Source organism: Neobacillus sp. NRS-1170, from assembly GCF_050468025.1.
Window position 1 is genome coordinate 1 of record NZ_JBITPF010000051.1, and the last position, 57,671, is coordinate 57,671.

Genomic DNA, 57,671 nt, shown 5'->3' on the forward strand with positions numbered 1-57,671 from the left:
TAATGCAGAAGAAGTTTGTAAAAACGAGTTCACCTTCATATGTTCATATGACTTGGTTAAGTCCTCGAACGATTAGTATCAGTCAGCCCCACACGAATATCAATTATATGGTTATCTTACAAGTAAGACATTTTTCTAATTCCACATCATGAGAAACAAACTATTGGTTATGAATCGGATGTTTTTGTCATTCGTTGATGTGACAATATATCTTGTTTTTATTTTATTTTCAACTTGAAATTATTCCTATTAGCAAAATAAAAAGCCAATTTTGGCCTTTTATTTAAACTTATTCATAACCCTCCACAAGTTGTATTAATACTTTTTTGTGGAGGGTTATTTTTACCCTCTTTAGGTTCTTCGGTTACTGATTCTAATCCATATCCCGTCGAGCTAATTTCTAAAGTTTCTTTACTTCCGTTATTAATTATAGAAAAAGTATCTTCTTCCTTATTTATAGTTGACATAGGATCACCTCATTGAAAATTTCATTGGTATCATGTTTTTATACTCGGCTTCATACTTGTCACTTTTCCCTAATATACCGCTTAAAGATCCAAGTGTATAATAGTTTACCTTTTTAAAGAAAGATTATGTTAAGGGTAAATGTTGATTTTTGATACTTGACCAAATTCTTGATAAAGTTGAATTGTGATATGCTAAATCGTATCTTAAATAATGGGTGTTTAGGTTTGTTAATTAATCCTGATTGGGGAGATAATATTGGGAAATACTGATAAGTTTGAAATGATAGCTAATAAATATGACACTCCTGAAAGAATCCAAATTGCAAAGATATCATCAGATGCCATCCGTAATTATTTAGTTGACGCTAAAAGTAAGAATGCAATTGATTTTGGGTGTGGAACTGGACTTGTCGGAATGAACTTGTTAATCGAGTTTAATACTATGCTTTTTCTGGATACGTCACAAAACATGATTAATCAAATAAAGCAAAAAATAACTGATTTTAATATTCAGAATGTAGATTCATTATGCTTTGATATTGAAAAGGAATGTCTATCGGATTTACATGCCGACTATATTTTTATGGCTCAGGTTCTACTCCATATTCATGATGTTGAATTAGTTTTATCAAGATTATATGATGTTCTTAATGAAGGAGGACATCTACTGGTCGTAGATTTTAATAAAAATGAAAAAATAGTTTCAGATCTTGTTCATAACGGATTTAATCCAGAAGAGCTAACTGAAATTATGACTAAAATAGGGTATAGAGATATTCAATTCAAAACTTTTTATACAGGTAATAAAATATTCATGGGACAAGATGCATCTATGTTTATTCTTGATTCAAAAAAGGGGCATAGGTAAAGGCGTGACATGGAAATTTCTTATACAAAAGAAAAGCGCTAACTCAAATAAAGATAGAGTTTAGCGCTTTTCTCTTTCTGTCTATGTAATAGTCCACACAATTTCACTAGTTATGGCTGCTGCATTCCTGCCCTGACCAAGTTCCTAGTGTCCTTGTTGGACTATGACTCCGCAGGTAGGACTCGAACCTACGACCGATCGGTTAACAGCCGATAGCTCTACCACTGAGCTACTGCGGAATAATTATATTAATCCCTAATCCTTATCTTGTTAGAAGCATGTCCCCGCCTCAGTAAGTAACGCAAGAAGCGGCTCGCCGTGTACAACTCGCAGCCATTTCATGATGCATCGCTCGTCTCTACCACTGAGGTACTGCGGAATAATTAACTAACGTTTATTTAAATGGAGCGGGTGATGAGAATCGAACTCACAACATCAGCTTGGAAGGCTGAGGTTTTACCACTAAACTACACCCGCATGATATGGGGCGGCTGATGGGAATCGAACCCACGAATGTCGGAACCACAATCCGATGCGTTAACCACTTCGCCACAGCCGCCATGATAATGGCAGAGAAGAAGGGATTTGAACCCTCGCGCCGGTTACCCGACCTACACCCTTAGCAGGGGCGCCTCTTCAGCCTCTTGAGTACTTCTCTGTATTTAAGATCATGCGAAGTTCCGTTAGGAGCTTATGTAAGAAATATACCATCTATCCAAATTGGAAGATAGCTGTAAATTTTGGTAGTTCAAAAGTCCTGGTTTATCCAATTTAAATTTCTGTTACAAATATTCGAAGTTGTACGGTAAATAACTTCTATTATCTATAAGGCGCTGTAACAAATTGTTAGAACCAAAGAAAAAAGCTAACTCTGTTACGTATAGAGTTTAGCTAACCTTGTTATCTTGTTATGTAACTGGTAAGCGTATTTTCCTCCATTTTTTTCACTTCCAAATCACATGATTGGAAACGCTGGATTTAAATTACTAAAGATTTATCCTGTTAATCCTGTTATAGTAATCATTGTCGCTTCTGAACAAATGAAACAACATGAAATGGTGAGTAGTCGCGGTTCCTATACGGAGCTGAGGAAAGTCCAGGCTCGCACAGTGCTGAGATGCCTGTAGTGTTCGTGCCATCTGCAAGGGTGGGCAGTCGATCAAGTTTCGGCTGACGGCGGTGAAATCATGCTAAGTCCTTCGGGATATGCTGAGAATAACCTGAAAGTGCCACAGTGACGATGCTTTTCTGGAAACGGAAAAGGTGGAACGGGTAAACCCCACGAGCGAGCAACCCAAATTTAGGTAGGGGCATCATCCTGCGGGAAATGAACCTAACGGATGAATCGGCCAGTGGCCGATAGATAGATGACTACACTTCCAGTACGAGGCTTGCTGCCGCATGCAGTACGGAAGGACAGAACCTGGCTTACAGCCATTTCATGAGCATTTGATCGTTTTAGAAGCATTAAATATACGTAAAAATTATTAATAAGTAGAAAAATAAAGTAATCCACCTGAGTCATTAACTCGCGGGTGGATTATTTTTTCATTTATAACAGTATTCCATCCAATAATTTTATCTTTTTTAAAAGCTTATTTTATTATCTTTTTTAACAAAATGTCTACCTTTTCAATTAGATGCTCTTTTACATCACTATCTAGGTTAGTTTCATCCATTGTCTCTTTCATTTTTCCAAACCAAATCTCGGCTCTTTCTGGATCTATTTGGAACGGATGTCTTTCTCTTACCTGTGATTCCTGCTTACTTTGTTCCTGTGCAGACTCATCAGAAACTAAGCGGTTTATAAATACTCTTTGCCGATTTTTCAGCAATTCAATATCCACGTTTCTTTCTTTAAACATATTTACATAATAGGAATCCTTAAGTAACTTATCGTAAAAGCGGTCTACCAACTCATTCACTTTTGTCTGTTCTAATATTACAGCCATGAACCATTCCCTCTTTTTCCTATAAAGTGTAGTTTCTAATATCATTATAGTGCAAACTACAGTTCTTTATTGTGATTAACATCACGTTTTAAAGGCAAGTTCAAGAGAGAATCTAAAATATATTCTAGAACATACATTTTTATTTAGCTTTATTTAGCTTTATTAGTATTTTGTTTATAAATTTTTTCTGTTGAATTTGATGCAGTTAAATCATTGCTTGTTATATTTTCAATTGCCTGTCCCACCGTGTTTGTTGTATTTAATTTATGCTCTGGAATTCGTTGATTTTTCATGGATAATTTGTTGTCCTTTCAATATCTTTTTTTAAATACGTAAATAGTTTTATTAACTTTAAGGTCAACACTACTGCCCTTCTTCTCCAACTACGGTATTACCAATCCTCGGTTTTTGAGCCAGTTCCTTGTCGTCAGAATTCCAATTAAAACCTGCTTCAGTAGAACCAGTTGAAAGTAGTGGCTGCTCCATACCGCTTGGGTCCGAAGAATTTTCGGGTTTATTATTCTCATTTAACATTTGAATCCCCCATCTAACACAAATTTATCATATTTTGCGTAAAATACCGTTCCTTATACGGAATATGATTTTACTTATATTGTTGAAACTAATTTGGAAAAATAACTTTGAGGTGAAAATAATGAACCTAAATAGAGTGAAAGAGATTTTTGCAGCAGATGAAGAGATTTCCGTTAAATATCATGGCATTCCAGTATGGATCGAAAGCATTCAAGATACAACTGGCATGGCGTTGGTCACTCAAAGAGGAACCCACGATGAGAAACGTCTTGTCCCAATAGATGGTTTGAAGAAGAGTAAATCAGCCAAATTCACATATGAGTCAACCAAGCGGCGATGAATTTGATGCACTAATGCTTCAAAAGGGAACCTGCAATGGGCTCCCTTTTGAAGCACTTATGTAGTAGTCCCTTTTATTCCATTAAATAATTTTTCCTTGAAATTGGTCATATTTTTTCATTTCATCGAGGGTCTCTTCCATTTCCGTGATAAAATGATCAAATAGTTGATGATTCCCTGATTCGATAAAGTTTTGTTTATCAATGGAATTGAGTAAAGCAATTACCCCTTTAAACTTTAAATCATCAAAAAATGGGATTTGGCTTTCCCCCATAATTTCACCTTTTACTTCTAACTTCCCATTGTCATTCTCCAGCTTAAATGTGACTTTTTGTGTATTTTCAAAGTCCAATTCTAGTTGCCCCTTTTTTGTTCTTCGTTACAAATATTATCGTTCCATAAATATAATAACTGATTCAAAAATAGGAACTAAATGAAAAACCGAACATGCAGCAACATGGTTCGGTCCATAAATAAACGGCTCCCTTCAATGAGTCAGACATTTAGTTTCAATTAAAACTCTTCCCATTAAAATAATAATCCGACTCTTTAAAGGTACTAAAGGCAACTTCTACTTCCGGGATATCGAGCGAGTGAACTTGCTTCGTGACAATTTTAGCAAATTGGTCTCGTACTTCCTGGCCTCTTTCAAACCATTTCACTTCAATAAACGGATATCCAGGTACCTCGTCATTATTAAAGACAAAGGTAGAGTTCACCACTTCTAACGTAAAATTGTCCGTTCCACAGTCACAAAGATCAGCCAATTCTTCTACTAACGGTCTGCTAATCGTCTTAACCTGCTCAACTGTTACTCCTCTAATAAATAAATGGGGCATTTTGTTTTCCTCCTATGCTTGTAAAAATTACGTTATGCAAATCTGCTGATTGAATATCGGTCTATCGGAATCGAGGTTTCTCCGTCCAAAATCAACTCCGTCATTAGCGTTCCAATGAGTGGAGAAAGGGTCACGCCACTATGGGTAGCGGCAACAAAAAGATTTTCAACACCTGGAATTTTCCCCAGAATAGGAAAGCCATCTTCCGGCATGGCTCGGATCCCTGAAAAAGCTCGAACCACCTTCGCTTTTTTCAATGAAGGGACATAATGGACTGCCATATTGGCTGTTTCTTGAATTACATCAAGTGTGGTAGCCCTATTAAACCCTTCTTGTTCCATTGAATAACCAATTAACACCTCTCCGTTAAAAGCCTGTCTTAATCCGCTAATCGTATAATTTAAAAAAGGCTTCAAGGGCTCCGTCACAAGAATTTGCCCTCTTAATTGGTTGATCGGAATATTGACATCCACCAGCTTCCCTAATTCCCTTGACCATGTTCCGCCAGCAAGAATAAGGTTTTTACAAGCGAACGTTCCCTTTTCTGACACCACAATGAATTTTTCAGGCAGCCTTTGAATTTCGGTTACTTTATTATAGGTAGAGTAATGAACGCCGTTTTTCTTTGCCGCTCTCATATAACGATCAACTAACCGAAAAGGATTCACGTTTCCGTCGATGGCGCTATATGTCGCACCGACAACATCCGGGTTGAGAAATGGCTCTTTTTCAAGTGCCTCTTCACGGGATAAAACCTTAATCTTTATCCCAATCTGCTCGTAAACCTCAGCCAGCCGCACAGCCTTTTCACGGTCTGCTTCATTGAAAAACGGTGAAAGACCCCCTGTTCGTTTGAACTCGACATCGCCGATTTTTTTGGACAGATAAGAGTAAAGCTCTGCACTATACATGCTAAATTCAGCATACCAGGAAGGGGTTTTGTTGTGAACCCATACCCAGGCTTGGGTGGATCCGGAGGTGCCTGACAATGGAAATTTTTGATCCAGAACAAGGATTCCTTCTTTGGTTTGTTCTGAGAGGTGATAGGCAATACTGCTGCCAACCACCCCGCCGCCGATAATGATCGATTCGTAACTTGTATCCAATTATCTCACCTTCCCATCCTCTAATTCCACCTCATCCAAAACTGATTTTACAGATGAAAACGAAGTGCTATTGGTCGCCAATGTCTCAAGTTTAATAGGACTAAGCGGCATCCGCATTCGCGGCAGCGGTATCTGGAAAATAGGGGTGTTTGTTTTTTCGTGGATCATGGCGGCGACGAGAGAATGGCATATTTTTGACTGGCATGGCCCCATGCCACATCTTGTTAACCGTTTAATATCATCAAATGTTTTTGCCCCATTGGTCAGGACATCCTCAATTTCTTCGCAGCTAATTTCTTCGCATCGACAAATTATCGTACTTTTATCCAATTCATTCACCTTCTGTCTCTTCATCTATTTGAGTTAAGAGAGAAATTGTTCCTTTATCACCGGATACGCGAAGTTTTCCATATGTCGGTTTCTTGCTTCCCAGATCATTGGGTTGTACTTCGTTTCAAGAATCTCCAACTCTTTCCAAAGGAAGACCTTTTCTTCATCTGCATGGGTCTTAGTTATAGCCCCTAAGGCTTCACAAGCGTTAATGCCTGCCAGCATGCCCGATACTAATAGGACTCCCTGTGTACTGATTCCAGCGGCATTCCCTGCTAAAAAAATATCCTCACGGTCGGTTTGAAATTGGAGATTGTATTGCGGAACCCAGCCTCCGAGTTCTTTTTGATATCCAAAGGAACAGCCCAGCTGGTAAAAAATATCAAGGATTGGAGATCTTCCCCCATCAACACAAACTAAATCCACTTTTTCGGTAAAAACACGTGTCCCTTTCTGGATATCAATTTCTTCTACGGCACCCATTCCCCTAGCTTCCTTGATAACAGATTCTAAATAGATGGGAATGCCTATTTTTTTTACCTGCTCTATTTTTTCTAAATCCCTGGCAAGTATACCGGCATTCTTTTCAATAAAGCCCTTGACGTGAACTCCCACTTCAGAAAGCTGCAGTGCAGCATCCATGGCAAAATCACTGGACCCAACGATTACTGCCTCCTTGCCCGGTTGAACAAAATCCCGATTGATTAAAGTTTGAGCCGCTCCGATGGTCATCACCCCAGGAAGCGTCCATTTTGGAAAAGCGACTGCATTTTCTGCCGCTCCAGTAGCCACAATGATTTTCTTCGCTTCAACTGAAAATACGTCCCGCTCATCTGTAATGCCAACACTGCCATCCTTGTAAAAGCCAATGACTCTATGGCTTAGCAAATAACGAATATCATATTCTTTTAACTTGTTGGTTAAATGAGCTGCCAATTCAAACCCGCGCATCGACTGAAACGAGGAAGGTAAGAAAGGAATAACTTGCGTTTGCTGGTTTAATTGTCCGCCCATTGTTAAGGATTCATCTACAATCGTTACATCTAATCCTTTCGAAGCCGTTTCAAAGGCAGCCGCAAGACCAGCCGGACCGGCGCCAATTATTAGAATATCAGTCTCCACAGAACTCCCTCCTTACGTCCGGATCTTCATCATTCGGATAGATTTTCATTCCTTCTTCCACTTTAACCATGCAGGTTCGGACATGATCTTCCCCATTTACCGTCATATAGCAGCTGCAGCATCTCCCCCTTGTGCAAAAAAGTCCTCTTGGCTGAACCAAATTTCTGCTTAACCCCAGCCTTTTAATATCATTAGCCATTAAGGCAGCCGCAACGGTTTGCTGTTCATAAGCGTTGTAGGGCTGATCATTAAAATAGATTGTTATTGGTTTATGAAGCTGCCCGCCTAATACAGGATGCTGTTGAATATGCATTACAAACACCTTCTTCTTAATTTTTCGACGAAAACACTTTTCCAACACCAAGGATTCTTTCAATGACCACCATTAAGATAACGGTTAGTAAAATCATGATGCTGGATACCGATGTAATAATAGGATCATATTGGTATTGCATATAGGTATAAATTCGAACCGGCAGGGTGACGACATCGGTGCTGACAATAAACAAAGCGACAGTTAAGTCGTCAAAAGAGGTAATAAAGGCAAAAATAGCCCCTGCAATCACGCCTGATTTTATGACAGGGAGGGTTATTTGAAAGAATACTTTAAGGCTTCCAGCACCTAAATTCTTTGCAGCCAGTTCTATCGAGCAATCGAAACCTACTAAGCTGGCCACAACCAATCTCATGACAAATGGAATGGTTAAGATAAAATGCCCGATCACTAACGCAATGGGACTTGCTGCCAAACCGATCCAGGAATAAAACTGCAGTAAAGCTACCCCAAATACTACAGATGGAATCAATAAGGGTGACCCGATTAATTGGGTTATGGCTGTTTTTCCTCTAAACTCATACCTAACAACAGCGATCGAAGCCATTGTTCCGATGATTGTCGAAATAATTGAAGTTCCCAAAGCGACCGTAATACTTAGGGTAAAGGACTGCATAAACTCTGGATGGTTGATTAGCTCTGCGTACCACCGGAGCGTGATCCCTTTGGGAGGAAAGACGATGTACTCCGTTGTGGTTAAGGATGATAATAGAACCACTACAATTGGGGCAGCCAGAAAAATGTAGACAAGGATACAAAAGAAATTCAAGCCGGCTTTTGGTAATACCTTCCTCATTGAATGGCCACTCCTTTTTCAGATCTGGTAAGTAACTTGCTATAAATAATAATGGTAATCGTAGCAATAAAGATTAGCAGGAAGCCGATAGCTGATCCAAAAGGCCAATTCAAAATGGTCGAAACCTGTTCATATGTAAGGAACGACATCACCTTCACCTGAGGCCCTCCAAGAATGGCCGGAGTAACAAAGGAGCTCACCGCTAAACTGAACACCATGACCGAACCAGCAAAGATACCTGGCAGAGTCAGCGGCAAAACAACGGAAAAGAAAGTTCGAATAGGTCCCGCGCCAAGATTTTGCGAAGCTCTGATGATGCTAGGATCAATTCTTTCAAGTGATCCCATAATACTTAACACCATGTATGGAAATAAAACGTGGACCATTCCAATTACAACACTGAACTCTGTATACAGTAAGGTTAGCGGCTTATCAATCAAGCCCAACTTCATCAGAGCGTTATTCACGACCCCATTATTGGATAACAAAATGACCCAGCCATAACAACGGATAACCATGCTAATTAACAATGGAGATAAGACGAGGAGAGTTAAATAATTTTTCATTCTTCCTCTAACTTTAGTAATCTGATAAGCTACTGGATAGGAAATGATAACGGCAGCCAATGTGGTGATTAAGGCAATTTTTACGGTTCTCCATAAAACGCCGAGATAAAACTGATCCGTAATAAACTTCGCATAGTTTTGAAGGGTCCAATCATGACCAATTCCACTGGCTGCATCAAAGGTCTTAAAGCTTGTGATAAAAAGAAAAACCAATGGCAGCAGAAAGAAAAAAATAAAAATACTGAGCGCTGGAAGTAATAATAACCACGAATCAAGCCTTTTCTTCGACTTTTTCTTTTTCATTTGCTTGTATTGAATCTCTTGTTCCTGATTCATTTCCAGTTCAGCCTGCATTCGAAGTCCCCTCACTTTTTAGTCGCTAATAATTCCTCTGGATTCCATACGGCCAATACGTCCTGCCCTTCTAGTATTTGATCGGGGTTTAGAACAGTATTGGAAATATCCGCAATTAGCTGTTGATCTTTTAGTTGTAAAATATATCGCGTTTTTGCACCTAAAAACATTTTTCTTTCCACCCGAACACGAAGTCCATCGCTATGATTTTGATAGATTTGGATTTTTTCAGGTCTCAGATAAAAGTCAATCAAAGCATCTCTCGTACCAGGACATGATAGGACCTGGTGATATCCATGAAAGGAGACCTTGCATTGGTTCCCGCTGTACGTTTCTACCACATGACCTTGAATCTGATTCACTTCTCCAATAAACCTCGAGACAAAATCGGTTTGCGGGTGGTTATAAATGGCCACTGGGGTGTCAACCTGCTCAATTCTCCCCTCATACATAACCGCGATCCGGTCTGAAATAGCCAGTGCTTCTTCCTGGTCATGGGTAACAAATATGGTGGTAATGCCCACCTTTTTTTGAATTTCCACGATTTCTTCACGCATTTCCTGGCGCAGCTTGGCATCCAGGTTGCTTAATGGTTCATCAAGGAGCAGCACTTTTGGTTTGATGACTAAAGCTCTAGCCAAAGAGACACGCTGCTGCTGTCCGCCGGAAAGCTCCTTTGGATACCGTTTTTCATACCCGGATAATCGGACCATTTCTAGCGCTTCCAACACACGTTGATTGATTTCACTTTTATGGACTTTGCGAAGTTTAAGTCCATAGGCTACATTATCGAACACGGTCATGTGGGGAAAAAGAGCATAGTTTTGAAAAACCATGCCCATTTCTCTTTTGTTGGGAGGTAGCAGGTGAACGGGTTTCCCGTCCACCACAATACTTCCGCCATCAACATCCAAAAAGCCTGCAATCATATTTAGCGTCGTGGTCTTGCCGCATCCTGAAGGGCCAAGAAAGGAAACAAGCTCTCCCTTCTTGATTTCCAGGTTCATCTTTTTGACGACCTCTGTTTTATTAAACGTTTTGATTACATTTTCAAGGCATAAATAACTCATCATATCACCCCTTCATTAGTGGGCCACTTCAATTTCTTTGTTCGCTCTTTCAGTCCACTCGGATCGTTTTTGATTCACATATGCCCAATCTACCTTCACGAGCTTCGAAATTTCATCTTGTCCATAAATAATTTTGTCTAAAATATCGCCACTTAATTTCACGTTCTTATTTACAGGACCATCAAACAAGGAATTAGCAAATTCTGTTTGTACTTCTTCACTTAACACATAATTGACAAATTTTTGTGCAAGCTCTTGATGCGGAGCATTTTTAACGACACTAACGGTAGACATCAATGCAGGTGCACCCTCTTTCGGAATCACAAACTCAATAGGGAATCCAGACTGTTTTAACGTGAATACCCTGCTGCTGCCCCACGCGCTCGCAACCGTCTGTCCCTGCAAAAAGTAATTGGATACATCTGCTGTTTTATCAAATGTCACGGCATTTTTTGCAATTTCTTTTAGTTTTTCAAATCCAGGTTCAATATTTTTTTCACTACCGCCATTTGCCTTGGCAGCCATAAGAAGCATATGGACTCCGTAAGTATTAGCGATAGATGGTAAGACAAGTTTTCCTTTGTACTTAGGGCCTGCTAAATCATTCCAGGATGTGACAGGATCCCACTTGTTATCCTCAAAAACCTTTTTATTATAAGCAAGTCCTGTGGTAATAATCCCAAAACCGACACCGACATTGTCCTTATCCTTGGCAATATCATAAACATTGGCTAAGTTAGTAACCAGTTTTTCATCTAATGGTGCAAGCAGGCCGAAGGATTTTGCCTGGGCTTGTGGACCGTCGTCAATGAAGGCTACATCAATTTGAGGCTTAGCCTTTTGTGCTTGAAGCTTGGATACGGTATCGACAGAGCTTCCGGTAATATATTGGACCTTGATACCAAATTCCTTTTCAAATTTAGGTATAACGGTTTCCTTCATTTTTTTCTCATAGCTTCCCCCATAAGCCGCCAACACCAAGGTTTTGTCGACTTTTCCCGCAGTTTCTTTGGAGGTGCTGCCTGTCTCACTACTACATGCAGATACAACAACTAGCAATAAACAAATGAACCCAAAAAGCAACGTTTTTCTCTTCATCCTAATTCCTCCTCATTTCATTTCATTTTTTTTTACTTTTGTGAGCTTGAAGGGTATTTACAACTTTTTCACTCCCCCTTTTCAGATGTAGGGCATCAAATGTATATCAATATAATATTGCCAATATTCAGAATTTAATTATTAAAAAAATATAATATTATAATCTTAAAAGATATAATATTATAACTTTATTGCTAAAAAATTTTTCATCTGTCTATGTTAAAAATTGATCTCTGTGTAGTAAGTAGTTTTATCCTGGCGGTCATAAAATTGCGAGTATTCTATGATCTCTCCTTGTTTCGAGTAGGTTAACCGCTCCCATTTAAAAACGGGTGTACCGGATTCAATTTGCAATCTTTCTGCTTTTTCTCCTTCGGCAATGTATGGTTTCACAATTAATTTGGCCCTGCCTAAGGAAACATGAAATTTTTTTCTTAGAATATTGTAAATAAGTTCATTATTAATATCATCAGCTGTGAGACCGGGACAAATTTCATATGGAAGATAGGTATATTCAAGTGTTACTGGTTCATGTTTATCGATCTTTACACGCTTGATCTTAAAGATTTTTGTTCTTGGATTCAAACCCAATTTTTCGGCTACTTCGTTATCTGAATCTTCAATGGAAAAACTGATTAATTCATGAGGATGTTCCTCTTCATCAGTTGTTAATGAAAATATGGCATTGATGTCTTGTTCATTTGTAGAGCCAGCAACAAAAGTCCCTTTGCCTCTCTGTCTATAAAGATATCCTTTATTCACTAGTTCAATTACAGCTCGTTTTACTGTAATCGTACTTACATCAAAAAGCTCAGACAATTCATGCTCTGTCGGCAGCTGATAGCCTACTTCCCATTGCTTTGACATGATTTTCTCTTCGAGCACCTGTTCCACCTGCCGATAAAGAGGTGCGTGATTATTTTTATCAATTTTCATGATTTAGTCACCTTTTTTATAATATTATAACTTTATAATCTTATACCATTTACATTGTTTATATATAATTTACCCCCCTTTCAAATAGTTGTCAATATTTTTTGAATATTTTGTTTAAGCGCTTATTTCTTTTATGTAAACTTCATTTTATATTCAGCCTTGAAGGTTTTTCCTGGGTAAAGCTTATTTATTCCAACCTTCTCCTTCAAGTTCCCGGATGTATTATTGGTATCAGCAATGCCGTACCAAGGCTCAATACAAACAAACGGGGCCATTGTACCATCAGTTTCATTAAACTTCGACCAAATCCCAACGAACGGAAAATCCTTGAACATGACCTCTACACCATGACTCGATTTATTCGATACGAATGTAACTTGATCGATATTGCTGTAAACTAAAGCATCATGTGCAAATAAAGATGGTGTAAGCTGCAACGTTGAAATTTCATTAGCCGTTCCTTTCTCATGAATGATGGAATTCTCAAGCTCATATTCCATCACATTCTTATTTGCAGCAGGTGTAAATTGCAGAATATAGTCCTCTAATGTTTCATTTTCTACAAGCGGAATCCTAAAAGCAGGATGGGCGCCTATGGAAAAATACATCTCTTCCTGGTTTACATTGATGATTTCCCATTGAACAATAAGGGAGTCCTCTTTGAGCATATAACGAATAATCACTTTAAATTCGTAAGGATAGATATCAGTGAAGCGTCCAGCAGATTCAAACAAAAATGACACGCTTGTTGCGGTCTTCTCACCGACATTAAATTCAACGTCACGCAAAAAGCCATGTTGTGACATCTTGTAGGTTTGGCCATTCAAATGATATTGATCTTCCTTTAACCTGCCAACAATCGGAAATAAGACCGGTGAAACGCGTCCCCAGTAGGCGCTATCCCCTGTCCACATATAGTCCAGTCCATTTTTCTTATGTTTCACTTCACGTACTTCTGCTCCATTCCTTGCTATATCAACCTTTAACCAATCATTTTCAATTACAATCATCATATTTCCTCATCTCTTTATATATGAAAGAATCTATCCTGATAACCTTAAATGTTTACCAATGAAGTTAGATATATTCCTGATTTTAAATGCTTATTATCAATCGGCATAGATATATTATAGTATTGCCACATATTAGAATAGATTTTAGATAAAAACAAATAAAAGCCTCCATTACTGAAGGCTATTTTTTCTGGTGTACGTAAAAAGACCTAGGCTTCCAGGATTTTGTATTTTAAAGAATTTCTCTTTTTGGTGAGTTTTTTATCAGCTTAATCTCTCCGTGTTTAGGGACCAGTTCACTAATGTTTTCATATCCTTCATCCCTTTTGTCTTCCACTGAATATTCCTTAAAAGAGCAGCAAAAAAGTTTACGTTCAACTCTTCCTTTCTCACCAATTAGATTGAACCAGTTTTGGCCTACATAGAAAGAATTCGTAAGCAATCTATCAATAATAAAAGAGATTCGGTCCTTTTCTTCCCCCGGATTAAATTTAGTTTTAGAAGATAGAGCTAGAATAAAATAGTTTTTAAACTTATCTAATTCCAGTAATTGAAGATGATAGTTCTCATGCTGATTTTGATTGAAATCCTTCAAGACTGTTTTGATACTATTTTCAATATCTATATCAAATTTACTTGCATCTCTCCAGGTCGATAAACGAGAATCAAAAATAGACAGAGTTAAAATATAATATGCTGCATAATTTTTGGGGTCAAATACTTTATTCACTGCTCGCTTTTCATCTTCCGGTACAACAATAAACTTTTTATAGTCAGCAAAGAAATTTTCAATCATTCGAATACCTTCTTTCGAACTTTGATAGAATTGATGAAAAATATTGCACTACACCGTATCTTTTTATTTCGAAGTTCTTGTCATAATTGGTCAAATTACTTCTCTGTTGAATGATTTATTATGATTATTTGAATATGTTATATATTCCTTTATTAAAACAGAAAATCCTGCTTTTTCCTCCAAAAATTCACATTTTTCACTATTTTTAATCAAAAAGACCTAATACAGTAAAAAAATATGTCGTAACGAATCAACAATTATGATAGTGCAAGCCACACTCTAAGCTTGCTTGACTGGTGCATTGCTAGAGGGAAAATGATTGTTTGAGGGGATCTGAGAACGTGTTTTATTTAGAGGACTCAGCTGTGCTTTTTTGTCAGCTCCGAGTCCACTATTGTGCTTATAAAGGACTCGGTAGCGCTATTTTATCTGGTTCGAGTCTGCTATAGCCTTTATAGGGGACCCGGCTGTACTATTTTGTCATGCTCGAGTCTGCTAAAGGCCTTATTAAAGACTCGGCAACGCTATTTTATTAGGTTCGAGTCCGCTATAGCCCTTATAGTGGACCGGATGTGCTGTTTTGTCAGCTCCGAGTCCTCTATATCCTTTATTGAAGAAACCCCCATACCCCAAATCTTTGATTTAAAGTGAATTCATCTTAGCTTTTCTTCACTGAAACTATCATTCAAGTAATAATTCATAAGATCAGGATACTCTTTTATTTCCTCTATGCCCTTATCACTAATTACATAGGTCCCTCTCTTGATTCGTTCGAACCAGCCATAATAGTTTTGAATTAGAATGGAAGAAGTTTTGTCCCCAGTGCCCATATCAATCAAGCGTTTTGGCGATAAGGGACCAAATTCCTGAAGGTAACATGCAATTTGGATACATTTTTCTTTATAGGCTGTCATGATTTTGGTCCGATTGCTTCCGCCAACATTGAAATCAGCACTACGCCCATTGATTTCCTTTAAAACAGATTCTCTCTTTAACTTGCTTTGCCCCATACTTTTACGCCGGTCAAACGTGGCTGGGTGAAAGATGACTTCTGCTTTTGCCCGTTTCCCTGGGCTCGAAACCACAATTAATCCCAACTCCATTCTTCTAATTAAATGGCATTTATCTGCCCAGCGTTTAGAATTTAATCGATGCTTTGGTTTTGGAATGGCGATGTAAACTTTTTCGGTCAGACGCTGACGTTTGGCAGCCTGAATAAGTAAATCAACACTTAGCGTAAGCTTTAATTCAATAACAACTAACTCCTCACCTTTAACGGCAACCATATCACAATTTTTTACTTCACCGTAAACCTCATAACCTTCATTTACAAAAAATGTCTGAATTGGTTTATACAAATCTTTTTCTTGCAGCTTTTTTGTTTCTTTCATACACGATCACCTTCCAATTCAAACCGTATTTCCTATTAATAATAAATTTAACTTAAAAATTGTTGTTGGAAAAGGTTTTATCTTTTTACGTTCAATAAAAATACCCGGTATTTCCTCCAAATGATTGGATCATACCGAGTACATGACTTTAAATCTTAAATGCGGTTAATCAGTTAACATAATATATTTATTGTCTTCTAAATTATCATACTGAACCATTGGTCCCAATTGACTAAACTGCCCCATTACTTCCTCTATCAGCGATTGGGCATCTTCGTATGCCCCGGCAGGAAGAATATCCAAATGACGATGCCCCATGTTCCCATAACTATAGACAAGCAGAAAACTCTTAGTCTCCCAAATTTCAAATCGAAACACATGCCAGTGGTTGGGCACATCCAGATAATAGCCTGATTTAAATGTTTTTTTCCCCAACCGATGGTAGGCAATCTCAGCTTTTGCCCCGCTGTAAGATTTCCCGGCCTCTAATACTATTGAATGATCTTTCGTATAAAAGCACTCCATACCTTCTAGGGTTGCTAATCCTGTCTCCCTTTTTGACACCACAACTATCGGAGAACACTTATCCGTTCCAAACTCATTATAATCGATAATGTCGCATTTATCCCATTGGACATGGAGATTTGCTTGGTTCAGTGAATTTGCCCACTTCCCAAGATCTGCGGGATTTTCCAATCGCTCAAAAGAGAGATAGGTGCCATCCGCAGTTAACAAATCATCGACTATTTGTAAATATCTCCAGTTTCTATACGTTGGATTTTCCTTCAAGTAATCTGGCAGGGACCAATACTTTGGGAAGAATATAGGCCCCATAATCTCATGAAAGGTTCGCACAGAAATAATGAGATCAATAGAATTCATCAAAAAACGTTCCCTTAAATCCAAAAATTCGATTTGATGAAAGCTCACATTTCCAAGTCCGAGCTGCTTAGCCAACTCGGTGGCACACTGGATTCCATTCTCCGACTGATCAATTCCAATAATCTCCGCATCCGGAAAACGAGTAGCGTACCAGCATGCCAATAACCCATTATCACAACCGATTTCCAAAATTCGCTTAGGCTTCAGTTGTTTTTGCTGGTTAATCCAAGTCAGGATAGACTTATGATAGGACATTGTCCATGATTCCACTGCCAAACTGAAAGGCAGTGAAGCATTCTTTACCTCATAAAAGTTCCCCTGCTTCTCACGGCAAAGTAACGGTTCAAGTTCCTCGGCCAAGACTGAATCTACTCCCCTAACGTGCTTCCAATAGCTGCGCTTGCTTTTACAGTCCTTGATTCTCAGTGTCTTATAATAGGATGAAATACTTGGTTTCCTTTGTTTCGTCACGATTGGCATGCTTTATCTCCAGTTATCTAAAAATTATTACTAAATATTAGGACTTGGTCATAAAAAATGATTAGTTTTATTATAATAGGTATTTGTTAATTTTTCAAAAAATTTCTTTATTAATATCAAGTAGCTGAAAGTTTATTAATAGGATAAACCCATTTGATCATAAAAAGAGACTGATCGGAATTACCTTTCAGTCCATTAAAAATATCTTACACAATGCCGGGCAGTTGGATGCCGCGCCAGCTGCTTACATCGCATTGGCCAAATTCATTATCACCCACAGCAAGCACCGTGCCGTCCGATTTAAGACCGACAGTATGGGCACAACCCGCCGCAATTGCCACAATATCGCTCCAATCACTTACATTACATTGGCCATACTCATTCCAACCCACAGCCTCTACAGTACCGTCCGATTTAAGTCCGATGGTATGATTACTACCCACCGCTATCGCCACAATACCGCGCCAGCCGCTTACATCGCATTGGTCATGTTTATTCAAACCCACAGCCGTCACAGTACCGTCTGATTTAAGACCGATTGTATGAAGATAACCCGCCTCAACTGCCACAATATCGAACCAGCCGCTTACATTGCATTGGCGATACCGATTATTACCCACAGCCGTCACCGTGCCGTCCAATTTAAGACCGATGGTATGCCAGTCACCCGCCGCGACCGCCACAATATCATGCCAGCCGCTTACATTGCATTCACCTTCATTATTTCGGCCCACTGCTGCCACCGTGCCATCCGATTTAAGCCCAATAGTACGACACCAACCCGCCGCAACCGCTACAATATCGCGCCAGTCGTTTACCTCGCATTGGTCATGCTTATTCCAACCCACAGCCTCCACAGTCCTGTCCGATTTAAGACCGATTGTATGAGCATTTCCCGTGTTCGTCGCCATATGAACATTACCAGCCTCGACCGCCACAATATCGCGCCAGCCGCTTACATCACATTGACCATATTTATTATCACCCACAGCTGCCACTGTACCGTCAGATTTAAGCCCAACGGTATGACGACGCCCCGCCGCTATGGTATCTTTAGGCCACCGTTTCACCTTTAACACCGCTTCTTTCGGTGGAATGTAATCCATGTCTTACCTCCTTGAATATAAGCAACCCTGCAGTAACCTGACAAGTATATGTAACTTTTCAGTTGCTCGTCAAATGTAAGCAACTGTATGGTTGTGTGATAAAGGAACCATATATAACTGTCCTTTTGTTTATTCCATTATTTGGCCAAATTACTGAACAAATTTTCTCATGCATTCCCTTTCTTTGTGGTGATTCTTATTAAATTATAATTCCAAATTTAGTTTTAAATGTTTATATAATAGTAGGAATACAGGCTCAATGAACTAGTTATTACCAAAATAACACTATTATCATACAAATTTTCAAATATATCTATTTACTGGAAAAACAGAAACAAAAAAGCCGTTTCCAAAAGGAAACGACCCATTATCTATATTGTTTTAACAGTATTAAAAGCATGCTTAAGAGCATTTGCTGCCTGATTAATGGCCGCATTCCCCTGCACCAACACCCCTGGCATCCAGAAGAAACCGTGGATCATTCCGTCATAACGCGTTTCTTCAACTGAAACACCTGCTGCTTTTAGACGCTGGGCATAGGCTTCTCCTTCATCCCGCAACGGATCAAAACCGGCCGTGATCACGAGCGCTGGCGGAAGTCCGCTTAAGTCTTCAGCCAATAATGGCGAAGCATACGGATTTTTACCATCATGCTCATCACGCAGATAATGATTCCAGAACCATACCATCGTATTCTTGGTTAAAAAGTAACCATCAGCATTCTCCTGGTACGATTTCGTGTCATAAGAGTGATTAGTCACCGGATAGATTAGCATTTGATACGCAAGAGATGGTCCTCCCTGATCACGGGCCATCAAGGACACGACTGCAGCTAGGTTTCCACCTGCACTGTCACCGCCAACGGCTATTCGTTCAGGATCTACCTGGATGGATGCAGCATATTGCGCTACCCACTTAACTGCGGCATACGAATCTTCAGCAGCAGTCGGGAATTTGTGCTCCGGAGCTAATCGGTAATCAACAGATACCACGACACAGCCAGCCCTGTTGGCTAACATACGGCAAGGAACTTCAACGGTGTCCAAGTTACCGATTACCCAGCCACCGCCATGATAGTAAACCAATGCTGGGAATGGCCCTTCTCCGGCAGGTGTATAGATTCGGACAGGAATTTCCCCACCTGGCACCGGAATGGTCCTATTTTCGACCTTAGCGACCTCTTCAGGAGCTCCTGCTAAGAGGCGGAAATCAGCAGCCAGTCTTGCTTGGTCAGGAGTCAGCAACTCCAATGGCGGCGCACCGGCAGATTCTAATTGTTTTAAAATAAACCATGCTTGCGGATCGATATTCGACCTAAAAAATCCTTCCTTCACGAAGCTTTCATCCGTCCCAAGGGTAGACAAAACGGATGTAAACCCTTCATAGCCCCTAGCCGCTACATCATCACAAATGATACGATACAATCCGACTCCGCCGGCAAAAGCTAGGAACCCCCGCGGCTTGCCTTCAATATTGGCACCCATGTACCAAGAATCCGTTTTGGTTAACAGCGACATGTCGGCAATGGCCCGGCATTGCTGGCTCCAGAATTCCTCTGCCTCTCCTGTTGCCTCGAAGGCTTCCAAATGGTGTTCACGAAGATAATTGATACAATCAGCAACCCAATCAACGTGCTGCTCAATGGAAACCATCATGTTGCTTAGGACCGATGGGCTCTGCGGGCCTGTAAGCATAAACATATTCGGGAAGCCGGAGGTTGCGATTCCGAGGTACGTCTTCAACTCGGCACCGTCTGCCCACTTCTCTTTTAGCGAAATATCATTCTTCCCGCGAATATCAATGTTAAACAATGGACCAGTCATGGCATCAAAGCCGGTTGCAAACACCAGAACATCCAGTTCGTACTCTGCCTCTGCCGTCTTGATTCCATTTTGGGTAATTTCTAAAATAGGCGCAGCCTTTATATCAACAAGTGAGACATTTTCACGGTTATAGGTTTCAAAATAGTCGGTATCAATGATTGGTCGTTTGGTAGCGTAGTAGTAGGTTGGCATTAGCTTTTGAGCTACTTCGGGGTCTTTAACAATTTGCTTAATCTTGGTGCGGATAAAGGATGCGGCGGTTTCATTCGCTTCAGGCAGTATCCCGATATCATTGTAGTTGTAGGTCAGGGAGAATAATCCACCTTCCTGCCAGGCCTTTTCATACAGACGCTCTCGTTCTTCTTGAGAATCCTCCAGCGCAGATCGCATCCGTGGTCCGGAAGGTACACCATGCATGGAGTAACGCATGAGCTGTTTCAATTCTCCATAGTTTTTCCGTGTTTGGCCGATTGTTTCTGAGTCAAGCGGATGATTTTGCGCAGGACAGCTGTACTGTGGTGTCCGCTGAAAGACGGTGAGCTGGCCAGCTTCTTGGGCAATAGCCGGGATCGCTTGAATTCCGCTTGAGCCGGTTCCAATCACACCTACACGCTTGCCGCTGAAGTCCACTTTTTCATGCGGCCATCTTCCTGTATGGTACATCTCGCCTTTGAAGGAATCTAATCCCTTAAACTTTGGTATGTTGGAAGAAGAAAGGCAGCCTAATGCGGTGATAAAATACTCAGCGGTGACTCGAGTACCGTCTTCCATGCGAATTTCCCAGTTACGGTTTTGGTCATTGTAACGGGCAGCGGTAATCCGTGTCTTGAACTGTATGTCCCGCCTTAGTTCCAGTTTATCTGCCACAAAATTGATGTAGCTTAATATTTCCGGCTGCTCCGCATATCTAGACGACCATGTCCATTCGTTCAAAATCTCTTCTGAAAAAGTATAATTATAGTAGATACTTTCGACGTCACATCGCGCACCAGGGTAGCGGTTCCAATACCAGGTGCCCCCTACATCTTCCCCGGCTTCATAAACGCGAACCGAGTAACCAGCCTCCCGCAGTTTATGTAGCATGTACAATCCAGAAAAACCAGCCCCAACTACAACAGCATCCAATTCTTGAACCTTTTGTTGATTTAATGCCATCCTCAAATCACTCCCTTAAAATAAAATGGTACACTGGAGTTTAAATTGTAAGCGCTACCAAATATATTCTGCCTAGATGCTCAAAACTCCTTTTTACCTTCCTTGTTTTTTCAAAAACTTTCTAAAATAGAAGACTACCAAATATCTCTATGCTTGTTTCATTTTAAATATTCCCCGTATGTTTATTGACCTGCCCCCCTCTTTGTTCTTCCATCCACGTGCAATAAATGGTATATTACGAATATACGTTCTGAATGCTATTTATGGAGCAACTTTTTTTAAACTGGCAGGAATACAGAATTAATTTCAAGAAATTATGAAGATATGATTATGAAGGAAGGAAGTGCAAAACGATGGATTTCGAATTGGTTATGCAGGAACTAGAAGCACTCGGTAAAGAACGAATTAAAAAGACATACATAAGCAATGGTGCACACGAACCGCTTTTTGGCGTGGCAACAGGCGCCATGAAGCCGATCGCAAAGAAAATCAAGAAAAATCAGCCTTTGGCTGAAGAGCTTTATTCAACCGGAAATTATGATGCCATGTATTTTGCCGGTGTCATTGCGGACCCGAAGTCCATGACGGAGGCGGATTTTGACCGATGGATCGATGCGGCGTATTTTTATATGCTGTCCGATTATGTCGTTGCCGTAACTTTGGCAGAAACCGATATTGCACAGGATGTGGCCGATAAATGGATTGCAAGCGGTGAAGAACTGAAAATGTCTGCAGGATGGAGCTGTTACTGCTGGCTTTTGGGTAATCGTAAAGACAGTGAATTTAACCCAAGCAAGCTTGCCGATATGCTCGATCAGGTTGAAAAGACGATTCATAATTCTCCTGATCGAACTAAATCCGCTATGAATAATTTTATCTATACCGTCGCGATTTCCTATTTGCCTCTTCATGAAAAGGCGGTTGAAACTGCTAAGGCTGTTGGCCCAGTCGAAATCAAGCGGGACAAGAAAAAGAGCAGTATCCTTCTTGCTTCCGAAAATATTCAAAAAGAATTAGATAGAGGGAAGCTTGGCTTCAAACGCAAATATGTAAGGTGTTAGCCATAAAATCATAATAATAAAAATAGTTCTTAGGAGTAGGATGAAATGAATACAATATTTATTGCCGGTCATGCTAAGCTGCCTACGGGTATGGCTGCCAAAAATGTTTTCGAAACATTAACCATTACTGCCGAAATTGATAAACATTATGGAGTCATTGTCGATGCTTCATGTACACTGGCTACCGAACATGGCAGGGATTATGTCTCCAGGCTCCTAAAAGGCCATAGCTTACGCAATGGAATAGAATCCCCTCTTGATCAGTTAAAAAAGGGCTATTTGGGAAAAGCAAATAATGCCCTGATTGCTGCATTAAAAGACCTTTTTAAACAATATGAATCTCTTACTTAAATGAGTTTGGGATGTTGACGATTTTCCCTGGGGATGGAAGGAACTGTTTTCCTTCCATCCCCTCAATTTTTACAAGCGAAAATATGAATAATAATGTTAAAATGATTAAGAAACATTTAACTTAACTCAATAAGAAGGGAAGGTAATATGAAGAAAATTCTCTTGAAATACATGTCTGATTTTACTTCACTCAGTGAAGATGAACAGCGGGCAATCTCTGAAAGTTTACGAATTGCTGAAATTAAAAAAGGAAAATACCTTCTTAGACAAGGAGAAAAATCTGCTATTAAATGTTATTTCGTATTAATGGGATGTGTTAGGCAGTTTTTTATAGATGAATCAGGTAAAGAGGTCACAACAAATTTTTTTACGGAAGAACAAGCTATTCCAATTATCAACGAAAAGAAACAAGATGATTTATCAAAGTATTCATTAATGTGTATCGAAGACTGCCTATTAGTGGTTGGCGACGTTGAATCTGAAAAAACGATGTTTAACAAATATCCACAACTTGAAACAATGATACGAAAAATGATGGAAATAAACCTTGGTGAAATACAAGAACAATTTGGAGAATTTGTCTATTCTTCTCCGGAAGAACGCTACGAGTCCATTTTAAGGAACCGTCCTCAGTTAGTTGACCGTGTTCCACAGCATCAATTGGCTAGTTATCTTGGGATTACTCCTGAGTCATTAAGTAGAATAAAAAAGCGAATGAAAAAAACTAAATTTTAAAATAGATGACATCCACATTTCGCAACATTCCCCTCCACTTAGCTGCAACCAAACAAATTTCAAATAACCACCATAAAAAACTCAAAAGACTATCTAGAAATTAACTTAAGTCAATGAACAGTTTTAATCCTCTTGTTACCTTTAAATAAAAATAAGGAGGGAGTTTTTTGAAAGCTATAGTATGTGATAAATATGGTTCACCCGATGTACTTGAATTAAAAGAGGTAAAAAAACCTTTACCCGCCGATAATCAAGTATTGGTAAGAGTTCATTCAGCATCCTTGAACTTTGGTAACTTGGTTCTTTTGAAAGGCAAACCTTTTTTAGCCCGCTTTGCCTTCGGACTAACGAAACCTAAATACTCCATACCAGGAGGTGACATCTCTGGTACAGTTGAAGCTGTTGGCAAGGACGTTAAGTTATTTCAAGCAGGTGATGAAGTTTTTGGCGACCTCTCTGGTTGTGGCTGGGGCGGTTATGCTGAATATGTAGCTGTTCCCGAAAATGCTTTAGCCATAAAGCCAGCCAATATCTCCTTCGAGGAAGCTGCCGCTACACCTATGGCAAGTGTGACGGCCTTACAGGGACTACGTGATAAAGGTAAGATCCAATCGGGACAGAAAGTATTAATTTATGGGGCATCTGGTGGTGTCGGTACTTTCGCGGTACAAATTGCCAAATCATTTGGGGCTGAAGTAACTGGGGTTTGTAGTACAAGGAATTTAGAGATATTGCGTTCGATAGGTGTCGACCATATCATTGATTATACAAAAGAGGATTTCACTCAGGATGAGGAGTGTTACGATTTGATCCTTGGTGTGAATGGTTCTAATTCCATTTCAGCTTATAAACGTTTACTAAAACCAAATGGGAATTTTGTTCACGTAGGAGGTTCCGAATCCCAATTGTATCAAACATTATTTCTTGGACCTTTTATTTCAAAAACTGGAAGCAAGAAAATTAGTAACCTGTTACAGAGAGCAAACCCAAAAGACCTAAATTATATAAAAGAATTACTAGAGACTGGCAAAGTAAAACCAATAATTGATAAAAGGTATAAGTTAAGTGAAGTAACTGAAGCATTCAAATATTTTCAGGAAGGTCATGCTCAAGGTAAAGTGGTAATTACTGTTTGATTTATTTAATAAAAAAACGCAATGCGATTTCGTATGCGAAATGCATTGCGTTTTTTTATGTTATTTCCTTAACCGTTTTTGACGGTTTCTATTTCTAATGGCCAGGCTGGCAGCACTTTGTTTAATACTTTGTCTTCACGGTAACCAAGAACATATTCTGCCTGCATAATCGTATGAATTTCCCTCGTTCCTTCATAAATAACAGGGGCTTTTGAGTTTCTAAGGAAACGTTCAACAGGGTATTCACTAGAAAATCCGTACGCTCCATGAATTTGAACGGCATCGTCAGCAGCCTTATTCGCAAAATCACATGCCTGCCATTTGGCAAGGGAAGTTTCCCTGGTATTCCGCTTCCCTTTGTTTTTAAGCTCGCCTGCCCGGTAAACCAATAGACGGCTCATTTGAAATCCAGCCTCCATGTTGGCAATCATTTGCTGAACAAGCTGATGTTTGCCAATTTCTTTCCCGAAGGTTTTTCGTTCATGACAGTAGTTTACACTTTCCTCAATGCAAGCCATAATCTGGCCAACGGCTCCTGCGGCAACTGTAAAGCGGCCATTATCTAATGCAGCCATGGCAATTTTGAAGCCTTCTCCCTCTTGACCTAATAAATTTTCCTTAGGAACCCTAACCTGGTCAAAGAACAATTCACCGGTATTGCCAGATCGAATTCCAAGCTTCCCTTTGATGGCTTTGGAAGAAAAGCCAGGCATGGTGCGTTCCACGATAAAAGCGGAAATGCCGTGATGTTTTTTCTCTTTATCCGTATAAGCAAATACGATGAAATGATCCGCAATGTCACATAAAGAGATCCATGTTTTGGACCCATTTAGAATGTAATCATTACCATCTCTTTTTGCCGTGGTCGCGAGGGATGCCACGTCTGAACCAGCTCCAGGTTCTGTTAAACCAAAGGCCCCGATTTTTTCACCTCTGGCTTGCGGCACGAGATATTTTTGTTTTTGTTCCTCTGTTCCCCATTGCAATAGGGTTAAGCTATTTAAACCGATATGAACGGAAACCGCTGTACGAAAAGCAGTGTCGCCTCTTTCAAGCTCTTCACAAACAATTGCAAGTGAATTATAATCCATACCGCTGCCGCCATATTGTTCAGGGATACAAACCCCCATCAAATCTAAATCTTTTAATCGTTTCCATATGACAGGATCAAATTTTCCTTGTTCATCCCATTCCTTCATATTTGGGATAATTTCCTTATCGACAAAACTTCTTACCATTTTTCTTAACATCTCTTGTTCTTCTGTGAATTCAAAATTCATGACCTAATACCTCCTGGATTTTTTCGTTTTAGAATCTGTTAAACTTGGTTGTTGATTTGCGCTCCAGGCGCTTCGCTTTCCGCGGGCGTGCCGGGAAGCCTCCTCGGCGCTTTGGCGCCTGCGGGGTCTTCCCTGCCCCGTACTCCCGCAGGAGTCTTCGCGCCTTCCGCTCCAATCAACTTTGTTAAAAGTTAACAATTGCTTTTAATACAGCCAAGTTTTAAATGATTTTGTTCTCTTTTAATCGGGATATTTCTTCTTCGGAAAAACCGGCTTGTTGAAGGATCTCACTGTTATGTTCCCCCGCTATCGGAGGGTGCCGGTCGATTTTCACCTTCGTCCTAGATAGTTTAATAGGTGATCCGACAAGGTTTACGGGTCCTGCTTCCGGGTGATCCACACCCACGACCATTTCTCGAGCGAGTATCTGTGGATGTTCGAACACTTGATCCATGGAATGAATGGGGCCACACGGAATGTTCTTATCCGACAATAGCTCCAGCCACTCATTTACTGTTTTAGCGATAAGAAGATTTTCTATTATTCTCGTAAGTTCAGCCCTGTTTTTAACTCTGGCTTCATTGGTACGGAATTTTTCATCGTCGGCTAGTTCTTTATTTCCCACCACTTCACATAAGGTAGTGAACTGCCGGTTATTTCCGACTGCGATAATCATTTCACCATCTAAAGCTTTAAATATGGAATAGGGGACGATATTCGGGTGGTCATTTCCCAATCTTTGCGGCACTTTTCCTGAAATCAGATAATTACTGGCGACATTCGCCAGCGAGCTGACGGCCGTATCCATGAGTGACATGTCTATTTTTTGACCTTGACCGGATTTTTCCCTTTCATATAGCGCCGCTTCTATGGAAATGGCAGAATATAAGCCTGTCAAAATATCAACCATTGCTACGCCAATTTTTATAGGACCGCTTTCTTCACTCCCGGTTATACTCATTAGTCCGCTCATCCCTTGAATAATATAGTCATATCCGGCTAAATGACGGAAAGGCCCTGTTTCCCCAAATCCTGTAATAGAGCAATACACTAACCGCGGGTTCATTTTTTGCAAAGAATCATAGTCTAGCAGCCATTTTTCCATAGAACCTGATTTAAAATTGTGGATTAGAACATCAGCTTCCTTTGCCAATGTCCGAATAATTTCTCGTCCCTCTTCCGTTTTCAGATTGACAGTGAGGCTTCGCTTATTTCGATTGGCACAAAGATAATAGGCACTTACACCATTTTGAAATGGAGGCCCCCAGCTCCTCGTTTCATCGCTTCCGCCCGGGCCTTCTACTTTAATGACATCTGCACCAAGGTCTGCCAAAATCATCGTACAATAAGGCCCAGCCAGCACTCTTGTTAAATCTAATACTTTAACCCCTTCTAACGCTCCTCCCATACTGCCACCTCCAGGCTTCCTTTAAAAAAACATAAAAAGCCAGCCCAAATACACACGATTGTGTGATATGGACTGGCTTTACGATCCAATGTAACCAGCCTGCTACGGCTGGGAGTGGAAACTGATCAGTCAATATTTAAATGTTTAAAAGGTTTACTTCACTGCCTTCAGCTGTTTAAGCGGATAGGATGAAGCTTATTCCTATTTTACAGAAATATTCTGAATAGTTCAAGTGTTTTTTATTCTTCAAATTGAACATTCATATTATACTTTTTCAACTTCCTTATAATCGTCGTTTGATTAACTTCAAGAGCATGTGCGATTTTTCTTGAGGAATGGTACTTTTTTAAGGCATGTCTTAGTATTTGCCTTTCAACCTCTTCCACTGCCTGCTTAAGAGGAATGATTCCCTTTGCTGTTACATACTCTTCCTTCATCTTCGGTTGTAAATAGGAAGGCAAATCGTCTGGATGGATCAGTTGATTTTGGGAGGTCACGACCAGCTGTTCGACTAAATTCTCTAATTCTCTTATATTCCCCGGCCAGTCATATTCAGTTAAGGCATCAATAACAGATTCGTCAAAAGAGACATCTAAATGATAATCTTTATTGTATTTAAAAAGAAAACGCTGCACCAAGAGTTCAATATCTTCTTTTCTTTCCCTTAAAGGAGGAATATTTACAGGAACAACATGTAAACGATAATATAAATCTTCACGGAATTTCCCCGATTCTACCATACTTTTTAAATGACGGTTCGTGGCTGCAACGATCCGAATATCCACTCTTTTACTTAAATTCCCGCCTAACCGTTTAAAGACTTTATCTTGAACCAGATTCAGTAATTTTACCTGGACGTCCAATGGAAGTTCCCCAATTTCATCTAAAAATAAAGTCCCGCCATCCGCTAACTCAACCAATCCTTTTTTGCCGCCTTTTTTTGCCCCGGTATAAGCGCCTCCTTCATACCCAAACAGTTCTGATTCAATTAAAGATATAGGGATCGCACCACAATTCACTTGAACAAACTCTTTATTTTTTCTAGGGCTCAAATCATGAATAAATTTGGCCAAGACCCCTTTCCCAACTCCGGATTCTCCTTCTATTAAAATGGACGAATCAATAGGTGCCACTCTCTCCATTAATTCAAGAATCTTGTTCATCTGCCTTGATCTCGTAATCAAATTCCCTTCCTTTTTAAAAGAAACATTCTTTTTTTTCATAATTGCATTCGCCACGTCGAGCTTATTTTGTAATTCGATTAACTCCGTAATATCCCGTGTATTAATCATCACCCGATGAAGCTTACCATCTTCGGAAAAAATAGGCTTTCCGGTTACGATCACTTTCCTTCCATTTTCATACTCCTGCTGAACCGTTTCGGTCCTGTGAGATTTTAATACTTTCAAGGTCACAGAATTAGAAATAATCCCTTCCTCAACCAAATCAACCATATTCTTTCCAATAAAAATTTCAGGTGGGTACCCGGTTACTTTTTTGCTGGCTTCACTAACGAATAAAACATCACCATCGCCATTTGAGACGAAAATTTCGTCATAGGAAGCATTTATGATTTGAAGAAAATCCTTATTTTCCTGTTTCGCCTCTTCAAGCACCTCTTCAGCCTTAGCAAAATCCTTTTTTAATTTCTCATATACATAATGAAGTAAGAATGCCTTTGAATAAATTTGAACCTCGTGACCCTTTTTTAAAATCGTATAGGTACACCACTGTTCATTTTCTGAAAGCATTTGGTTCCATGAATCATAAACCCGAAAATCTGGGTCGATATATTTATCTACTTTTTCATCCCAGCCATGTAGGGCAGCACCCCTCCAAAAATGCTCCTCCTTGACGATTCCCTGGATTTCGTGATCGTAATTAACAATTAATAAAGGAAAAGATAAATGCTTAAGTGAATCTTTCACTTCTCTTAATGTCGTATGACTCAAAATGGTGTTAGCCTTCTGATATTCAAGATTCATATCCCTGCCCCCCTCTGCTATTTTTTCGAGATATGTAGTTTTATAATAATGGAAAAAACCAGTTACCTCTATAAATAAAAGTGGAAGCAACTGGTATTTCTATATATTCTTACCTTTTCTTCGTTTTGGACGGATCAAAGGTAATTTGTTTAATCTCAGTCAAGTGTTGGAAAACCCACTGACCCAAATTCCTTCCATTGCCACTATTTTTCATTCCGCCAAATGGAGCAAGGAAATCCCAGTAGTTGGTAGATTCATTGATATGAACCGTGCCATGCTCAAGATGGTCGGCCATATACCAGGCATCTTCCAGGTTCGATGTAAAGACAGAAGAGGTTAAGCCATACTGAGTATCGTTGGCAATCTCGACGGCTTCTTCCCTCGGTTCTGAATTTAATGATGGGAGCAATGGGACCAAACGTCTCATCTTTTCCCAGAAGCATAGATTGATTGCAATTGATAAGAATGGTAGGTTTGTAGTAGAGACCGTCATGTCCTCCCCCATAAACTACATGTGCCCCCTTGCTTACGGCATCTTCAATATGCTCATTCATCTTATTCACAATGTTTTGACTGGATAAAGGCCCCATTTGCGTGTCATCTTCTAAAGGATTGCCTAAACGTATTTTTTTCGTTCTTTCGATTAATAACTGGACAAAGTCATCATGAACACTTTCATGAACGAGAACACGTTCCGCTGCGGTACATACTTGGCCGGCATTATAAAAACATCCATTAACCGCAGCTTCTACCGCCTCTTCCAGATTTGCATCCTCCATCACAATTTGCGGACCGTTTCCGCCAAGCTCCAACAACGTTCTTCTTAATCCTGCCGCTTGAGAAATTTTTTCTCCAACCGCCGCACTTCCTGTGAAACAGACACCCCGGACATCTTGATGAGTGACCAATTTATTGCCGACATCCCCTTTCCCATGGACCAAGTTGATTACTCCTGGCGGAAAACCGGCTTCATCAAAAAGCCTCACAAACCATTCTCCACTAAACGGAGTCGTTTCAGATGGTTTGAAAACGATGGTATTGCCGACCGCCAAGGCATAAGGGATAATTTCAGCTGCCAGCGAAATCGGAAAATTCCAAGGTGTAATTGCACTAATCACTCCGATTGGTGCATGGGTTACATAGATTCTCTTATTATTGGTTCGTTCAAACGTACTTGGCAAGGTCCATCCCCTAAAACGCTGAACTTCCCCAATTGTATGTTCAATATTGGAAATCCCGAGTTCATACACTTCTTCCCGTGCCTCGGTAATCGTTTTCCCCATTTCCAATGTAATTGTTTGAGCAATTTCTTCCCCGTATTGCTTTCCAATTTCATGGGCCTTTTGCAGTAAATCCAATTTATCCAATAATGGAACCTCTGCCCACTTTTTTTGTACCTCTTTTGCACTCTTAATCGCTAACTCCACTTGTTCCAATGAACTATTTTGATAGGAACCAAGAACATTTCCGTCAACAGGACTTGTAAGCGTGACGAGATCACCTTCACCATCCATCCATTTTCCATTAATAAACGTCTTAGCGTATAACGTTTTTGAAGCGGTTTGTTTCATATAAAGTTCCTCCTCATCTTTTTATAGCAATAATTTTTGATAAAATAACTGCGAATCTACTCCTTATTGACCGTATCCGCCTTTCTTCATCGGTATCACGATGATTTTGGTAAGTAGGTAATAACAAACTCCCGATAATAGCATGGCAGGGATCGAAGCACTAATATATTTAAAGCTGGATGCCGATTCATAGCTGATAGGATCAAGTAAATATATATAAGCAAAAAATCCAACAATGCAGGAAATAAACGCAACCACATTTACGCCGCTCCAGAAATGGTAGTCGGATTGCTTATCACCCTTATAAAGCTGATCAAGAGAAATTCTTTGCTTTCTTAGAAGGAAATAATCGGTAATTTGAACACCGATGACAGGTGCAAAAGCAACACCAAGAAAGGCAAGAAAAGATGGAATCGAATTTAAAAATTGATCAGGAATAAAGGCGCTAATGAGTGCAACAGGCAGCAGGACAATCAGGGTGGTTTGATTCCAGGTTGTATTCCTTTCAATCCATTTAATTTGCCTTAGACCGATTCCAGTTGTATAGGCTCCAACTATGGCAGTGCCGATATTGGCCAGTGCTAAAAACAAGAGAGCGATGATTCCAAAGCCGATTCCGCCTACCTCTACGAACCATTTAGTAGGATCATAGTTTCCTGTTGCAAGCGCGGAAAAGAGCCCAATTAAACTAATAACGCCAGTAGGTAAACCCATTCCAAGCATCGTCGGCCATAAAGCTTTCCCAGAACTTGGAACCATTCGTACAATACCGCCCATATATGGCCACCATGAAAGGACACTTGCAACTAATATTTCAAATCCAGTAGTGTAATTCAAAAGGCGGTCCCCTGAAGATGCCTGCGGTTTTGCAGTAAAAATCTTGCTAATGCCAACAGTACTGACTAATTTATACATAATTAAAATGCCAGTTAAAGCAACTAGGATGCTAATAATAAGAGAAGAATTTTTTACAGAAGCTGAACCGCCTCGTAACGAGATCCAGCTGATGGCTAATGCGGCAAGAGAACTAACGGCTGTTACAATTTGCTGTGAGGATGATTGGAGTATACCGGTAGCGATTAAAACTTGACTTACGGCTTTCCCAAATAAAATAATTAACAAACAATTCCAGCCGACAATCGAGGCATATTGAAGAAAAATCGCAAATATCGAACCCTTTTCACCAAAAATAGGTTTGCTGGAAGCGATGTTTTCAACACCATATTTTATACTAACCGGAACAGTAGCAAGAGCGACAAAAAACATTCCAACTAAACACCCTGCAATCATGGCAATCGTACCCATGGTTGCATTTAAGTAGTAGGCTACATAACCGCCAATCGAATAACTCCAGGCTGCAACCCCCGCACTAAGGGCAACTCCCATGAGTCCCCAAGAAGTCCATGTTCGTTGGTTTTTCGGTAAGGGCCAGCTGCTTTGGGCTACTTCTTGTGAAATGGATAGCTCAACATTTTTTATTTTCATAAGAACCACCCCCAAATCATTAGGATGAAAGGAATGACGAGTCCAACAAGGACAAGGTAAAAGTAATCCCTCTTGCTGAAATCATCGCCAAGGTTCTTCTCGTCAGACATTTCTGCTAAAATATCTTCCAATTTCGTTGATCCTTCTGGGTTAATAGGTACATGCACGGAAGCAGAATGAATTTCAACATTTGTGTGATCATTCATATTCTTTCCCCCTTCAAACATAATCAAATCCCGCCAGATCCATCCATCCATTTTAAGTGCTAGATTTCAAGTTCACCTCCCCTAAATTTGAAAAGAATATAAGGGTAACGGTTTAGCATTTAGCTTATTAGTATTGTAAGGGATTTCATCAATAGTAATAATACATTGAATTTTCGGAAAAATCACTATATTTTAAGGTAAATATAGTGATTGACCTCTAACCTGGTATTTCTACTTCTATGGACCCTAGATTTAGAATAGTCGTTAAACCTTCATAGGTAGCTTCTTCCAAAGTGCGTGGCGCAAGACCATCACCAATTTGCTGAACAACAGGAGCTAAACCTTTTACTTCCTCATACAATTCGGTATTAGGGATTCGACCATAAGCTAAAACGATAGTATCCCAGTTACCCACTGCTTGCCTTTCATGGGTAAATAGATTTCGAATGGTAACTTGGTCCTGTTCGATCCCTCCGAAATCAAAATGGGGACGCATTTTAACTTTTAACTGGTAAAGCTTCTTAATATATTCATTTCTAAGGTACTGATGTACCTCCTGTCCGATATGGAGTTTTGTAGAAAACAGGGTTACTTCATGGCCCTTTTCCTGTAAAAAAATAGCCGCTTCCATTCCCGGCCAGTCCCCGGAGAAATCAAACACAAGTACCCGTTTTCCTATTTGAGTCGGATTGCTGCTAAATAACTCATCTAAAGTTTTTATTCGATCATCTTCAATCCCCTGCATATGTGGAAGGTATGGTCTGGACCCTGCCGCACAAATGATGACATCAGGCTTCCATTCTACTAAATCGGCACTGGAGATTCTTTTTCCTAATTGAACATTTACATTGCTTTTTTCTAGCTTCCTTGAAAAGTTATCCAGCATGGTTTCGGCCAGTTCCTGCCGCATTGGGGCTTTTTTCATGGTTTGCAGGAGACCGCCAATCACTTGTTGCTGCTCTACAAGAGTGACTTGATGCCCCTGTTGGTCCGCTGTTATGGCTGCTTGCAGACCAGCGGGACCCGCACCTATGACGACGACATGTTGTTTGGTTTTTACCTTTTGGAGCTTGGGGTTCAACTGTCTTTCCTTCCCTGCAATAGGATTTTGGACACAGCCAATGGCAAGGCCTTTATGATAGTGGCCTATACAAGCCTGGAGGCATCCAATGCAGGCATCAATTGAATTTAGTTCTCCACTCATTGCTTTATTCGGCATTTGGGGATCCACGATTAAGGCACGGGTCATTCCCACCATGTCCGCTTTCCCGGTTTTGATAATCTGTTCAGCCTCTACAGGATCGACGATTCGCGTTCCTACGAATACAGGGATTGCACCCGCCATCCGAATCTTAAAGGCATGAGGTGCATTATATCCATGCTTCATGGGAGATCCTGGTGCTATATGGGTAGAACCCGAATAGGTACTTGAATCTCCTGCCGTTACATTAATAAAGTCAATTCGAACACGTTCGACCAAATATTCAACTATGTTAATGGCATCTGCTACGGTGGTACCATCCATTGTCATTTCATCCGCACTGATCCTGATTCCCACAGTAAAGTCTTCCCCTGCCGTCTTCCAAATCTGCTGCATAATTTCAAGGATAAAACGCATTCGATTCTCAAAGCTTCCGCCGTAATGGTCGTTTCGATGATTGGTATGACTCGACCAAAATTGAGCAGGTAAATATCCATGGGAACAAGCAATTTCCACTCCATCCAATCCTGCTTCTTTAGCCAGCTTAGCTGATAAAGCAAACCCATTGATAACCTCTTCAATATCATCCAAACTCATGGGCCTTGGCATTGTTCCAAACCGCAAGCTTGGTTCTGCGGATGGTGCCCATGCTGCGTGACGGTAATCGCTCGCGATAAACTCCCTTCCACCGTGAAAAAGCTGAGCAAATACCTTTGTACCATACTGATGCAATTGTGCAGCCATTTCTGCATAAGCAGGTACGACCCTCTTGTCATATCCAGCAATGGTATGACCGGTCAGCATCCCGGATGGATGTACGGCAGCAGCTTCAAGAACGATTAGTCCCACTCCTCCTTTCGCTCGTTCTACATGATAGGCTGTCATATCTGGAGTTGGGATACCGTCAACCACATGGTTGGTTTGGTGGGCAGTGCTAAGAATTCGATTATTTAAATGGGTATTCCCAATTTGAATTTCAGAAAACAAATTTTTAAATTGGGCCACTATGTTCACTCCTTTCTTTGGACATTTTTGAACCGTCACTATTTATATTGCAATTTCTGTGCCAGGAAAAAATTTTTTCAATAGATTACCCCTACATCTTATAAAATCAAATGTTTTTTGATTTGTTACTTACCCAAAATAAAGGTTTGCAAAGTATAAATGAAATATTTATGAACCTTTTTTGCATCACTGTGATGCAAAAAAGGTTCATATTTACTGGAAAATATAAAAAAACACATCGGATTGTATCGTTCCGATGTGTTTCCTTGAGTCCCCATTATTTCTTATACTTCGTTAACTTGGATGTTATGGATACAGTCTGTTTTTCTGTTTTTTTAACTTTTAGGTTGGAAGCCCAGTTTACGGAGGATTCGTATTTTTGTGTATGTTCCTTTTTAACAAGGTTCTGTAATCGTTCTTTATTCTTTTCTAGAGATTCTTCTAGGGATTGAAGCCGACGGCTTGGGAAGTAGAGCCCAGCAAGAATGGTTGTAACGGTAGGGTCCGTTTCTGAGAGATAGGTCCCTTCAAATAATTGTACTGGCTCCCCTATCCTTTCAAAGATGGAAGGAACATTAATGAGCTTTGAAATATTCTCTGGTCCTTCATATATCAGACCTGCACGAATGACACCCTGCGATTCAACAGGACAGAATATAGAGTTTTCCCATGAGGATTGTACTTTCGTTGAGACATCCGAACTGGTTTTCGCGTCAGTAATAGCAGCGGAAGAGATAAGGGTAACTCCTCTTGTTTCAAGAATATTCATAAGATCAGTTTCGTCGAAGTTCCCGTAAAACGAACTCTTATTTGTTACTTTTAGGATATGGCTAATGGCCTCCACCGTTTGACGATTAGCAGAGAGGTAAATCTCATGTTTGCTGGATTGCGGCTTCTGCTTGCGCATCTGATCATTATCTACCAAGAAAACGGAAGAAATGCCTTCTATTTGGGAAAGCTCTTGGATACACTCTGCCGTATTGATCCGATTCCCCGCTAATACGTTTCGTTCAGGTAATATGGCAATGGCACCAACTTTAATACCAGGCAATTGGTCGATTAACAGATCAATCAATAGCGGGCTCATTCCAGAACCCGTACCACCGTCCGTTGAAAAAGCGACCAAGAGCAGCTTTATGTTTTTAAAGGAGGTGGTTACAAAATCAATCATTTCTCGATATTTTTCCTGTACCGCACGATTTCCTAACGTTCTATCTTGGCCTGCACCATTATACCCCGGGACAAAATACTTTTTTTCCACTCTGGTGTTTACGGCTCCATCACGTTGATTTGTATTAATCAGAGCTGTTTGAAAACCCAAGACGGATGCAATTTCTGCCATATTTCCACCTGCTTGACCAACGCCCAAGATTCCAACCGACTTCATCTGAAACTCCTCCTTATCATGAAAAGTAATACTCATAATTGTTGTTAGAAGAATAAAGAAAAACCTTATAATATGTTTACTTTTTTGAAGAGTAGATTATGACTAAAACACGTTTTTTCATCTCAGTTTAATCAACGTTTCTTTTCGTTTATTTCATGCCGCATTGTGTAAGAACAAAAAAGCCATATCGATGATATGACTTTCACTTAACGACCATTTTTTGAAATGTATACTCTTTATATTCTTGATTGGGATTTCTGTTTCTATATAACTTCTTATCAATTTCCAATCATCGAAACTATCTTTATATTTAATTCCTTGTATCCTTTAAAGAGGAAGCACGCCAAGCATCTAAAATCCGCCACATTTTTGCTATTTTTCAGCGTTAAGATTATGGTTCTTTTTCTTGCATCAGTTATCACAGACTGATAGAGGCTCTCTCCCAAATTCTAAGTACTATAACTATAACTCCTTAGCATCCTTTACAATCTCTTTAGCAAATTTAATCTTTTCTCCCCAATTAATCGAACGTTGAATCACCACTTTTTGTGCCTGCGGTGATCCGGCACCATGCATACATTCGATAATCGGAGTGGAGCCTGTCATATTCTCAACCAGACGTCCCATTTTAATCCTGTCAATTGGATCAGCATTTTCGCCAGTGCTATAGTATTTATAAATATAAGGAGCAATCCTCGGGTTATCCAGTTCTTTTTCAGAAGGCAGTGTTGCCACAAAACCTCCTGCTAAATCTTGAGACAGCTTGGTAACCTCTGGATAATACCGTGCTGTGTTAAGTTTTGATGCATTTGCCAGCACCGGGTCAACAAAAGCGGTGCCACAACCATTTTTTGAACAATTGAAGGAGCAGGCAAGGGCTCCGCTATACATGGTTTCAACTAAGTGGGCCATTTCAGCCAATTTCTCTTTCACATGACCAGCTTTAGAAATTCCATGCATATCAGCAAGTGATGCCGTTGCCCCTATTAAGACATCCAGGTTTCCAGCTTTACAAGCTCCATAGTTTTGTCTATGGTATGATGCAAAGCGATCAACCAGTTTGCCTGTATATTGCGTTTCTTTATACATAAAGACCCGCTCCCAAGGAACAAACACATCCTCAAAAATAATCAATGCCTCTCCGCCGACTACACCATATTTTGCATTCCCCTGATCGATTTTCCCTTCCCATTTACGGCTGTCGTTAACTTGTCTTCCAAAAACGTAGATCACACCTTTTTCGTCGGCAGGTACCGCAAACGAAAGGGCATAATCTGCATCTTTTGGGGACATGGCAGTTCCAGGCATAACTAAAATTTGATGGGAATTTATGGCCCCTGTTTGATGCATTTTTGCTCCACGAACAACGATCCCATCTTCCTTTTCTTCTACCACTCTTACATACAAATCAGGGTCATGTTGTTCCGACGGCCTTTTGGACCTGTCTCCCTTTGGGTCTGTCATAGCTCCATCGGTCATATAATCATGATTCTGTGTCTCGATTAAAAATCGCTTAAACCTATCATGATAGTCTGTACCAAGGTCCTGGTCCATTTCCCAAGTCGTTGAATAAAGAGTGATTAAGCCGTCCATACCAACACATCTTTGAAAACATGTCCCCGTTATTTGTCCAGCGACCCGGAGCATCATCGCTTTTTTAACAAGATCTTCCTGATTATGCGGTATATGTGTCCAACGATTGATTTTGTTACCTGTCAAATGGGAGAAGGCACTGCCTAATTCCTCGTATTTCTCCTCTGTGCCCAATTTATACGTCACGGATGCTGCATTGATATGTGGCCTCATTGCCGGATGGTCGACGACATTTTCGACCCTCTCGCCCATAAAATATACTTCCTTCTTCTGGTTACGCAGGCTTTCAATATATTGTTCCGGTGTCATCATAAAACTTCTCCTCCTTTTTCATACCCGTGAACTTTACATTACAAAAAAGTTCGGTAAGGCATCATTAATGTAAATAAATATGGCTTGTTCTTAGAAACCATGCCTTTTTTTTGCAAAAAAAAATTGATGTATAACAATCTACAAACTTTTTTCTGCTCCTTGTGCCTAAGTTCGAGTTGTCATACATCAGCATGTAACATTCATTAATGGATTATATTCTATTAATTTACGACCTTCGCGATTTTATCTAATTCACTGAGTTCTCTCCTTAATACTTTCCCTGCAGCGTTCCTTGGCCGTTCATAATTTCCTTTTGGATTATTAATATTTAAGGAGATATAGCCCAATTAAGTATTTTTTTCCAAATTAACCATTGATAAAACTAATAACATTAGTTATCATTAAACTAATGTTATTAGTTTAAATGAATTCAAGGAGATGAGTGGGTGTGACTTTTATTGTATTTATCCTTCTTTTTACGGTGTTATGCGGTTGGTTGGACTCAAAATTTTTGAAACAAGAGTGAAAGGAAGTGGAGTAAATGTTTGCTGGACATTTCGGACTTGCAGCCGCAGTTAAAGCTAAGCAGCCATCAGTACCTCTTTGGGCACTAATGATTAGTACCCAATTGCTCGACATTATTTTTGTCCCTTTGTTTATTTCCGGCGTTGAGACGATGGAGTCTATTGGCAACGGCGGCAAGGAGATTCTAATTCATGCTGAGTATACTCACTCCTTATTTGGTGCTTTGTTAATCGCCTGCTTAGCTGGGGTGTTGGCTTGGATCAAATGGGGAAAACGCGGCGGAATGGTTATTAGCGCAACCGTATTTAGTCACTGGATTTTAGATCTAATTGTCCACCGGGCGGATTTACCCATATTCCCTGGAAATATGGGTGGGCTCCCAATGTTAGGACTGGGTCTTTGGAAATGGCCTGTTGTTAGCTTAAGCCTAGAAGCAGCAATGATCACACTTGGTGCCATTCTATATTTTCGGACGGCACTAACAAGGAGAAAAACAAGTTCACCGACTAACACCAACAGTATGAAGAATGCTATCTTTACAGGAACATTAATGGGCATATTATTGCTTCTATCATTAATCGTTGACAATATTTAAATCTCATAAATTAAGTTTACTTTCATAATATCTCCCCCATTATGCTAACCCTCTATTATGCTAGCAAAAGTATCTTATTAATGTCTGCCTTCAAATCAACTCATAATCGATATCAAAAAAATGCGCCTCCAATAAATAAATTGGGCGCATTTTTATACCTTATCATTCTGTTACGGTCACTTCTATTGGCTCAGATACTAAATGCCATTCCTTTCCAAGCATTTGGAATGTATGCATCGCGAACACATTCACCTTTCCAGGCTCAAGCGCTGTTATGGTATTGCCTTCGACTTTAACCTTCGTTTCTCCACTGTTTACAAAGAGAGTTGTCGAAATATTTTCTGTTTTGGCTTCTCGATAGTCCACAAAGGATTTCACCTGAATCGTTGCCGATTTTCCGACATTCAGGTTGACCTTTTTGTTTGGAATTTCCAAACGAATTGGGGCATCAGTCAGCCACTGGGTATAGTCCGTAATCGGTCCGACCACGCCAGCCTCCAAGGCTTGTCCAAAATGATCTTCGTTTCTAAAGGTCCAATGCATATTCAGGAATCCACGCTGGCGCATGTAGCGAATAAATTCCGAATTCAGACTGCCATAGTCAGCATTCAGGGTCGCGTTCATGCTGGCACCGTACTGCATCATTTGCTGGGCCTTTTTCAGCTTGCCGTCAATCGTAGATGGTATAGCTGCAGAGTAAAGATAGCCCGTGCCCACTTCAGGGTTGAAACCGCGAGTGTTTCGGATATGGTTGGAATTAAAGCTTTGAATCACTACATTATCAACCATTCCAGCTTGCTCGATCTCCTCCATCACTTGCTTCTCGATGCCATCTGCCTTAATCTCGACAAGCAGGACCACATCTTTCCCTTTAAACTCATCTAAATACTCTTTAAATGTAGGTACCTTTTCTCCTTGGAATTCAGGACTGAACTTGATACCGGCATCTAAGGTCCGAATCTGCTCGAGTGTTAAATCCTTTATATTCCCTTTTCCGTTCGTGGTACGGTCCACCGTATAGTCATGCATAATAACCAGTTTCCCGTCTTTGGTCCTCTGTACGTCAGTCTCGATCATATCTGCTCCCAATTCATAGGCCTTTCGATAGGAAGCGATTGTATTTTCAGGCGCAATGGAAGGTACACCACGATGTGCGGCCACGACCGGACGCTGTACAATTGTATTCTCTGGATACTGTCCCAAAGCTTCAATGGAAGCGGAAGGATTTTCCGAAACAATGCCGTCCACTCCAAGATGAATCATCGTATGGGCAGCTTGCACATCCTCAGCGCCGATTCCCCAAACGGATATGGCACGGCTATGCAAATAGTGAACGTTCTCAGGGCTCAGAATTTTTTGTGGAATTACCGCTACCATCGCATCGCTTTTATGAATGTCCCGTGCGAAAGCCGCCATATCATGCTTATTGAAAGCTGCCTTGTTGTAAAGAAGGGCACCGCGGGCCGTTTTAATAAAACTGCGCATTTCTTTTACGATCGCGGGATTACTGGATAAAATCTGAAAATCTTGTGTCTGGGTTTCTTTCAGGACATTTGCGAGACCTTCTATATCGGAATTTTCTTCCACTTGGATAATCGGAATGAATTTTCCTTTAATATTATAAAGGGCGTTTTCAATTGGTGCCCCTTCAACCGTCCATTTCCCCTGTTCGTTCCGCTTTGCCTGCATGAGCACGGAAGCTGCACCTTCCTGCGCAACGGTTTTCGAAATAATCGTAGGCGGATTCACGATATTCGTTTTCACTTCTTGAGGAAGAAAGGCGTTCGTACCTCCTAATGGAGGAAGTGCATTTGAGTAGGTATTGACCTTTACATTATCGAATTGAACGGTCGTCCCGTTCGCTTGGAAACCGACATCCCCGTTTGTCCATTTCCCGGCCTGATCCGTATCAACCACAAGCTGGCCATCGATAAATTGCTGCACACGATTTCCGCTTGCGATCACTTTGACATGATAAGTCTTATTGATGGCCATATTTTCCGGATAAAAATTCGTTTCCGGCACAACCCACTGATTGCTTTCATTTCTGATGGCGAATTCCAGTCCGTTCAGCGCGGTAGTGCCTTTGCGCATGGCGAATTGATAATACGGATATGTATTTGGCTGGACACGATACATTAACGAAGCCCATCGGGTGTCTTCAACTGCACTTTGAAACGTCATATCCGCTTCAAAAACGTAGTTCCCTGTTTGGTTTCCTAAAGGAATCACTACTCTGGCAGGAGCGCTTGAAGATGGTGACGTTAATACCAGCTTGCCGTCCAAGACCTTGGCGTTTCCCTGTACAAGCTTCCACCCTGCAGGAAGCTGACCGTTCGCGATTTGATCGAAATTCTCCTGTGTTAGAGCCTGCTCCGCGGCCTGAACCTTTGTTGTTCCATCCACAGGTGCTATCCAAATACTGCCGAAAATACTTGCTGATACTAAAAAAGCTGTTAATTTTTTTGATTTCCCCCTAAAATTAGGTACCATTTTCTGTCTCCTTTTCATTTAGTTGAAACATATGTAAAAGGTTTACAAACCCTTTCTATGAAAATAGTACTTAACGAAGGTATAAGGGGTATTAATATTTTTTAAAGATATTGTTAAAAAATGGAGGACTTTTGCCTGAAGGTCTTTTCTACTAATCTGACCCAAAGAATGTAAAAATCTTTAAATTTTATGGAAAATCCCCCACAGAATCTATCTTCTTTTTTTCGAACAATATTAATATAAAGAGAGTATTAAAACTCCCATTTCTAGCAGAAACAAACTAGTATATTGAAAAAGAGAATGGAACAACTGAGAGGGGTTGAATAAATGGCCAAAAAATTATGGAAAAAGCTTTCGTTTGGATTTTTATCTGTAAGTCTATTATCTACTTCGGTGCTGTCTATTGCAGAAGCAGCCGACAATCCTCCATGGGTAAGCCCAATTCAGCTATCTCCCCTTTCGAGTGATGGCGTAACAGTTTCAGGGGATGTACAAATTTCCGTTACGGCTGGAGATGACTTAGGTGTATCCAAAGTGGAATTTTACAGCGCCAATGGCGGATATCTAATTGGTACAAAGACTTCCGCACCTTATACCTTGAAATGGGCTACTGATCCATGGGTTCCTGATGGAGAACAGGTTGTAAAAGTCATCGCCTACGACAAATCTGGTCAAAAAGCCGGAGCGTCCCGTAAAGTGTACGTACAAAATGACAAAACTGCACCTGCCGCTCCCACTAATTTGCAAACCACAGCAAAAACAAACAAAAGCATCTCGCTGACATGGAATGCGGCCAGCGATAATGTGGGTGTGACGGTGTATGAAATTTACAATGGACAGGTTTTGATCGGAACCTCTACCGGCTCGAGTGTCACCCTGAACGACTTAACTCCCGGGACTACGTACAATCTTTCTGTTAAAGCAAAAGACCGGGCGGGGAATGTTTCAGCGGCAAGCAATATTTTGAATGAGACGACTCAAGACCTCCCTCCGACAGTGAGTTCCCTGGAGGTATCTCCACTGGATTATGACGGAGAAACGGTGACAGGTAACGTGAAGCTTAGCATCAATGTCACGGATGATACCGGTATTTCCAAGGTCGAATTTTACAGTGCCGATGGTGGGTATCTGATTGGAACGAAGACTTCAGAGCCCTATGCTATCAATTGGGCAACCGATCCCTGGGTCCCTGAGGGCGAGCAAATCGTAAAAGCAATTGCCTATGATAAAGCTGGTCAAAAAACAGAATCGTCCCGTCAGGTGTATGTTCAGAATGATAAAGTTGCACCTTCAACGCCGGCCAATATTCGACTGACAGGAAAAACGGATCAAACCATTTCCTTGGCATGGGATTCTTCATCAGACAATATCGGTGTAACCGAGTATGAAATTTACAATGGACTTGTCCGCATTGGGACATCCACATCCAATAGTGTCACGTTAAAGGATTTAAATCCCGGGAAATCATTTAATTTAACGGTGAAAGCAAGAGATCGGGCTTGGAATTTTTCCGCTGCCAGCAACACAGTACAAGTAACAACTGATGCATCCAAAGACACCATCCCTCCTTCCATTCCAGCTAACCTGAAGGTGACTGACATAACCGACACGACAATGAAATTGGAATGGGATGCAGCAAAAGATAATTATGATAATATCAGCCCGAATACGACGTATCAAATTTATAACGGCTCTACACTTCTGGCCACTAGTTCAGGGCTTCGAACAACGGTCCGGAGCTTGAATGCAAATACAGCTTATACTTTAACGGTTAAGGCCAAGGATGCAGCCGGAAACATATCGGCAGCAAGCCAGTCCGTAACGGCATCAACAGGTACGTTGGACACAGCAGCACCGCAGGCACCTGTGAACCTGCACTCTCCCGCATCGACGGATAAAACCATTACTTTGAAATGGAGCGAGCCAGCCGATAATTATGGGGTAACGAGCTATACGATTTACCAAAATAAAGTAAAAATCATGGATACGGCCAGCCCTAATTTTGTAATCGGCGGACTGCTGCCAAATACGAAATATAGCTTCTATGTAACCGCCAAGGATGCAAAAGGCAATGTGTCTCCGGCAAGCCCGGAAATCACGGCTTCCACGGGTTCACAGCCGCTCACTCCTCCGAGTCATGTTATCGCTGGTTACTATGCCGGTTGGTCTACGTATAGCGGTTCTGAAGTTTCCGACATCGATGCTTCAAAGCTGACGCAAATCAATTATGCCTTTGCCAATATCGGCAATGATTTAAAAATGCAGGTCGGAGATCCTTATGCTGATACACAAAAAGAGTTCCCGGGAGATTCAGCAACGGATCCGTTCAAAGGGAATTTCAATCAATTAAAGAAACTGAAGCAAAAATTCCCTCATCTAAAAACGGTGATTTCCGTCGGCGGATGGAGCTGGTCTGACAAGTTTTCCGAAGTGGCGTTGACCGAGGCATCCCGCATTGCCTTCGCCGACAGCGTCGTGAAGTTCCTGGTTACGTATGGCTTTGACGGGGTTGACTTTGATTGGGAGTATCCAGTTAACGGAGGAATGAAGACGAATGTCCGCCGGCCGATTGATGAAAAAAATTATACCCTGCTGCTTCAAAAGGTTCGTGAAAAACTGAATGCCCAGCAAGCACTCGATGGGAAGAAATATTCGCTTTCGATTGCGGCCGGCGCATCCAATAATTTTACAGAAACGACACAATTGGATCAAATTAGTAAAATTGTCGATCATGTTCAACTCATGACGTATGATGTACACGGTGCATGGGACAGTCTTACCGGTTTTAATGCCCCGCTCTATGCCAGTTCCGCAGAAACGACCCCTGGGCCAAGCGTTTCCCAGGCTGTGCAAATATTTTTAGATAAAGGGGTTCCGGCAAACAAGCTGGTCATGGGGGTACCGTTTTATGGGAATGAGTACAAAGGGGTAAATAATGCCAACAACGGATTATATCAGGCTCGTACCGGAGGCGTCTACTCCGATAGTTATGGTGAATTGGAGAAAAAGTTTATCGGTAAAGATGGATATGTACGTTACTGGGATTCCGAATCAAAGGTTCCTTATTTATGGAATGGATCGACCTTTATCAGCTATGACGATGCCGAATCGATGTCACAAAAGGCATCCTATATCAAATCGAACGGATTAGCAGGAGCGATGATTTGGGAGGTCAGTCAAGATCCTAGTGAAACCTTGTTAAATCAATTAGGATTAGATTTAAAGTAACAATGGAGGGTCCGTCTGGGCCCTTCTTTTATGTATGCAGGTGGCTGCTGTGCTGATTATATTTTAAGATTAACTGGATTAATTAAGTTTCCCCTGAAACTGGTCATATTTTTTCATCTCATTAATTGTCTCTTCTATTTCGCTGATAAACTGTTCAAATAGTTGATGATTTCCTGATTCTTTAAAATTTTGTTTATCGATGGAATGAAGTAAAGCAATTACCCCTTTAAATTTTAAATCATCAAAAAATGGAATGTGGCTTTCCCAAAAAATTTCACCTTTTACTTCCAGCTCCCCATTTTCATTCTCCAATTGAAATGTGACATTTTGCTTATTTTCAATATCCAATTTGCTCACTCCAATAAAATGTAAGTTTTTGCTTCTTTATAACTACTATTGTGGCTTAAAATATCTATAGAATGCAAACGGAGAAAACATTCTTTAGGCAATAAGTGTTTGTTATTCTCATAGAAATAGTAGAAATATATTATTTTCACTTGTGCGGTTCGATCCCTGGGGAGGGAAAATGAATGGAATTGGTTAGCAAACAGAAAGCCGGATTGGAAACAATTGATGATGTAATCGAGGTGATGACGGAGCAGCTTCGTGTTTTTCAGCAAAGCGGGGATCATCGGGTCGTATTTCACCGTGTCTACCTTTTGATGACAAAGGAAATGCAAAAACGCCTTTCAACCGGATTTTTTCTGGATCCAGTATGGCTGGAGCATGTTCTCGTTGGCTTTGCACAATATTATTTTCATGCTATCGATGCCTTTCAGGAAGGTCAGCCTTGTCCGCCTGCTTGGGAGCTTGCCTTCCGTCAAGCTTCTGAAAAAAAAGGTTTTGTCCTGCAGGATGCCCTACTTGGCATTAACGCCCATATTAACAGTGACCTGCCGATGGTCATGCATAACATACTGTCTGAGGAACAGGCTTGGCCCGACGCTCGAAAAATGCTGCACCGCCGCCAGGATCATGAACGAATCAACTACGTGCTAGCTGACCTTGTGGATCTGGTGCAGGACGAACTGTCGAACTATTATGCCCGTTTTATCCGTGTTATTGACTATGTTATGGGCAGAAAAGATGAATCCCTATCATCGATCATCTTGTCTCACTGCAGGACAGCGGTATGGTACAATTCCGAACTACTTCTCGGTGCGTCTGATGAAGAACAGCGGAACCTTCAACGTCGCCGCATTGAAAATGACGCGCTTGCAATTAGCCAAAAGGTTATTAGTCTGCCCGCCATGAAATGCGCCAAGTACCTTGCTCCTTTTACTCGAAAAAAGCATTGGTTTTAATTGACTGCGACATTTTTAAATTCTTTAAAAGACTGTGCTCCCTATCGTCCCCTGAAGCAAACTGCCGCTGGAATTCTAATTAAAATCTATCGGCCTTTTAAACTTGTAATTAGCTCTAAAGAAACTGTAAATCGGTACAGATGATTTTGAATGAAACACGGTTGTGGTCGATTCAGGTTTTTCTATATTTAAGGATAAAGTAATATGATCATCGTTTGGTAAATTAGGGTCATAGATATTAATATACAAATTGTTTTCTTTCAAGTCATAGCCATATGCCAGAACTTGATGATGTTGTCTAATCTGAAAAGGATTAAAGGATTTTACTCTGATTATGCCAAGCGGTGAAAGTTTGCCGTTATCAAGATCATTTTTTATTCTCGGCCATTCCTTTTTCATCATTCTCCACGTCCTACCATGCGGTGCAGCTCCTAGTTTACTAGCTTTTGTTTCATGATCCGGGATAATGGGATTCATCAGAAACAGATATTTCATAATACCAAAGGGCAAATGAAAGCTTTCAATCTGACGATTAACGATTAAGTCGAACAATGGTCCAGAGGAAGGGGCTTCCGGATTGGCCGGGATCGGCTTTTTTGCTTCAAAGTAATCCATGGCAGCATAAATCATTCCGCCACATAGGCCGTACGATGCATTACCGATTGAAATCTCCCGGCCCAATACATTTATTTTCTTTAATGGAACATGTGGAAAGCTGTTTTCAAATTTAAAACCAGATGAGCTGGGCAGAAACCCTGTTTTGGCTGACATAGTGACTCTCCCCTTTACTTGTAAATGTTCGAAAAAATAAAGAACCGTCGTTGATATCACTGGGATTTATATTATTCACATTTCCTTCTTTTGGGAATTAACAGAAGCCCTCAAATTCCCCCAATCGGGTTTACTGTATACGCCCCCCTTATCTTTCAACTATTTAGAGCATAAATGAGCCTATAATTTCCTGTAGACAATCTAATTGACCTTGTGGGATTTGGACGTAAGCCGTTACGAGTTACCCGGTAGTTGCATTTATTATAGTAATTGCAATTAAAAGCGCATTGAGAATGGTTTTATAAAATCTCTTTTGGCAGTTACACTAGTTGGACAATGTGGGGGTAATTTAATGGCAAAAAAGGAAGACAGGTTTTTTAATTATTTAAAGAGTATTTCTTTAAATTTAAAAGTAAGCGCTAACTATTTTGCTGACAATAAATTAAATAATGTTAATGATCTTAAAATATTTTCTGAAAAGATGAAAAAATTTGAATCTAACGGAGATACCATAGTACATGATCTTATTAGCGAACTTAATAATACTTTCATCACTCCAATAGATCGTGAAGATATTTTAGCTCTTTCAATATGCATGGATGATATTTTGGACGGTTTATACCATACAGCTGCCCTATTTGAAATGTACTCCATGATGGAAATGGACGATTTTATGCTTAAATTTGTTGATGCCATCAAAAATTGTACATCCGAAATTGATTCAGGTATTGAACTCCTATCTAAAAAGAAATTGCTAAATATTAGAGAACACACAATCAAAATTAAAGAAATAGAATCCTATTGTGACCAGACTTTCCGTGAATCCATTAAAAATTTGTTTACCTTAGAAAAAGACCCTATTCGAATTATTAAAAACAAACAAATTTATGAAGGGCTAGAAGAAATCGCTAACTGCTGTAAATCAGTGGCTAATACATTTGAAATAATTATTATGAAGAATGCTTAACCGTCGAAAACATCCATAAGATATTTGTGGCCATCCTTATAATCTAAGGGTGGTTTTTCTTTTTTTAAAATTGAATGAATTTTAATATATCGATAATAAAATATTAAATGGGAGAAAAAATTTATTGAAATTCGATAAATATTTTCTTATAATCAATTTAATGAATTTTAGTGAGGTGCTTTTTATGAAACGAGGTTCAACACTCTTTTTAAAGACAGCTGTTTTTCTAATGGGAATTCCTGTCCTTGCTTTGTGTATATTTGGATTGCCTTGGTTAGCTAAAAATCCAATAAATCCTGATTATGACCATATCCTATACCCTATTTTAATCGGTGTGTGTGTATCTGTGATACCGTATTTCGTGGCATTATATCAGTCTTTTAAGCTTTTAAGCTACATTGACAAGAACTTAGCTTTCTCTGAATGGACTGTTAAAGCTCTAAATAAAATCAAACTCTGTGCAATGACAATCAGTGGTTTGTATGTAGTAGTTCTGCCATTTGTTTATCTCGTAGCAGATTTAGATGATGCTCCTGGTCTCATCATAATCGGAATGGTCCCTATCTTTGCTTCAATTGTAATCGCCGTATTCTCTGCTGTTCTTCAAAGACTTTTACAAGTGGCAATTGATATAAAATCGGAAAATGACTTAATCGTCTGAGGTGATGATAATGGCAATGATAATCAATATTGATGTGATGCTGGCCACAAGGAAAATGAGCGTAACAGAACTTTCAGAGTGGGTCGGGATCACGATGGCTAATCTTTCTAATTTAAAAAACGGCAAGGCAAAAGCGATTCGATTAACAACTTTAGACGCGATTTGTAAGGCTTTAGAATGTCAACCTGGGGATATTTTAGAATACCGCAGTGATGAAGACACCAAAGCCTAATGACTTAAAACAATTACGATTCTCCAAGGAGTGATTCATATTGATAAAAAATATTAGCCTTATAACTGATCAAATAAACAATTTTTCATTACAAAACATAGAGTGCATTGATAGATTCTTATTGAACTTTCAAAATAGGATGTTCGAAGGCAATTGTTTTCTCGACATAGATTTTTTTATGAAGGATAAAGAAAAACAATATATTGCCTTCTTTCGCTTCTACAACCCCAATAGTATCGATTTTGAAAGCGGGGGTATTTATCATCAATTGTCAATCGGGATTTATGATATAAGGGATAGAGGTTGGGAAGGTAAGTATTATGAAGTAATAGACTACGAGGATGATAGCTTACACTTTTATTGTACAGACATTGAAATCATATCTTTAAGAGAAACTCTATATAAAATTTAGTTCCAAATCCATTATTAAAGGAGCATAAATATGAACAACGAACCTATCATCAGCTTAAGTCATGTGACGAAACGCATTGGCCGGACCACCCTCATCGACGATCTTACATTTGACGTACCGCAAGGCGAAATTTTCGGCTTCCTTGGTCCAAATGGTGCCGGTAAAACCACCACGATCCGAATGATTGTCGGACTGATGTCGATAACCACGGGGCAGATCCTGATTAAGGGGAAAAATATCAAAACCGAATTCGAGCAAGCGATCCGCCACGTCGGCGCCATCGTGGAAAGTCCGGAAATGTATAAGTATCTGAGCGGCTACCACAACCTTATTCATTATGCCCGCATGATGCCGGGGGTAACCAAGGAACGAATTGACGAAGTGGTATCGCTAGTCAAGCTGGAAAACCGCATCCACGACAAAGTAAAAAAATACTCGCTCGGCATGCGCCAGCGGCTGGGAGTTGCCCAAGCACTGCTGCATCGCCCTTCCCTGCTGATTCTAGATGAACCGACAAACGGTCTTGACCCGGCGGGGATCCGTGAGCTGCGCGACTATTTGCGGCATTTGACCCGTACGGAAGGAATCACGGTGATTGTCTCGAGCCATCTGTTGTCCGAGATGGAGCTCATGTGCGACCGGGTTGCCATTCTCCAGCGGGGAAAACTAGTCAATATAATGCCGGTTCAGCATTTTACCAGGGAAAACGATCAAGTTCAAACGTATCGAATCCAAGCACAGCCACTGGAACAGGCATTGGCAGCGATGAGGCAGATGGACGACGTCCAGGAGGCCAAGCTCGCTCAGGAAGGAACCGTCGAGGTCACTACTGAGCGGGAGCGTATTCCGGACATTCTGGCAGATCTGATGCAGAATCAAATTCGCATCTATGGCGTCGAGATGGTTTCCCAGTCTCTAGAAGATCGATTCTTAGAAATAACGGGGGTTGAACAAATTGGTTAATCTAGTACTCAATGAAAATATGAAGATTTACTGACGGGTACGAACATGGATCCTGGTCGGACTGATGGCCGCTTTTGTGCTTTTTGTCAACATCATTGAATGGCACTCCGATGGAAAAAAGGCACAAGGCGATGGATGGCGGCAAGAACTGCAGCTGAAGAATAAGCAATGGAGCGAAATTCTTAAGGGGTCCAATCTTGGCGATGATGACCGAAAGTTCTATCAGGAGCAGATTGCCCTTAACCACTATCACTTGGAGCAGAATATTCGATCGACGGACGGCACGATGTGGGATGGCGTGAACAGTTCGGCCAATATGATGATCTTAATTACCATTTTCACCATCATCATTGTGGGAGACAGTGTGGCGGGTGAATTTTCTTCCGGTACCATCAAGCTGCTGCTCATCAGGCCTGCTAGCCGGGTTAAGTTCCTCGTCTCTAAGTATCTCTCTTTTCTGTTGTTCGGTATGTTGTTGTTACTTACTCTGTTTGTCATATCCGTCCTAGTGAACGGAATCTTATATGGATTTGGATATTTGGATCTGCCATTGGTCAGTATGAATGCGGATGGGCAAATCGTTGAAAAGAATATGGTCCTCAATCTTTGGAAAACGTATATGCTTAATGGTGTATCCACGGTCATGTACATAACCATGGCCTTTATGATCTCATCCGCCTTCCGAAGCAGTGCGATGGCGATAGGGTTTTCCATCGGCGCCTTGTTTGCAGGTAATATAGTTCTGGGGGCGTTGCATCGGTTCAATTGGAGCAAGTACCTGTTGTTCGCCAATACCGATCTCACCCAGTACCTGGCCGGACATCCCTTCCAGGAAGGAATGACCTTGTACTTTTCCATCGTCGTGCTCGCTGTCTATTTCCTTGTGTTTAATCTGATTTCCTGGCTTATTTTTACACGTAGAGACGTGGCAGCGTAAACCTACTTGCAAAGTTGAAGAATAAACATCTTTCAACATTTGATAATTGGTGTGTCCCTCCCCCATTTGGCCTGATGCGGAGGGGGGATGACCTATTATTCTTGAAATCTTACTCAAGGTTAAATAGTAGTTTTAACTACTCCCCCCTGTTTTCCCCAATGGTAGTGTCCCTATTTTCATTTTTATAATATTGAAACCATAGAAAATAACAGCAATGATAAAAATAATGAACCCCGTCATTCCTTAGGGCTGTTTTTTCCTACCCCACTACCAGCCCCAGTGATAAATACGATTTTGTATTCAAAAGTAACAATTCTGGACTTTTATAGTTATTTACCCAATCAATCAATTGTTCTATACATATGATTTATTGAAACTTTGTGGGGGGTATAAAAATGGAGATAAGCAATAATAACCCTTTAATTGGGTGGGTTGGAAGAGTTATTCAAATAAATAACCATGGGCCCAAATCTCTGTCAGGTCAATTGTTACATGTCGGGTCTGACTATTTAGTGATGAATGTTAAGCATGAAGGCATTGTATATGTGAATGTTAACCATGTCCGAAATTTCACTCTGGAAACAGAGTATGAGCAGGCAAAAATTGAAGATCCACATACTTTTTCATTCCTTACTGCAGATAACTTTACACAACTTCTGGGAAAATTAAAATATTTATTCTTGAAAATAAATCGTGGGCCAGAAAAAGTATTGGGAGTTTTATTCGAAATGAGTAATGACTGGATTACTCTTTCCAACAATGTGAAGACATTAAATGTGCTTCCTATTTTCCATATTAAATATGTTAGCATCGGTAAGCCGCACGAGAAAAAGCCGGACCCCGGCAAAAAGCCGCATGAGAAAAAGCCGGATTCCGGCAAAAAGCCGCACGTGAAAAAATCAGATTCCAGCAAAAAGCCGCACGAAAAAAAGTCGGATTCCAGCAAAAAGCAGGACGAGAAAAAGTCGGATTCTAGCCAGAGTGGGGAAAAGCCGGTTTCCAGCCAGAGCGAGGAAAAGCCGGTTTCCAGCCAGAGTGAGGAAAAGTCGGATTCCAGCCAGAGTGAGGAAAAGCCGGTTTCCAGCCAGAGTGAGGAAAAGCCGGTTTCCAGCCAGAGTGAGGAAAAGCCGGATTCCAGTCAGAATAAGCAAAAGCCGGTTTCCAGTCAGAGTGAGGAAAAGCCGGATTCCAGCCAGGGTGAGCAACTGTCGGATTCCAGTCAGAATGAGCAAAAGGCGGATTCCAGTCACAGTGAGCAAAAGCCGGATTCCAGCCAGGGTGAGCACCAGTCGGATTCCAGTCAGAGTGAGGAAAAGTCGGATTCCAGCCAGGGTGAGCACCAGTCGGATTCTAACCAGAATGAGCACCAGTCGGATAGCGAACAAGAGACAGATTCAAGTCAACAGGAGAACGAACAATAGATGAATTAAAGCATTAATCATGACCTTTACCAAGCGGATAGTAATAAAAAACTATTTGGAATCCTTATTTTGCTTTGCATGAGGATTCCTTTTTCATTCTGTTCTAGAAATATATGAAAAGAATGATAAAGTATTTCGGTAGAGTGAAATGTCACTTTACCCAATTGATGCATATTTACTAAATTCTTAATCTTAAGTACATAATCACGGCCTTTATGATCTCATCCGCCATCCGAAGCAGTGCGCTTCGATTGGAGTAATTACCTGTTGTTCGCCAACACCAATCTCACTCAGTAACTGAGCGGACGTCCTTTCCAAGATGGAATGACATTGTCGTTTTCCATCGTAGTGCTCGCTATCTATTTCCTCGTGTTCAATCTGATTTCCTGGCTTATTTTTACTCGTAGAGACGTGGCAGTTTAAACTTGTTGGCGTAGCTGACGCATTAACATCTTTTAACATTGATCATGGGTGTGGACCTCTCCTCATGCCTGATACGGAGAGGTCCACACCCATGATTCTTAAAATTTTTCTCAAGGTTAAAAACTAGTTTTCATACTCTCTCCAAGTATTCCCCATAGTGGCACTTTTTCATTTTTATAATTTTGAACCCAAAGAAAATAGCAAAAATGGGTAAAGATCATGAACCCCATCATTCCTTCCCCATTTTGAATAAAGATATCACCTTTTAGTAGTCCAGCAGGTGTAGAAGAATACATCTTTTGTAAATGTAGGGACATTGGCAGTTGAAGTTAATGAAAAGCTTTATGTAGTTGATTGCGAGGACACTATTATTTTTGAAGCAGATAAACCTGATATTTACAGAAACAATGTAAATAAGATAGTAAAGTGTTTTGTTTTAATTCACTATCCAAGTTAATCATTGTTCATGTGGACAGTAAGATGGTAATATAATCCACCCGGGCCACTAACCAAGGGTGGATTATTTTTTTGATCTTAATGACAGTATAGTTACGATTAAACTTGTAAATCCTGTTTGGGTACATCCTGATAGTGGCCTGATTTGAAGGTTTCTATATTTTAAAGAAATTATTTAATATGGGTGATTATTTAACCATTCCGCATATGTAGTAATGCCTTCATTTAGCTCTATCCTCGGACGATAGCCAAGGTCCTCTTCAGCCCTTGTGATATCAAACTTTGCGTTTTGATCGAGAACATCAATCGTACCCGGACCAATATCTATTATAGCTTGAGGGAACAATCTATTTACATAATCCACCAATTCCGCATAGCTAATTTGAGTCCCCCCTGTTATGTTATAGACACCATGACGAAGATTTGTTGCCGGTACAGTCAGGGACTGAATCGAAGCAGCCGCAACATCCGTAACGTGAACATATTGAAATCGATACTCATTTCCCTCATCTTCCACAGTTGGAACCCCATCAATTGCGTTCCGCAACAAAGTTTTCATATAGCACTGCATAAATTGCCCAGGTCCATAAATCCAGCCTGGCCGAAGTGATGGAATCTCCATGCCATATAAATCACTGTAAACGCGTGCCAGCTTTTCCGTAAAAACCTTTGTTGCTCCATATGGAGTAGTGGGATTCAACGGCACATCTTCATTGATATATCCTAAATTTTGATTGTTCCCATATGCGCATTCAGAACTAAAATTTACTACTCGTTTTACCCCGTTCAACCTGGCCGCCTCAAAAACATTAGTTGTCCCTACAGCATTAGTCATGACCGTTTGATAGGGAATGTCCCGCGAAAAATAGGGATGAGAAATGGCTGCAGTATGGATAATCCCTTGCACATCAAACTTCCGGATTGTCTCGATCAACAGCGGTAAATCAAGAAGATCTCCTTGTATATAGTTAAGATTCCTGTCATCATTATTTTCTAATGCGCGCCGGTCGTAGCTGACAACGACTTCCCCCTGTTCTCGAAGCATTCGGATTAGAGTGGTCCCTAAAAAGCCCATTCCTCCTGTCACAAGTACACTCATATTAAGCCTCCTCGTTTTGATTTCGTTTGCAGACAGCTAGCAAGCTTAAGAATTCAAAGACAATGGTTGCTGCAGTCAAGGCAGTCACTTCAGATGGATCAAGAGCTGGAAGTACTTCTACTAGGTCAAATCCAATAAAGTGTAACCCGGCAAGCTCTCGGAGCATTTGCTGCGCCTCTGCACTGGTGAACCCTGCAATTTCCGGAGTGCCGGTTCCAGGTGCATATACGGGATCAAGAAAATCGATATCAAACGTGAGAAAAACCTTTTTGTTTTCAACCCTTTGGCGAACACGCTTCATTGTTTCATCCAACCCGATGACCCGCATTTCATCGGCAGTAATGACCTCAAACCCTAGTTCTCGCGCTTCATTAATATCATTCGGATCATAAACGGTTCCACGCATCCCGATTTGAATAGAAGAAGAGGTATCGATAATTCCTTCTTCTAGAGCACGGCGAAATGGTGTTCCGTGCGTATACTTTTCGCCCCAGTATTCATCCCAGGTGTCTCCATGTGCATCAAAGTGTACTAGCGATAATGGACCATGAACGCTGGCAAGCGCACGCAATTCCGGCAAGGAGATGGAATGGTCCCCTCCAAGGACAATCGGTACGGTTCCCTCTTTGGCCCACTCCTTGACATGAGCGGTAATGTTTTGATGACTTTGCTGCGTGTTTCCAGGGATAACCATTACATCCCCACCATCGACGCCATCTAAATAATCAGAAGGACGAATCTGATGAAATACATTGGCAGGGCGTAGAAGAACGGAGCTGCGGCGAATCGCCTCTGGGCCAAATCGTGCACCGGAACGATAGCTTGCTGAAGTATCAAACGGTACACCAAGAATAACATAGTCTTTCTTTTCAATTTCTTGTTGATATGGCAATCTCATAAAGCTTCGAATTCCTGCAAACCTTGGCATAGTCATTGGATTAGGCAGTTCAAATTTTTCACTCATCACTTTCCCTCATTTCTAATATGGATACTCTTCCAATTCGATTTCTCCATTTTTCCAAGTTTCATAAATATCCTGCGGGGTACAAAACCAAACATCAGAATGAGATTTTATATAAGTAATTAGTTCATCTAACATTTTTATCCGGGAAGCCCGGCCAATAATTTCCGGATGCATCGTTAAAAGAAAGTAGCGTCCCTCTTCATACATAGCAGAAAATTCCGCCTTCCATAGCCGCAAAACCTTTTCAGGATCTTCGATAACATAGCCGGATTGAGGTACGGCAGAATAGGCAAATTGCTCCCAATCATCCAACAGCCAAGAAACTGGCAACTCCAAAAGCTTCGATTGGTCTCCTGGTACAAGATATGGCACATCATTCCCCATCAAGCTGCTATCAAACACAAACCCATGTTTATCAAGTAACTGCAAGGTTTGTTTCGTCACCTCCCATAATGGAGCCCGAAACCCCTTCGGATCCTTCCCGGTAATCCGGGACAGAATCTCCTTCGATTTTGTTAATATTTCGTTTTCTTCATCATAGGAAAGTGTATCAGTTCGTTCATGGAGATACCCGTGGCAGCCAATTTCGTGGCCTTGCTCATGGATTTGCCTGACCAGATTTTCATCCAATTCAGCTGTATAGCCTGGAATAAAGAATTGTGCTTTTAAATTGTGTTTCGCTAAAAGACGCAGAATTCTGTCCACCCCTACCCTGCGGCCATATGCCCCTGATGAAAGTAAGGATAAACGTTGATGATTTTCTTTATCGAGTATCCAAGCGGATTCCGCATCGACATCAAAACTCAAGGAAACAGCAGCTTTTTTCCCCTTTGGCCACGAAAAATTAGTCATATCCCTACAAACTCCCCTTTAATCCAATTTTCATATTTGCTTACTTTGCGTACGATGGTAGATTGATTGACTCCAAGTACTTCAGCAATCCGGTAGGTTGAACCAAATTCTTTAAAGGTTCTACGTAATAGCTCTGCTTCGACATATTCAACCGCCTGTTTCAGAGGGATAACCCGGTGGACCGTGATAGCAGATTTCGGTTTCTCCGTCTGGAGCATTTCAGGTAAATCATATTGGCAAATATTTGCGCCTCCAGAAGTAAGCACCATTCGCTCCATCAAATTTTCAAGTTCTCTTATATTACCTGGCCAAGGATAGGATAAAAACCTTTGCCGAACGAGCGGGTCGACTTGTTTGCCTAAACCATACTTCTGATTAAATTTGTTTAAATATAGGTTTATTAGATGTGGAATCTCTTCAGTACGGTGCCGGAGAGGAGGTATATGAATCGGAATAACATTCAGCCTAAAAAACAAATCCTCACGAAACTTTCCTTCCAATAATAATTTTTTTAAGTCCTTATTCGTAGCAGCTACAATCCGAATATTCGACTTACGCAATTTATCGCTGCCTACACGCCGATACTGTTGTTCCTGGATAATCTCCAACAGCTTAACTTGAATCTGCATCGGCAGCTCGCCAATTTCATCTAGAAATAGCGTCCCCTCATCCGCAGCCTCAACTAATCCTTTCTTCCCTTCCTTTCGTGCCCCTGTGAACGCTCCATATTCATAGCCGAACAATTCTGATTCAAATAAGGTTTCTGGAATGACACCACAATTGACTTGGATAAAAGGACCGTTTTTTCTAGGGCTCCATTCATGAATCAACTTCGCTATATTCGATTTTCCGACACCTGATTCACCAGTAATTAGAATGGTAGAATCCACGTGTGCTACCTTACTGATCACTTCAATGACCCCCTGCATGATTGGGGATTCTACCACCATCTGCTTATCAACACCTTTTGTCAGCTCCACTAATTCGCTACGGTAGCTAGAAAGAAGTGATTCGGTTTCTTCCAATCTTTTTTCCATTTGTTTAATTTCCGTAAGATCCCTGCAGTTAAAAATTATCCTAATTAACTTTCCTGTTTCATCCAGAACAGGATTTCCTGTCACATACAGCGTTCTTCCATCCCTAGTTGTTTGCGCAATGGATTTCCGTTGTTTATGTTTGATGATGTCAGGAGTTAACGAAGGCGAAAAATAACCCGCTCCACTAAGTTCTTGGGCTTTCCTGCCAACCATTTCATCACTATTAAGTCCGTATTGTTTTTCTCCCGCTGAATTTAC

Annotated in this window: 53 protein-coding genes, 4 tRNA genes and 2 other RNA genes (1 of these 59 running past the window's edge); 16 read left to right on the top strand and 43 right to left on the bottom strand. The window is 40.6% G+C overall.

The window, feature by feature from the left end:
• Positions 1 to 293 precede the first annotated feature (293 nt).
• Complete coding sequence (locus ACIFOT_RS21935; protein WP_430067806.1) at positions 294 to 467, bottom strand: hypothetical protein; 174 nt, start codon at positions 465 to 467, stop codon at positions 294 to 296.
• A 256-nt stretch (positions 468 to 723) separates the two neighbouring features.
• Between ACIFOT_RS21935 and ACIFOT_RS21940 the strand changes: the two genes are divergently transcribed.
• A complete protein-coding gene (locus ACIFOT_RS21940; RefSeq protein ID WP_430067809.1) occupies positions 724 to 1,335 on the top strand; it encodes a class I SAM-dependent methyltransferase in 612 nt (203 codons plus the stop codon).
• Between the two features lie 82 nt (positions 1,336 to 1,417).
• Here ACIFOT_RS21940 and ffs read toward each other — a convergent pair.
• The 5 genes from ffs to ACIFOT_RS21965 form a co-directional block, all read right to left on the bottom strand.
• Positions 1,418 to 1,503, bottom strand: an RNA gene (ffs, locus tag ACIFOT_RS21945) — signal recognition particle sRNA small type.
• A tRNA-Asn gene (locus ACIFOT_RS21950) sits at positions 1,503 to 1,574 on the bottom strand. Before ACIFOT_RS21950 ends, ffs begins: the two co-directional genes overlap by 1 nt.
• 164 nt (positions 1,575 to 1,738) lie before the next feature.
• Positions 1,739 to 1,812, bottom strand: a tRNA-Gly gene (locus tag ACIFOT_RS21955).
• Positions 1,813 to 1,818: 6 nt separating this feature from the next.
• Positions 1,819 to 1,894: transfer RNA gene (locus ACIFOT_RS21960), tRNA-His, on the bottom strand.
• An 8-nt stretch (positions 1,895 to 1,902) separates the two neighbouring features.
• Positions 1,903 to 1,993, bottom strand: a tRNA-Ser gene (locus ACIFOT_RS21965).
• A 396-nt stretch (positions 1,994 to 2,389) separates the two neighbouring features.
• Between ACIFOT_RS21965 and rnpB the strand changes: the two genes are divergently transcribed.
• Positions 2,390 to 2,771: RNase P RNA component class B (rnpB, locus tag ACIFOT_RS21970), an RNA gene on the top strand.
• Between the two features lie 159 nt (positions 2,772 to 2,930).
• Here rnpB and ACIFOT_RS21975 read toward each other — a convergent pair.
• The 3 genes from ACIFOT_RS21975 to ACIFOT_RS21985 form a co-directional block, all read right to left on the bottom strand.
• Positions 2,931 to 3,287: a protoglobin domain-containing protein gene (locus tag ACIFOT_RS21975; protein WP_430067811.1), complete on the bottom strand. Its 357-nt coding sequence runs from the start codon at positions 3,285 to 3,287 to the stop codon at positions 2,931 to 2,933.
• Positions 3,288 to 3,436: 149 nt separating this feature from the next.
• A complete protein-coding gene (locus ACIFOT_RS21980) occupies positions 3,437 to 3,580 on the bottom strand; it encodes a hypothetical protein (protein ID WP_430067814.1) in 144 nt (47 codons plus the stop codon).
• Positions 3,581 to 3,650: 70 nt separating this feature from the next.
• On the bottom strand, positions 3,651 to 3,821 hold the full coding sequence (locus tag ACIFOT_RS21985) for a hypothetical protein (RefSeq protein WP_430067817.1): 171 nt from the start codon (positions 3,819 to 3,821) through the stop codon (positions 3,651 to 3,653).
• 121 nt (positions 3,822 to 3,942) lie between these two features.
• Here ACIFOT_RS21985 and ACIFOT_RS21990 point away from each other — a divergent pair, with 121 nt between their 5' ends.
• On the top strand, positions 3,943 to 4,161 hold the full coding sequence (locus ACIFOT_RS21990; RefSeq protein ID WP_430067819.1) for a small, acid-soluble spore protein, H family: 219 nt from the start codon (positions 3,943 to 3,945) through the stop codon (positions 4,159 to 4,161).
• A gap of 81 nt (positions 4,162 to 4,242) precedes the next feature.
• Here the strand turns inward: ACIFOT_RS21990 and ACIFOT_RS21995 are convergent, their stop codons facing one another.
• From ACIFOT_RS21995 to ACIFOT_RS22075, 17 genes are all read right to left on the bottom strand, one after another.
• Positions 4,243 to 4,512, bottom strand: a complete 270-nt coding sequence (locus ACIFOT_RS21995; RefSeq protein WP_430067821.1) for a hypothetical protein — start codon at positions 4,510 to 4,512, stop codon at positions 4,243 to 4,245.
• Positions 4,513 to 4,669: 157 nt separating this feature from the next.
• Entirely contained in the window at positions 4,670 to 4,999 is a 330-nt protein-coding gene (locus ACIFOT_RS22000; RefSeq protein ID WP_430067824.1) for a DUF1904 family protein, read from the bottom strand.
• A 32-nt stretch (positions 5,000 to 5,031) separates the two neighbouring features.
• Positions 5,032 to 6,105, bottom strand: coding sequence for an NAD(P)/FAD-dependent oxidoreductase (locus ACIFOT_RS22005; RefSeq protein ID WP_430067826.1), 1,074 nt, complete (start codon positions 6,103 to 6,105; stop codon positions 5,032 to 5,034).
• Positions 6,106 to 6,444 (bottom strand): (2Fe-2S)-binding protein, encoded by a 339-nt coding sequence (locus tag ACIFOT_RS22010; RefSeq protein WP_430067829.1) that lies wholly within the window; start codon positions 6,442 to 6,444, stop codon positions 6,106 to 6,108.
• A gap of 24 nt (positions 6,445 to 6,468) precedes the next feature.
• On the bottom strand, positions 6,469 to 7,557 hold the full coding sequence (locus ACIFOT_RS22015) for an NAD(P)/FAD-dependent oxidoreductase (protein ID WP_430067832.1): 1,089 nt from the start codon (positions 7,555 to 7,557) through the stop codon (positions 6,469 to 6,471).
• On the bottom strand, positions 7,547 to 7,870 hold the full coding sequence (locus ACIFOT_RS22020; protein ID WP_430067835.1) for a (2Fe-2S)-binding protein: 324 nt from the start codon (positions 7,868 to 7,870) through the stop codon (positions 7,547 to 7,549). Before ACIFOT_RS22020 ends, ACIFOT_RS22015 begins: the two co-directional genes overlap by 11 nt.
• Positions 7,871 to 7,886: 16 nt before the next feature.
• Positions 7,887 to 8,687 (bottom strand): ABC transporter permease, encoded by an 801-nt coding sequence (locus tag ACIFOT_RS22025; protein ID WP_430067838.1) that lies wholly within the window; start codon positions 8,685 to 8,687, stop codon positions 7,887 to 7,889.
• Positions 8,684 to 9,607 carry an ABC transporter permease gene (locus ACIFOT_RS22030; RefSeq protein ID WP_430067841.1) on the bottom strand — a complete coding sequence of 308 codons (924 nt, stop codon included), beginning with the start codon at positions 9,605 to 9,607 and terminating at the stop codon, positions 8,684 to 8,686. The genes ACIFOT_RS22025 and ACIFOT_RS22030 overlap by 4 nt, the downstream gene beginning before the upstream one ends.
• Before the next feature lie 11 nt (positions 9,608 to 9,618).
• Entirely contained in the window at positions 9,619 to 10,677 is a 1,059-nt protein-coding gene (locus ACIFOT_RS22035; protein ID WP_430067955.1) for an ABC transporter ATP-binding protein, read from the bottom strand.
• A gap of 15 nt (positions 10,678 to 10,692) precedes the next feature.
• Positions 10,693 to 11,775: an ABC transporter substrate-binding protein gene (locus tag ACIFOT_RS22040; protein WP_430067844.1), complete on the bottom strand. Its 1,083-nt coding sequence runs from the start codon at positions 11,773 to 11,775 to the stop codon at positions 10,693 to 10,695.
• Positions 11,776 to 11,994: 219 nt separating this feature from the next.
• A complete protein-coding gene (locus ACIFOT_RS22045) occupies positions 11,995 to 12,711 on the bottom strand; it encodes a GntR family transcriptional regulator (RefSeq protein ID WP_430067847.1) in 717 nt (238 codons plus the stop codon).
• Between the two features lie 131 nt (positions 12,712 to 12,842).
• A complete protein-coding gene (locus tag ACIFOT_RS22050) occupies positions 12,843 to 13,724 on the bottom strand; it encodes an aldose 1-epimerase family protein (RefSeq protein WP_430067850.1) in 882 nt (293 codons plus the stop codon).
• 232 nt (positions 13,725 to 13,956) lie between these two features.
• Positions 13,957 to 14,520 carry a hypothetical protein gene (locus tag ACIFOT_RS22055; protein WP_430067853.1) on the bottom strand — a complete coding sequence of 188 codons (564 nt, stop codon included), beginning with the start codon at positions 14,518 to 14,520 and terminating at the stop codon, positions 13,957 to 13,959.
• Positions 14,521 to 15,173: 653 nt separating this feature from the next.
• Positions 15,174 to 15,911, bottom strand: coding sequence for a DUF2161 domain-containing phosphodiesterase (locus ACIFOT_RS22060; protein WP_430067856.1), 738 nt, complete (start codon positions 15,909 to 15,911; stop codon positions 15,174 to 15,176).
• Between the two features lie 165 nt (positions 15,912 to 16,076).
• The gene (locus ACIFOT_RS22065) at positions 16,077 to 17,273 is read right to left on the bottom strand and encodes a methyltransferase domain-containing protein (RefSeq protein WP_430067858.1); all 1,197 of its coding nucleotides are present in this window, start codon (positions 17,271 to 17,273) and stop codon (positions 16,077 to 16,079) included.
• Positions 17,274 to 17,479: 206 nt separating this feature from the next.
• On the bottom strand, positions 17,480 to 18,379 hold the full coding sequence (locus ACIFOT_RS22070; RefSeq protein WP_430067861.1) for an RCC1 domain-containing protein: 900 nt from the start codon (positions 18,377 to 18,379) through the stop codon (positions 17,480 to 17,482).
• Between the two features lie 371 nt (positions 18,380 to 18,750).
• The gene (locus tag ACIFOT_RS22075; protein ID WP_430067864.1) at positions 18,751 to 21,357 is read right to left on the bottom strand and encodes a flavin-containing monooxygenase; all 2,607 of its coding nucleotides are present in this window, start codon (positions 21,355 to 21,357) and stop codon (positions 18,751 to 18,753) included.
• Between the two features lie 353 nt (positions 21,358 to 21,710).
• Between ACIFOT_RS22075 and ACIFOT_RS22080 the strand changes: the two genes are divergently transcribed.
• The 4 genes from ACIFOT_RS22080 (at position 21,711) to ACIFOT_RS22095 (ending at position 24,640) form a co-directional block, all read left to right on the top strand.
• Entirely contained in the window at positions 21,711 to 22,418 is a 708-nt protein-coding gene (locus ACIFOT_RS22080) for a DNA alkylation repair protein (protein WP_430067867.1), read from the top strand.
• 45 nt (positions 22,419 to 22,463) lie between these two features.
• Positions 22,464 to 22,769, top strand: coding sequence for a DUF3870 domain-containing protein (locus ACIFOT_RS22085; RefSeq protein ID WP_430067870.1), 306 nt, complete (start codon positions 22,464 to 22,466; stop codon positions 22,767 to 22,769).
• A gap of 147 nt (positions 22,770 to 22,916) precedes the next feature.
• Complete coding sequence (locus ACIFOT_RS22090) at positions 22,917 to 23,504, top strand: Crp/Fnr family transcriptional regulator (protein WP_430067873.1); 588 nt, start codon at positions 22,917 to 22,919, stop codon at positions 23,502 to 23,504.
• Between the two features lie 167 nt (positions 23,505 to 23,671).
• A complete protein-coding gene (locus ACIFOT_RS22095; RefSeq protein WP_430067876.1) occupies positions 23,672 to 24,640 on the top strand; it encodes an NAD(P)-dependent alcohol dehydrogenase in 969 nt (322 codons plus the stop codon).
• A gap of 68 nt (positions 24,641 to 24,708) precedes the next feature.
• Here the strand turns inward: ACIFOT_RS22095 and ACIFOT_RS22100 are convergent, their stop codons facing one another.
• From ACIFOT_RS22100 to ACIFOT_RS22145, 10 genes are all read right to left on the bottom strand, one after another.
• Positions 24,709 to 25,920 carry an acyl-CoA dehydrogenase family protein gene (locus tag ACIFOT_RS22100; protein ID WP_430067880.1) on the bottom strand — a complete coding sequence of 404 codons (1,212 nt, stop codon included), beginning with the start codon at positions 25,918 to 25,920 and terminating at the stop codon, positions 24,709 to 24,711.
• Positions 25,921 to 26,140: 220 nt separating this feature from the next.
• The gene (locus ACIFOT_RS22105; protein WP_430067883.1) at positions 26,141 to 27,328 is read right to left on the bottom strand and encodes a CaiB/BaiF CoA transferase family protein; all 1,188 of its coding nucleotides are present in this window, start codon (positions 27,326 to 27,328) and stop codon (positions 26,141 to 26,143) included.
• A gap of 239 nt (positions 27,329 to 27,567) precedes the next feature.
• Positions 27,568 to 29,313: a sigma-54 interaction domain-containing protein gene (locus ACIFOT_RS22110; protein ID WP_430067886.1), complete on the bottom strand. Its 1,746-nt coding sequence runs from the start codon at positions 29,311 to 29,313 to the stop codon at positions 27,568 to 27,570.
• Between the two features lie 109 nt (positions 29,314 to 29,422).
• On the bottom strand, positions 29,423 to 29,677 hold the full coding sequence (locus ACIFOT_RS22115) for an aldehyde dehydrogenase family protein (protein WP_430067958.1): 255 nt from the start codon (positions 29,675 to 29,677) through the stop codon (positions 29,423 to 29,425).
• On the bottom strand, positions 29,592 to 30,884 hold the full coding sequence (locus tag ACIFOT_RS22120) for an aldehyde dehydrogenase family protein (RefSeq protein ID WP_430067889.1): 1,293 nt from the start codon (positions 30,882 to 30,884) through the stop codon (positions 29,592 to 29,594). The genes ACIFOT_RS22115 and ACIFOT_RS22120 overlap by 86 nt, the downstream gene beginning before the upstream one ends.
• 63 nt (positions 30,885 to 30,947) lie before the next feature.
• Entirely contained in the window at positions 30,948 to 32,369 is a 1,422-nt protein-coding gene (locus tag ACIFOT_RS22125) for a purine-cytosine permease family protein (protein WP_430067892.1), read from the bottom strand.
• The gene (locus ACIFOT_RS22130) at positions 32,366 to 32,575 is read right to left on the bottom strand and encodes a hypothetical protein (RefSeq protein WP_430067895.1); all 210 of its coding nucleotides are present in this window, start codon (positions 32,573 to 32,575) and stop codon (positions 32,366 to 32,368) included. The genes ACIFOT_RS22125 and ACIFOT_RS22130 overlap by 4 nt, the downstream gene beginning before the upstream one ends.
• A gap of 217 nt (positions 32,576 to 32,792) precedes the next feature.
• The gene (locus ACIFOT_RS22135; RefSeq protein WP_430067898.1) at positions 32,793 to 34,781 is read right to left on the bottom strand and encodes an FAD-dependent oxidoreductase; all 1,989 of its coding nucleotides are present in this window, start codon (positions 34,779 to 34,781) and stop codon (positions 32,793 to 32,795) included.
• 277 nt (positions 34,782 to 35,058) lie between these two features.
• Positions 35,059 to 36,168, bottom strand: coding sequence for a tubulin-like doman-containing protein (locus tag ACIFOT_RS22140; RefSeq protein WP_430067901.1), 1,110 nt, complete (start codon positions 36,166 to 36,168; stop codon positions 35,059 to 35,061).
• Positions 36,169 to 36,630: 462 nt separating this feature from the next.
• Complete coding sequence (locus tag ACIFOT_RS22145) at positions 36,631 to 38,073, bottom strand: 4-hydroxyphenylacetate 3-hydroxylase family protein (RefSeq protein WP_430067903.1); 1,443 nt, start codon at positions 38,071 to 38,073, stop codon at positions 36,631 to 36,633.
• Positions 38,074 to 38,614: 541 nt separating this feature from the next.
• Between ACIFOT_RS22145 and ACIFOT_RS22150 the strand changes: the two genes are divergently transcribed.
• Complete coding sequence (locus ACIFOT_RS22150) at positions 38,615 to 39,193, top strand: permease (protein ID WP_430067906.1); 579 nt, start codon at positions 38,615 to 38,617, stop codon at positions 39,191 to 39,193.
• A gap of 162 nt (positions 39,194 to 39,355) precedes the next feature.
• Here ACIFOT_RS22150 and ACIFOT_RS22155 read toward each other — a convergent pair whose 3' ends face one another.
• On the bottom strand, positions 39,356 to 41,686 hold the full coding sequence (locus ACIFOT_RS22155; protein ID WP_430067908.1) for a glycerophosphodiester phosphodiesterase family protein: 2,331 nt from the start codon (positions 41,684 to 41,686) through the stop codon (positions 39,356 to 39,358).
• Positions 41,687 to 42,013: 327 nt separating this feature from the next.
• Here ACIFOT_RS22155 and ACIFOT_RS22160 point away from each other — a divergent pair, with 327 nt between their 5' ends.
• Complete coding sequence (locus ACIFOT_RS22160; RefSeq protein WP_430067911.1) at positions 42,014 to 44,914, top strand: glycosyl hydrolase family 18 protein; 2,901 nt, start codon at positions 42,014 to 42,016, stop codon at positions 44,912 to 44,914.
• Between the two features lie 78 nt (positions 44,915 to 44,992).
• Here the strand turns inward: ACIFOT_RS22160 and ACIFOT_RS22165 are convergent, their stop codons facing one another.
• On the bottom strand, positions 44,993 to 45,262 hold the full coding sequence (locus ACIFOT_RS22165; RefSeq protein ID WP_430067914.1) for a hypothetical protein: 270 nt from the start codon (positions 45,260 to 45,262) through the stop codon (positions 44,993 to 44,995).
• A 182-nt stretch (positions 45,263 to 45,444) separates the two neighbouring features.
• Here ACIFOT_RS22165 and ACIFOT_RS22170 point away from each other — a divergent pair, with 182 nt between their 5' ends.
• The gene (locus ACIFOT_RS22170; protein WP_430067917.1) at positions 45,445 to 46,218 is read left to right on the top strand and encodes a DUF5995 family protein; all 774 of its coding nucleotides are present in this window, start codon (positions 45,445 to 45,447) and stop codon (positions 46,216 to 46,218) included.
• Between the two features lie 75 nt (positions 46,219 to 46,293).
• Here the strand turns inward: ACIFOT_RS22170 and ACIFOT_RS22175 are convergent, their stop codons facing one another.
• Entirely contained in the window at positions 46,294 to 46,989 is a 696-nt protein-coding gene (locus ACIFOT_RS22175; protein ID WP_430067920.1) for a hypothetical protein, read from the bottom strand.
• A 352-nt stretch (positions 46,990 to 47,341) separates the two neighbouring features.
• On the opposite strand from ACIFOT_RS22175, the gene ACIFOT_RS22180 reads away from it, so the two are divergent.
• The 6 genes from ACIFOT_RS22180 (at position 47,342) to ACIFOT_RS22205 (ending at position 52,582) form a co-directional block, all read left to right on the top strand.
• Positions 47,342 to 47,956 (top strand): DUF47 domain-containing protein, encoded by a 615-nt coding sequence (locus ACIFOT_RS22180; RefSeq protein ID WP_430067922.1) that lies wholly within the window; start codon positions 47,342 to 47,344, stop codon positions 47,954 to 47,956.
• Positions 47,957 to 48,140: 184 nt separating this feature from the next.
• Positions 48,141 to 48,617 (top strand): DUF2975 domain-containing protein, encoded by a 477-nt coding sequence (locus tag ACIFOT_RS22185; protein ID WP_430067924.1) that lies wholly within the window; start codon positions 48,141 to 48,143, stop codon positions 48,615 to 48,617.
• 10 nt (positions 48,618 to 48,627) lie between these two features.
• Positions 48,628 to 48,849, top strand: a complete 222-nt coding sequence (locus tag ACIFOT_RS22190; RefSeq protein ID WP_430067927.1) for a helix-turn-helix domain-containing protein — start codon at positions 48,628 to 48,630, stop codon at positions 48,847 to 48,849.
• A gap of 442 nt (positions 48,850 to 49,291) precedes the next feature.
• Entirely contained in the window at positions 49,292 to 50,224 is a 933-nt protein-coding gene (locus ACIFOT_RS22195; RefSeq protein ID WP_430067930.1) for an ABC transporter ATP-binding protein, read from the top strand.
• A 49-nt stretch (positions 50,225 to 50,273) separates the two neighbouring features.
• Entirely contained in the window at positions 50,274 to 51,161 is an 888-nt protein-coding gene (locus tag ACIFOT_RS22200; RefSeq protein WP_430067961.1) for an ABC transporter permease, read from the top strand.
• A 395-nt stretch (positions 51,162 to 51,556) separates the two neighbouring features.
• Positions 51,557 to 52,582, top strand: coding sequence for a hypothetical protein (locus ACIFOT_RS22205; protein ID WP_430067933.1), 1,026 nt, complete (start codon positions 51,557 to 51,559; stop codon positions 52,580 to 52,582).
• Between the two features lie 1,054 nt (positions 52,583 to 53,636).
• Here the strand turns inward: ACIFOT_RS22205 and ACIFOT_RS22210 are convergent.
• The 4 genes in view from ACIFOT_RS22210 to ACIFOT_RS22225 are tightly spaced (at most 15 nt apart) and all read right to left on the bottom strand, a layout consistent with a single transcriptional unit that may run on beyond the window.
• Positions 53,637 to 54,560 carry an NAD-dependent epimerase/dehydratase family protein gene (locus tag ACIFOT_RS22210; RefSeq protein ID WP_430067936.1) on the bottom strand — a complete coding sequence of 308 codons (924 nt, stop codon included), beginning with the start codon at positions 54,558 to 54,560 and terminating at the stop codon, positions 53,637 to 53,639.
• A 1-nt stretch (position 54,561) separates the two neighbouring features.
• On the bottom strand, positions 54,562 to 55,524 hold the full coding sequence (gene speB, locus ACIFOT_RS22215) for an agmatinase (protein ID WP_430067939.1): 963 nt from the start codon (positions 55,522 to 55,524) through the stop codon (positions 54,562 to 54,564).
• 15 nt (positions 55,525 to 55,539) lie between these two features.
• Positions 55,540 to 56,376 carry a polysaccharide deacetylase family protein gene (locus ACIFOT_RS22220; RefSeq protein WP_430067941.1) on the bottom strand — a complete coding sequence of 279 codons (837 nt, stop codon included), beginning with the start codon at positions 56,374 to 56,376 and terminating at the stop codon, positions 55,540 to 55,542.
• Positions 56,373 to 57,671, bottom strand: the 3' portion of a protein-coding gene (locus tag ACIFOT_RS22225; protein WP_430067944.1) for a sigma-54 interaction domain-containing protein. The gene runs 366 nt beyond the window's last position; the window shows 1,299 of its 1,665 coding nt (coding positions 367-1,665); its start codon lies beyond the right edge, outside the window; it ends in the stop codon at positions 56,373 to 56,375. The genes ACIFOT_RS22220 and ACIFOT_RS22225 overlap by 4 nt, the downstream gene beginning before the upstream one ends.

Coding starts and splice junctions, on each gene's coding strand:
- ACIFOT_RS21935 (WP_430067806.1), bottom strand. CDS start 467: ATGTCAACTATAAATAAGGAAGAAGATACTTTTTCTATAATTAATAAC.
- ACIFOT_RS21975 (WP_430067811.1), bottom strand. CDS start 3,287: ATGGCTGTAATATTAGAACAGACAAAAGTGAATGAGTTGGTAGACCGC.
- ACIFOT_RS21980 (WP_430067814.1), bottom strand. CDS start 3,580: ATGAAAAATCAACGAATTCCAGAGCATAAATTAAATACAACAAACACG.
- ACIFOT_RS21985 (WP_430067817.1), bottom strand. CDS start 3,821: ATGTTAAATGAGAATAATAAACCCGAAAATTCTTCGGACCCAAGCGGT.
- ACIFOT_RS21990 (WP_430067819.1), top strand. CDS start 3,943: ATGAACCTAAATAGAGTGAAAGAGATTTTTGCAGCAGATGAAGAGATT.
- ACIFOT_RS22000 (WP_430067824.1), bottom strand. CDS start 4,999: ATGCCCCATTTATTTATTAGAGGAGTAACAGTTGAGCAGGTTAAGACG.
- ACIFOT_RS22020 (WP_430067835.1), bottom strand. CDS start 7,870: ATGCATATTCAACAGCATCCTGTATTAGGCGGGCAGCTTCATAAACCA.
- ACIFOT_RS22025 (WP_430067838.1), bottom strand. CDS start 8,687: ATGAGGAAGGTATTACCAAAAGCCGGCTTGAATTTCTTTTGTATCCTT.
- ACIFOT_RS22030 (WP_430067841.1), bottom strand. CDS start 9,607: ATGCAGGCTGAACTGGAAATGAATCAGGAACAAGAGATTCAATACAAG.
- ACIFOT_RS22035 (WP_430067955.1), bottom strand. CDS start 10,677: ATGAGTTATTTATGCCTTGAAAATGTAATCAAAACGTTTAATAAAACA.
- ACIFOT_RS22040 (WP_430067844.1), bottom strand. CDS start 11,775: ATGAAGAGAAAAACGTTGCTTTTTGGGTTCATTTGTTTATTGCTAGTT.
- ACIFOT_RS22045 (WP_430067847.1), bottom strand. CDS start 12,711: ATGAAAATTGATAAAAATAATCACGCACCTCTTTATCGGCAGGTGGAA.
- ACIFOT_RS22050 (WP_430067850.1), bottom strand. CDS start 13,724: ATGATGATTGTAATTGAAAATGATTGGTTAAAGGTTGATATAGCAAGG.
- ACIFOT_RS22055 (WP_430067853.1), bottom strand. CDS start 14,520: ATGATTGAAAATTTCTTTGCTGACTATAAAAAGTTTATTGTTGTACCG.
- ACIFOT_RS22060 (WP_430067856.1), bottom strand. CDS start 15,911: ATGAAAGAAACAAAAAAGCTGCAAGAAAAAGATTTGTATAAACCAATT.
- ACIFOT_RS22065 (WP_430067858.1), bottom strand. CDS start 17,273: ATGCCAATCGTGACGAAACAAAGGAAACCAAGTATTTCATCCTATTAT.
- ACIFOT_RS22070 (WP_430067861.1), bottom strand. CDS start 18,379: ATGGATTACATTCCACCGAAAGAAGCGGTGTTAAAGGTGAAACGGTGG.
- ACIFOT_RS22075 (WP_430067864.1), bottom strand. CDS start 21,357: ATGGCATTAAATCAACAAAAGGTTCAAGAATTGGATGCTGTTGTAGTT.
- ACIFOT_RS22080 (WP_430067867.1), top strand. CDS start 21,711: ATGGATTTCGAATTGGTTATGCAGGAACTAGAAGCACTCGGTAAAGAA.
- ACIFOT_RS22085 (WP_430067870.1), top strand. CDS start 22,464: ATGAATACAATATTTATTGCCGGTCATGCTAAGCTGCCTACGGGTATG.
- ACIFOT_RS22090 (WP_430067873.1), top strand. CDS start 22,917: ATGAAGAAAATTCTCTTGAAATACATGTCTGATTTTACTTCACTCAGT.
- ACIFOT_RS22100 (WP_430067880.1), bottom strand. CDS start 25,920: ATGAATTTTGAATTCACAGAAGAACAAGAGATGTTAAGAAAAATGGTA.
- ACIFOT_RS22105 (WP_430067883.1), bottom strand. CDS start 27,328: ATGGGAGGAGCGTTAGAAGGGGTTAAAGTATTAGATTTAACAAGAGTG.
- ACIFOT_RS22110 (WP_430067886.1), bottom strand. CDS start 29,313: ATGAATCTTGAATATCAGAAGGCTAACACCATTTTGAGTCATACGACA.
- ACIFOT_RS22120 (WP_430067889.1), bottom strand. CDS start 30,884: ATGAAACAAACCGCTTCAAAAACGTTATACGCTAAGACGTTTATTAAT.
- ACIFOT_RS22125 (WP_430067892.1), bottom strand. CDS start 32,369: ATGAAAATAAAAAATGTTGAGCTATCCATTTCACAAGAAGTAGCCCAA.
- ACIFOT_RS22130 (WP_430067895.1), bottom strand. CDS start 32,575: ATGAATGATCACACAAATGTTGAAATTCATTCTGCTTCCGTGCATGTA.
- ACIFOT_RS22140 (WP_430067901.1), bottom strand. CDS start 36,168: ATGAAGTCGGTTGGAATCTTGGGCGTTGGTCAAGCAGGTGGAAATATG.
- ACIFOT_RS22145 (WP_430067903.1), bottom strand. CDS start 38,073: ATGATGACACCGGAACAATATATTGAAAGCCTGCGTAACCAGAAGAAG.
- ACIFOT_RS22150 (WP_430067906.1), top strand. CDS start 38,615: ATGTTTGCTGGACATTTCGGACTTGCAGCCGCAGTTAAAGCTAAGCAG.
- ACIFOT_RS22155 (WP_430067908.1), bottom strand. CDS start 41,686: ATGGTACCTAATTTTAGGGGGAAATCAAAAAAATTAACAGCTTTTTTA.
- ACIFOT_RS22160 (WP_430067911.1), top strand. CDS start 42,014: ATGGCCAAAAAATTATGGAAAAAGCTTTCGTTTGGATTTTTATCTGTA.
- ACIFOT_RS22170 (WP_430067917.1), top strand. CDS start 45,445: ATGGAATTGGTTAGCAAACAGAAAGCCGGATTGGAAACAATTGATGAT.
- ACIFOT_RS22175 (WP_430067920.1), bottom strand. CDS start 46,989: ATGTCAGCCAAAACAGGGTTTCTGCCCAGCTCATCTGGTTTTAAATTT.
- ACIFOT_RS22180 (WP_430067922.1), top strand. CDS start 47,342: ATGGCAAAAAAGGAAGACAGGTTTTTTAATTATTTAAAGAGTATTTCT.
- ACIFOT_RS22185 (WP_430067924.1), top strand. CDS start 48,141: ATGAAACGAGGTTCAACACTCTTTTTAAAGACAGCTGTTTTTCTAATG.
- ACIFOT_RS22190 (WP_430067927.1), top strand. CDS start 48,628: ATGGCAATGATAATCAATATTGATGTGATGCTGGCCACAAGGAAAATG.
- ACIFOT_RS22195 (WP_430067930.1), top strand. CDS start 49,292: ATGAACAACGAACCTATCATCAGCTTAAGTCATGTGACGAAACGCATT.
- ACIFOT_RS22205 (WP_430067933.1), top strand. CDS start 51,557: ATGGAGATAAGCAATAATAACCCTTTAATTGGGTGGGTTGGAAGAGTT.
- ACIFOT_RS22210 (WP_430067936.1), bottom strand. CDS start 54,560: ATGAGTGTACTTGTGACAGGAGGAATGGGCTTTTTAGGGACCACTCTA.
- speB (WP_430067939.1), bottom strand. CDS start 55,524: ATGAGTGAAAAATTTGAACTGCCTAATCCAATGACTATGCCAAGGTTT.
- ACIFOT_RS22220 (WP_430067941.1), bottom strand. CDS start 56,376: ATGACTAATTTTTCGTGGCCAAAGGGGAAAAAAGCTGCTGTTTCCTTG.